Raw genomic sequence first — 57,671 nt, 5'->3', positions numbered from 1 at the left:
GGAAGTTAAGGCATATTATTTCTGTCGACCAGAAAGCAGGTCGGTTTTTATATCTATTTTCCCAGTGAGTCTTGCTTTGTAGACACCATAATTTTCCATGACACGCATCACGTAATTACGTGTTTCTGTATAAGGAATACGTTCAATCCAATCAATGACGTTATCGAGAGATTGTCCTCGAGGATCGCCATAACGTTTTATCCATTCATTGACTCGACGGGGACCCGCATTATAGCCAATAAGAGTTAGTATATAGGATCCATTAAAACGTTCTAATTGTTCATTGAGAAAATGGGCACCTAATGTTGCATTATAATGAGCATCACTGCTAAATTTTTTAGGAGACCATGCGATTGAGTATTTTTTTGCCAGTGCTTTTGCTGTTGTAGGAAGCAATTGGAGTATACCTTGTGCACCTGCTTTTGATATGGCTGTTGGATTAAATTCGCTTTCTTGGCGTGCAATGGCATAGATAAGCGATTTTTCTTCTATAGAAATATTAGCAGAAGCTGGTATAGCTCCCAGAGGATGAGAGAGTGCACCAACATTTTTTCCCTGAAAAGCAGCCATTTTTCCAATTTTGAGGCTGGTATAATAGTCTCCATTTTTTTCTGCCATAACAGCCAGAAGAGCTAATTCACCGGGGCTTTCTATTCTTTTTCCGAGCTCTCTATAAAAAATTTTAGCAAAATCAGCATAGCCGGCTGCTTCAAGACGTTGAATTGCTTTGATCGCTTTTCGTGCACTAAAATGTTGTCGCTCAGCGGTTGTTGGTTTGGGAAAGAAAACTTTAAGCTTTTTTTGGTTGAGTCGTTCAGCGGCTAATTGACCATAGTAAGTTGCACCAAAATGAGCAGCGCGATGAAAGTATTGCTGGGCATTTTGATGTTCTTTTAGCGTTTCTGCTGTTCGTCCCATCCAGTAATATCCACGTGATGCATAAAAAGGTAAAGAAGAGAGTTGAGGAATACGTGAAAAATGCTGCATTGCTAATTTAGGGTTATGAAGAAACCGTAGTGCATACCATCCTGCATGAAACTCAGCATCGACGGCTAATGCAGATGTTATACCAGTGTGCGTTGCAACGAGTTGATAAGCAATTTTTGGTTTGTTTAAATCGAGCATTTCACGAGAAAGGGCGCGTTGTTCTTTCCACAATGAATGAGGGTTCATAAGGCGAAATGCATCGTTTGATGTTTTCATCATGAGTGCTGCGGCTGCATCATATTGCTCTGTTCGTCGAAGATGGCGTATTCGAGCAAACTGAAAAAGAGGATCTTTTTGCCATGATCTCTCTACAGCTTTTAATTTTTGTGTAGCTCTAGGATCATTTTTTTCAACGGCCACAAAAGCATTAAAAAGAGATTGAGCATGGGCTAATTTTGCAACGCGTGCTGCTGAATCAAAACGATGTGCATACAGCATAAACTGCATGCGTTTCAAATGATCAATAGGTTTTAATGCAGCGCTTGCATTTTTAAGAACAAATACTTCTTCTTTTGCACTGAGTTGTGTTTTATGCCACCATGGAGCAATAATGTGTTGAGCACGAGTGGTTTGTCTGGTTTCGATAAGTGCTTTAGCGAAGAGAGCCATCCCTTGTGCTGTTTGGGGCGGGTGATGAGAAAATTTTTGGATGATTGCGCGTGTAACGTTGGTTTCGTTAAGAAAAGCACGTTCAGCATTGCGTTGCATCGTTTCTATACCTGGCCATCCTTTTAGCATGTTGATTGCATTAAATATTTCAGAACTTGGTATATTCGCTTGGTTTGATACCCCCAGCGCCCATGTCAAAATATGACGATCAAGGCTATGTTTTTCCATTGAATTACGAAGATTTATTGTTTTTGCAATATTGTTGTTTGCTAGTGCATCTAGCCCAGCTTTCAGTTGCTGAAGTGTAGCAGTATTGTGTGATGTCGTGTGTATCTGTTGAAGAGAGTCTTGAGCTTCTTTTGTGGTAAAGGGAGTAGGGCGAACCAAAGGGATTGGCGCTTTCCCTTGCAAAAGGGGTGTTTGCGCGTATGCACTTGAAAATAAAATTCTTATTGCCAGTATAAGTGCAGTAAAGGTTGATACGAAAAGAGAGGTGGAGAATACACGCATAGAGAAAAGACCTTGAGACCTTGCTTTTTGTAAAAACTTAAGGATTTATAGAACACAAGCGTGAAAAACGCGTTAATATAGACGGCTTATTTTAAAGAACTGTTCAACATTTAAGGAGGGGCATTTTCATCTTATGAGGGCTTTTTTTGAAATTCATCTTGCTTCAATGATAGAGCAAGATTATGCTCTATTTAAAATTTATAAAAGGCGATTATAAAAAAATAAAAGCAAACATTATAGGGAGTTTATCATGCTCAAGGGAGCTATAACTGCGCTTATCACACCGTTTGATAACAAGGGCGCAATTGATGAGAAGGCGTTTTGTGATTTTGTTGAATGGCAGATCACACAAGGGATTAACGGTGTAAGCCCTGTTGGGACAACAGGTGAATCAGCAACGTTAAGTCATGAAGAACATAAGCGGATTATAGAATTGTGTGTTGAGCAGGTTGCAAAGCGTGTTCCTGTTGTTGCTGGAGCGGGATCAAATAGCACAAGCGAGGCTGTAGAGCTTGCACAATACGCGCAAAAAGCTGGTGCAGATGCAGTTTTGGTTGTCACTCCCTATTATAATAAACCAAATCAATCTGGTTTATACAAGCATTTTTCTTCCATTGCCAAAGCTGTTTCTATTCCGATTATAATTTATAATATTCCTGGTCGTTCTATTATCGATATGGCTGTAGAAACGATGAAAGACCTTTATCAAGATTTTAACAATATCATTGGTGTTAAGGATGCAACGAGCAGAATTGAGCGCGTTAGTGAACAAAGTGAAAAGTGTGGAAAAGATTTTGTGCAGCTTTCCGGTGATGATTGTACGGCGTTAGGTTTTAATGCACATGGAGGTATGGGGTGTATTTCAGTTTCCTCCAATGTTGCTCCGAAGCTTTGTGCAGAACTTCAAGCAGCTTGTTTTCGTGGTGATTATAAAACAGCACGAGAATTAAATGATCGCTTGATGCCTCTTAATCGTGCTGTGTTTATTGAACCTAGTCCGGCAGGTATTAAATATGCTGCTGCAAAATTAGGATTTTGTGGTGATACTGTGCGTTCTCCTATTGTTCCATTAACAGAAAGAACAAAGAAGATTATTGATGCAGCCCTCAGTCATGCTGGTCTTTTAAAAGCATAAAATGATATTGACAAAGCCATGAATAAAAAAAAGAACGCGCCCGTACGGAAAATAATTGCTGACAATCGTAAAGCACGTTTTAATTTTGAAATCCTTAATAATCTCGAGGCTGGTCTTGTCCTTCAGGGAGCGGAAGTGAAGTCCTTACGTTCTAATCATGCCAATATTGCTGAAAGCTATGCGAGTTTTGAGAATGGGGAATTATGGTTAGTAAACAGCTATATTCCTGAATATACGCAGGCTAATCGTTTTAATCATGAACCACGACGTTTGCGCAAATTATTACTTTCAAAACGTGAGATGGCACGTTTTTTTAATGCAACGTCTCGTGAAGGAATGACACTTGTTCCTCTCAAACTTTATTTTAATGAACGAGGGCGCGTTAAGTTGGAGATCGCTCTAGCGCGGGGGAAAAAGCTTCATGATAAGCGCGAAACGGAAAAAAAACGTGATTGGGGACGTGAAAAAGCAAGACTTTTAAAAAGATATGGATGATGGATGCAATTTCGATATTCTTTATTTATAGCACTTTTAAAAACAGTTTTAGTATTGATCTAAGTATGTTTTTGCTGCTTGAAAGATTTGGTGAAACATGGCGTCTGTCAAGCGCCCAGTATTTGTATTATAACGAGAACAGTGATAGCTCGAAAAGATGCGTAATCTGCCGATGTTATTGATTTCACCATGTCCAAAAGGGTGAGATAAAACTTTTGCATTAAGGGCACGTATCGTTGAATGGTGCGCAATGGTGCCTAAGGTAATAACGGCTTTAAGTTTGGGAAGATTTGTTAAAAGAGGTGAAAAGAAATAGCGGCACGTGTTAATTTCTGCACCGGTGGGTTTATTTTCTGGTGGAACGCAACGAACAGAGTTAACGATTGCTGCATCAATAAGTTCAAGAGTATCGTCTGCTCTTTCTTCAAAGGTTCCTTGGGCAAAACCAAACTTTTTTAAAGTTGAATAAAGTAAGTGCCCAGCATAATCACCAGTAAATGGACGTCCAGTTCGATTTGCTCCGCGCAATCCAGGAGCAAGCCCAACAATAAGAAGGCGTGTTGTGTCTGGCCCTTTATGAGGAAAGAATGGGCGCACCGGTGCGTTATACCAACTTGGTTCTTTTACACGCCAGCCAGCGATAAATTGATGAAGCCTAGGACATAAATTGCAATTTTGGGGTGGTTCTGGGCAAAGTGATGTTAATTGGCTATTCATGGTGTTAGGCATCAATCGTTTTTCTATTTTTTTGAGTCTTTTATAGCGTATATGACGGGTTATGTTTTGATAAACAATCTATAATGAATATAAATAAACTTTTTTAGAAGAAAGTTTAATATAAACTTATTGCTAATTATTGTGTAAGAGGTCATCTTTCAGTAATTTATTCGATGAATAAGAGTGCAATACACATGATGTTCAAAGAAAAAAAGTTTTCTCTTTAGATAAAGATATTATCATAAAAAGTATGCGTAAGGCTGCCGTTATTGCAAAGGATTTTAAATAGCTGGTATTCCTTTTAAAAGGATGAATACTCCAGACAAGTATTTTGTCAAGAAAGACCGTTCTTTGTTTGAAGTCAATCTATTGGAATGCTTTTAAGAGAAACTTTGATAACGAGCATGAATAGGTTATACATTTTTATAAATTTTCCAAGAATTTTCTTAAATAAGTTCTTTAATCAAAAAATATAAAAGTTTGTGTTGTTTTTCTTGTGTTTTATTTTGATTATTGTATATACTCCTTTATCCGCTATTAAATTTTTTTATTTGAGAAAGAGGCATAAATGGCCCGCGTAACGGTAGAAGATTGTATTGATAAAGTTGACAACCGCTTTGAGTTGGTACTTTTAGCAGGTCATCGGGCGCGTCAGATTTCACAAGGAGCGCAGATTACGGTTGATCGCGATAATGATAAAAATCCAGTTGTTGCTTTGCGTGAAATAGCAGAAGAAACATTGTCGCCTGCTGATTTAAAGGAAGACCTTATTCATTCGCTGCAAAAGCATGTGGAAGTAGATGAGCCAGAAATGGCAAGTGAATTTATTACCCATTCAGGTGAAGCTGAAAGTGTTTTTAATACGTCATCGCAAGAAGAAGGTACCTCATTTGATCATATGTCAGAAGAAGAGCTTTTAGCGGGTATTGAAGGTTTGGTTGTTCCAGAAAAAAGTGACGATTATTAATTGCAGCAATTTATGTTACAGGAGTAAAGATACTTTGTCATGTGAGGAGCAATTATTTTTCGTGTCTTTTATTAATAGGACGTGTTCAATAAAGATTAGGGGTGTGAAAAGATAAAGGATATGCTCGTATGATGCGTCAGTGTGAGCTTGTTGGACGTGTTCAACGTTACAAGTCTGACGTAGATGAGGCTCTTTTAAACAGGGCCTATGATTATGCAATGAAAAAGCATGCACATCAAAAGCGTGCGTCAGGTGATCTTTATTTTTCTCATCCTTTAGAAGTTGCTGCTATTTTGACAGATATGCGGTTGGACGAGGCAACGATTGCTGTTGCTCTTTTGCATGATACAATTGAAGATACAAGCGCTACACGAGCAGAAATTGATCAGCTTTTTGGTTCTGAAATTGGGAAGTTGGTTGAAGGGCTTACAAAGCTTAATAAGCTTGATCTTGTATCAAAGAAAGCCGTACAGGCAGAAAATCTTCGTAAACTTCTTATTGCTATTTCTGATGATGTTCGTGTTCTTTTAGTCAAACTTGCTGACCGTCTTCATAATATGCGTACCCTTGGTGTTATGCGTGATGATAAACGTCGGCGAATTGCTGAAGAGACGATGGATATCTATGCGCCACTTGCAGGCCGTATGGGTATGCAGGATATGCGTGAGGAATTAGAGGATCTCTCTTTCTTTTATTTAAATCCAGAAGGTTATCGTACGATTACCAATCGACTTTCTGAATTATTGAAACACAACCGTGATTTGCTTTCCACAATTGAAAATGAATTGACAAAACTTTTTTTGGAGCATGGCATTAAAGCAGATGTTAAAAGCCGTCAGAAAAAATCTTATTCAGTCTTTCGCAAAATGGAAAGTAAAGCATTATCTTTTGAACAATTATCGGATATTTTTGGATTTCGTGTGATTGTTGAGTCCGTGAATGATTGTTATCGTGCTCTTGGTGTCATTCATACGACATGGCCAATGGTTCCTGGTCGTTTCAAAGATTATATCTCTATACCAAAGCAAAATGATTATCGTTCTATTCATACAACAATTGTTGGCCCTTCAAGACAACGTGTTGAGTTGCAAATTAGAACGGCTGCTATGGATGAAGTTGCTGAATATGGGGTTGCTGCTCATTCCATATATAAAGAGCGCGGTTCCAATTATTCGACTGTGAAGTTATCAAGTGAAACGAATGCCTATGCATGGTTGCGTCAAACGATACAATCTTTGTCTGATGGAGATAATCCAGAAGAGTTTTTAGAACATACAAAACTTGAGCTTTTTCAAGACCAAGTTTTTTGTTTTACGCCGAAAGGTCGATTAATTGCTTTTCCTAAAGGAGCTACGCCTATTGATTTTGCTTATGCCGTCCATACAGATATCGGTGATTCTTGTGTGGGTGTAAAAATCAATGGTCGTATTATGCCTTTAATGACCAAATTAAAAAATGGTGATGAGGTTGATATTATTCGCTCACACGCTCAAATTCCGCCAGCAGCATGGGAATTTCTTGTTGTCACAGGTAAAGCACGTTCAGCTATTCGACGAGCAAGTCGTGCAGCGGTACGTAAACAATATTCGGGTTTAGGATATCGTATTCTCGAGCGTTCATTTGAATATATGGGAAAGCAATTTTCAAAAGACCTTTTGAAGAAAGTTTTGCCACGTTTAGCACGTAAAGATGTAGAGGATGTATTGGCTGCTGTTGGGCGTGGAGAGCTGTTTTCCGCTGATGTGATTAAAGCGGTTTATCCTGATTATCAAGATCACCGTGTGGTACAAAAGTCATCTTTTAGGCCTGGGGAAGAAGGTTGGTTTAATATTGAAAATGCTCAAGGTATGATTTTTAAAGTTCCAGAAAATGAAAAGAATGCAAAGGTCGAGAATCATCAATCTAAAGCATTGCCTATTAGAGGAACCCATGGAGATATACCCGTACGTTTTTCACCGGAAGGAGCAGTACCTGGAGATCGGATTGTTGGTATTATGCAGCCAGGAGCTGGGATCGTTATTTATCCAATACAGTCTTCAGCTTTGATGGCGTATGATGATCAGCCAGAACGATGGATTGATGTTCGCTGGGATATTGATGCCCAAATGAATGAACGTTTTCCTGCACGGATGAATATTTTGGTTGTAAATAGTCCTGGTTCTTTGGCTGAAATTACACAAATAATTTCTGCTAACGATGCCAATATCCAAAATTTATCTTTTATCCGTACAGCACCAGATTTTACAGAAATTATGATTGATTTGGAAGTGTGGGATTTAAAACATTTGAATCGTATTTTTTCTCAATTAAAAAAGGCAGGTTCAGTAAGTACAGTACGGCGGGTTCATGGATAAAAAGAAAGATTTAGCAATGAATACACAAGATGTCATTGATATTTTTAAACAAGCAGATGCTATTCTAGAAGGGCATTTTATTTTAACATCGGGGCGCCATAGTGCGACTTATATGCAAAAAGCGAAAGTATTCATGCATGCTGACTTGACAGAAAAGTTATGTCGTGGATTGGCTGAAAAAATCAAAAAATCTATCGAGGAAAAAATTGATTATGTTGTTGGGCCCGCAATTGGCGGTCTTATTCCTTCCTATGAAACTTCACGTCACCTTGGTGTTCCTTCTCTTTGGGTAGAGCGTGTAAATGGCATCTTTGAATTGCGTCGTTTTGAAATCAAGAAGGGTGCACGGGTTGTTATTGTTGAAGATATTGTGACAACGGGTCTTTCCATTCGTGAGACTGTTGAAGCGCTTGTTGCAGCAGGAGCAGAGGTATTGGCCAGTGCATGTATTCTTGATCGTTCTGGTGGTAAGGTCAATGTTGGAGTTCCATTGATTGCGCTTGCTGAATACGAGATAACCTCTTATGCTAGTGATGCTCTTCCTGCAGAGCTTTCTGTTCTTCCAGCGATTAAACCAGGCAGTCGAAATATTTAATTGTCTTTCTATTTTTTTTTTGTGCAAAAGCTTAAAAAGATTAATTTGGATGATATAGGTTATTTCATTATCAAAAGATGTATATTGAGAGTCATATGCTTTTTCGTCGTCGAGAACCAATAGATTTTGTAACGCGTATTCGACTTTGGTTATGGCCACGTCGTTCATTTTCTCGCTCATTTTGCTACATATATAAACGTATTTTGCGTATATCAGCAACACCGCATGAAGTAGCATTAGGGGTTGCTGTTGGCATTTTTTTAGCTTGTTCCCCTTTCTTTGGGCTGCATATTATTTTGGCAATATTTTTTTCTTGGCTTTTGCGTGCAAACTTTGCTGCCGCAATCATTGGGACGATTTTTTCTAATCCACTCACATTTTTATTGATTATCATGGCTGATTATAAAGTAGGGTACTTTTGTTTATCACTTTTTAGCGATGTCAAAGAGATTTCTCTTTCGCAAATTCGTGCTCTATTTAATGGTTTGACATTGTCAAATCTCTCTCTCCTATTTAAAGGCGCATGGGACACAATTATGAGTCCTATGATTTTAGGTGGAACTCTTTTAGGTATTGTTTTTGGTGGTTTATCTTATATAGGTGTTTACAGAGCAACGGTTCGTTTTAAACAAAAGCGATATCAAAAGATTATAAAAAAAAGGCGTTTAAAGAAGCGTTCATCGCCTGTATTAAAACAGAAATAAATTTGAGAAAGATCGGGTTAATATCTTATGATTATTGGTCTTGGAAATGATCTGGTTGATATACGACGTATTGAGAAAATGTTGGTTCGTTATGGTGAGCGTTTTATCCAACGTATTTTTACGGATATTGAAAAAAATAGATCTGAAAATCTCAAAAAAAGCTCCTCTTCCTATGCAAAAAGATTTGCTGCTAAAGAAGCATGTGCTAAAGCCTTAGGAACGGGAATCGCTTGTGGTATCAATTGGAAAGACATGGGGGTAGTTAATTTGCCATCTGGTAAACCAATAATGCAATTAACAAATCGTGCGCAAATGCAACTTCAAAAGTTATTACCTCCTCATCATGATGCAGTTATTCATCTTAGCATAACAGATGATTTTCCTTGGGCACAGGCATTTATTATTATCGAAGCACTTCCACGTGGATAGATGGCGTGAGAGATTGTGCTTTTGTTATTTGAATATTATGATGAAAAAAAAATTATATCTGTGATGAGAAGGCAGTTGGTGATGATCCAAAAAGATAAAGTGCATAAAAAAGAAAAAAAAGGTGGGATTCGTGAATTTATTTCTGTTTTAGTACAGGCTCTGCTTTTAGCAGCGTTTATTCGGACACTTTTTTTCCAGCCGTTTAGTATTCCTTCCGGTTCAATGCGTCCTACTTTGTTGGTGGGAGATTATCTGTTTGTTTCTAAGTATGCATATGGGTATTCTCATTTTTCCATCCCCTTTTCTCCCCCTCTTTTTTCTGGACGGATTTGGGCATCTCAACCTCAACGTGGAGATGTGGTCGTTTTTCGCTTACCAAGTAATCCGAAGATTGATTATATAAAACGCGTTGTTGGGCTACCAGGTGATCGTATACAAGTCCGTCAAAGTGTTCTTTATATTAATGATGAGGCTGTTTCACGTCACTTTATGGGGGAGATTAATAATTCTGATATAACAGAGGTTAACTATCCTGTTGAGGTTTATCGCGAGACAATGCCTAACGGTGTCAGTTATGATACACTTGATTTAGCTTTCATCCCGAAAGTTGATGATACAAAAGTTTTTGAAGTTCCTCAAGGACATTACTTTATGATGGGAGATAACCGCGACAATTCAGATGATAGTCGTTTAGATGTAGGCTATGTTCCAGAAGAAAATCTTATTGGTCGCGCGAGCGTGATTTTCTTTTCTATCAGTAACGGTTCAAGTGCTTGGCAGATTTGGCGCTGGCCATTTGATGTGCGTTGGAAACGTTTGTTTTCTTTCATAAATACGGTTCATGATTTGCCGCTTATCAAGCAAGGAAACAACGATGAAACGTCTCATGATTGATCAGCTTTTCAAGCTGACGGGGCATCGTTTTAAAGATGAAGAGAGGTTAACGAAGGCATTAACACATTCGAGTGTACAAGATTCGGAACAGGGAAATTATGAACGACTAGAGTTTTTAGGGGATCGGGTTTTAGGGCTTTTGATTGCGGAAATGCTGTATCAACTTTTTCCTCAGGCAAGTGAAGGTGAATTATCAGTCCGTTTGAATCATCTTGTCAATGCGCAGACATGTGCTGATATTGCGCGTGAAATGAGGCTTCCTGATATGATCCGTGTTGGTTTTGAGATGAAAAATTTCGAGGGGCGTCGACTTATCAATATGCATGCAGATGTCGTGGAAGCTTTGATTGCCGTGATATATCTCGATGGAGGATTGGAAAGTGTTCGCCCTTTTATTCAAAAATATTGGCAAAGTCGGGCAAAGAAAATGGATGCTGGTCGACGTGATGCCAAGACAGAATTACAAGAATGGGCGCATATCCAAGGCAATGCACAACCACATTATCAGGTTATCAAACGTTCAGGTCCCGATCACGATCCTGTTTTTATGGTAGAGGTCAGTATTTCTGGGTTTGCTTCAGAGATTGGGCAGGGAAGCTCCAAAAGATATGCCGAAAGAATGGCAGCTGAAAAAATTTTGCGACGAGAGGGTGTATGGAAAACAGTGGGAAAAAATGATCATGAGTGACGTTATGAAAACGCGTTCTGGATTTGTTGTGCTTATTGGGATGCCTAATGCCGGTAAATCGACACTGGTTAATCAATTGGTTGGAACAAAGGTTTCAATTGTAACGCATAAGGTACAAACAACACGAACTTTAATCCGCGGTATTGTCATTCATGATGATGTGCAAATTGTGTTGGTCGATACACCGGGTGTTTTTCGTCCCCATAAGCGCTTAGAACGAGCCATGGTCTCTGCTGCTTGGGGAGGGGCTAAGAGCGCTGATGTTCTACTCGTTTTAATCGACGCTCAAAATGGTCTTTCGGATGAAGTTGATATGATGTTAGATATTGTAAACAATCTGAAACAAGAAAAAGTTCTTGTTCTTAATAAGGTTGATACAGTTGTTAAATCATCTCTTCTAGCGTTAACCACTAAAATAAATGAACGTGTAAAGTTTGCGCAAACATTTATGATTTCTGCTCTAAACGGTTCTGGTTGCAAGGATTTACTTCATGCGTTGAGTAATATGATGCAGGAGGGGCCATGGTATTATCCGGAAGATCAAATTTCTGATATGCCCATGCGTCATCTTGCTGCTGAAATTACGCGTGAAAAACTTTTTCTTCGTCTTCATGATGAACTTCCTTATTCCTCAACGGTTGAAACAGAAAGCTGGGAAGAGCGTTCAGATGGTTCCGTTAAAATTAATCAAGTTATTTATGTCGAGCGTGAGAGTCAGAAAAAAATTGTCTTAGGAGCAAAAGGCGATACAATTAAAGCGATTGGACAAGCAGCACGTAAAGAACTCATGGAAATTATGGATCAAAAGGTTCATCTTTTTCTCTTTGTGAAAGTGCGCGATAATTGGGATACCGATCCAGAACGTTATCGCGAAATGGGATTGGATTTTTTAAAATAAGATTTTTAAAAAATAATTAAAGTAAAATGAAGTGGAAAGAACAAGCCGTTATTCTTGGTACGCGCCAATATGGTGAAACAAGTGTTATTCTTGAGATTATGACACGTGAACATGGTCGTTATATGGGGGTGGTAAAAGGGGGGCGGTCGCGTCGTATGGCAGCTCTTCTTCAACCTGGAAATTTTGTGGAGGCTGAATGGTGGGCTCGTTTAGACGAACATTTGGGACTTTTTCGGCTTGAAGCTCTTGATTTACATGCGGCACGATTAATCTGTCTACCAGAAGCACTTTATGCTTTGCAATTGATAGCTTTTCATTTGCGGCTTCTTCCCGAACGTGATCCGCACCCCATTTTATATGATATTTTACACCTTTTTATGCAGAATTTTGATGAACCATTTGTAAATGCAGAATTGCTTGTACGTTTTGAAATGCGGCTTCTTGAAGAACTTGGTTTTGGTCTTGATTTATCTTGTTGTGCTGCAACAGGTCGTCAGGAAAGGCTTCATTACGTATCACCAAAATCTGGACGGGCTGTCTGTGAAGAAGCAGGGGAACCTTGGAAAAAAAAGCTTCTCATTCTACCACAGTTTCTTGTACAAAGAACGACTCGTCCTGCTGATTTTAGTGACATAATAAATGGTTTTATACTGACGGGTTTTTTTCTTATGCGTCATGTCTGGGAGCCACGAGATATAAAGCAGCCGTCAGTGCGCATGAATATGATACAATTGTTTGAGCGCCAATTTGGTGTGCAGGCATTAATTGGTTGATCTGATGATAATTGAATGGGAAAATGAGAATTTTAAAGACAATTGCTGAAGTCCGCCAATATACTTCAGAGGAACGACATTTAGGTTTTTCGATTGGTTTTGTTCCAACAATGGGGGCATTGCATGATGGACATCTTGCATTAGTACAGTATGCAAGAGCAATGTGTGATCGCGTAGTGGTTTCTATTTTTGTCAATCCAAAGCAATTTGGACCTCAAGAAGATTTTTCTCAATATCCAAGAGATTTGAAGGGCGATTGTGCTTTGTTAAAAGAAGCAGGTGTTGAATGTGTTTTTGCTCCTTCTGTAGATGAAATGTGGCCACTGGGGAATGATACAATTGTACAAGTGAAAAAATTATCACGTATTTTGATGGGAAAATTACGTCCGGGGCATTTTTGTGGTGTAACAAGCGTTGTTGCTAAACTTTTTAACATTGTCCAACCAGATAAGGCTTTTTTTGGGGAAAAGGATTTTCAACAAATTTTAATTATTCGGCGTATGGTTGAAGATTTGGCTTTTCCTATTGAAATCGTTGGAGTTCCTATTCTACGGGAGTCAGATGGTGTAGCTTGTTCTTCACGCAATCAGCTTTTAACATTAGAAGATCGTAAAGCTGCCAAAATTATTCCTGAAAGTGGAAAAGCTGCTGAAAAGCTTTATCATGAAGGTGAACGGTCGGTTGATAAATTATGCAAAACTGTTCGTGATATTTTACAACAAGAAACGCGTGCAATCATTGAAGCGATAGATTTACGGGATATGGAAACTTTATGCGTGGTTAAAGGAACATTGAATAAACCGGCGGTTTTACTCCTTACTGTCCGCTTTGGTGAGGTAAGGCTGATTGATCAATATATATTGCAAGAGAAGAGTGGAAAATGAGTGTACATAAAACCGTAAAGCGTATAACATCTTCCGAAATACGTGCAAGAAAGGGACAACAGCCAATTGTTTCTTTAACAGCTTATCAAGCTTATACTGCGCGGATTGCTGATCCATATTGCGATATCCTTTTGGTTGGTGATAGCGTTGGGATGGTTGTGTATGGGTTTGAGACAACGCTTCCTGTTAATTTAGATATGATGATTTCACACGGGAAAGCCGTGGTGCGTGGATCTCAAAAAGCTCTTGTTGTTATTGATATGCCTTTTGGTTCTTATGAGGAAAGTCCAGAGCAAGCTTTTTTAAATGCATCGCGCATTCTTGCACAAACGGGGTGTGGTGCAGTTAAGCTTGAAGGGGGCGTTTATATAGCCGAAACAATAGATTTTTTGTGTAAACGTGGCATTCCAGTGATGGGGCATATCGGTCTTACACCCCAAGCAATGAATCATTTTGGTGGTTTTAAAACACAAGGACGCAAGGAGAATGATTGGCAAAGAATTGAAGCAGATGGAGCAGCGATTGAAGAGGCAGGTGCTTTTGCTGTTGTTTTAGAAGCAATGGTCGAACCTTTAGCGGTGAAACTGACAGATAAGCTTTCTATCCCTACGATCGGTATAGGGGCGTCCAATCAATGTGATGGGCAAGTATTGGTTATGGAAGATATGTTGGGCTATGGTTCTCATGTGCCAAAATTTGTACGCCGTTATGGAGACCTTGAACAAGCCATGGAAACTGCAATAAAGAATTATGCAGAGGATGTCACATCTCGTGCTTTCCCAGCGGATAATGAAGTTTATAAACTAAAATAAACTTCAGTTTAAGATGAAAGGTTTGACAAGAGAACATTTGTTATTTTGATAATGAATGTGCATTTTTGATATATTTTGTATGCAATTTGAACTGTGATTTTTTCCATTTCTTTAATGAAGTCACGCCTCTCATGCAAAACAGAACGCCATTGGGTCGCTAATTCACGTGCTTTTTTAAAGAAAGCTTTCTTAAGGTACCCAATCCTATTTCGCGACGGCGTTCGTGAATAGTATAGTGGTAAGTCCCTTATGAAGTGTATAAAATTTATAGAGCACTCCCGTCTTTACGCTTCATAAGAGAGCAAGCCGGCATCATCACGCACTTTGCCAATTTTCAATGTTGCGACAGCGCTTAGCACTTGAGATAGTTCATAAGAGGCATTTTAATTCTTTCTTTAAAAAGTTTTATCTACACGCCAGCCCCACTTGTGGTGTGCAAGAGAATGATTTTGATTGATTCAATATAAACAGATTTGAAATGAGTGAAGCTTACGATATTAGGAGCTCTCATTCAAAATGAAAAAACAATGAATTATTATTATAAGTCAGTGTGATGATTCTGTAATGACAAGGAATCAACAATGCGAAGAGTCTATAATCTTTGGGCATCCAAGTCATTAAAGCGCGTTAAAAATGCGTTTTCAATGTGTTGTGTAGAATAGGGGGATAAATTAAGATCATCGGGTAGAATATTATTGGGAGAGCCAAAATAGCGAAGGGCTTCTTCTGTATTAAATCCAGCAAGCGTAATCGCTTCATAATAGGCAGCAATACGGTCGGCTTGTTTAATTTTTTTAAAAAGTTTTTGAGAAAGATCAACGGGAAGAGAAAAGCGCATGTGGATAGCATCTTGGATGCGTTTTTCAACGCGTTCATATTGTTTTCCTATGACAGCTTTAAAAGGGGAAATCATATCGCCGATGACATATTCTGGAGCATCATGAAGAAGGGCATAAAGACATTCGTTGCTTCCCGATTGTGGAAAAAGTTTTTGAAATATTTGTTCAACCAAAAGTGAATGTTGTGCAACAGAATAGGCATGCTCTCCTCGTGTTTGACCGTTCCAACGTGCCACGCGAGAAAGTCCATGGGCAATATCTTCAATTTCAACATCAAAAGGAGAAGGGTTGAGAAGATCAAGTCGCCTTCCAGAGAGCATTCTTTGCCAAGCGCGGGCTTCTCCATTTTTTAATAATTCAGCTTTAGCCATGAGTGTTTTCTATAGTATTTTCAGGAAAGGTAAAATTCATATTTTCAGCAATGCTTATAGTGACAGGAATGTTTTTTACAGTAAAGGGGATGTTATGATCCATAGCATCTTTGACGTGGTCAATACGCATTAAAGCAAGAGCCTCATTTTCTACACATGTTCCCAAGTAGCCAATTACTTTTGTTTCTGCTTCAATGCTAGATTGAGGGGTTAATTCACACTGGCCTTTTACAATAAAAATACGGCGACGTGCTGCACGGCGGTGGTGCATTCGTGAAACAATTTCTTGTCCAATATAACATCCTTTATTGAATGCAAGTCCATTGATTTGATCGTAATTAATATCATGAGGAAAGACTTTGCCAACTTCATAGTCTTGACCACTTTCCGCAATTGCATAACGGATACGCAATCGATTCCATGTGTCATGATATTCTGAAGTTAAAAAAGGTTTTTTGCTATAGATTCGTATTATTTTTTCTTGTTGTGGGAAGCGTTTATCAACAAAACTTGAATCAAAATTTAAAGCATCTGATTCATTATTCAAAGAAACTGTAACAAGCTCTTGGAATGGTTGTGTAATTTCTACTTTTTTGCGCAGCTTATAGAGCAACAGACGCTTATGGAGCGTATCAGCTAAAGGCATCCTGATATCAATCAGGTAACCATCTTCTTTTTTTCCGATAAGAAAATCAGCAAGAACCTTTCCTTGTGGGGATAAAAGGGCTCCAGGGAAAAGTTCCTGTGGACTGATTTTTTTTACATCTGTCGTGATCAGGGATTGTAGAAAATCTGTTGCTTCTTCGCCTGTAATTTGAATAAGCCCGCGGTTTTTTAAGCAAATGGCATTTTGTTTTTTAATCATGGTTCTTGCCTTTCTGCTCAAAGTTACATAATCGATAAGTGAGCAATATGTAAGGAGCGTGGTTATGTTTAAAACATTTGATACAATTTTTAAAGGTGCAACACTTGTGAATCATGATGGAAGAAGCAAGCGTGATATTGGTATTACAAATGGTCGTATTGCTGAAATAGGCGACCTTACATGTGCATCGGCTAGTGAGGTCATTGATTGTACAGGGCTTCATATTTTACCAGGAATTATTGATAGCCAAGTGCATTTTCGTGAACCAGGAAATGAATATAAGGAGGATTTGGAAAGTGGCTCGTATTCTGCTGTGTTAGGGGGGGTTACGGCAGTTTTTGAAATGCCTAATACCAGTCCATTGACAACATCAGAAGAAACATTAAGCGATAAGGTTAAACGCGCATTTCATCGAATGCATTGTGATTTTGCATTTTGGGTTGGAGGAACGCGTGAAAATGCTCATGAATTGTCTGAATTAGAAAGACTTCCTGGTGCGGCTGGAATTAAAGTCTTTATGGGGTCCTCTACCGGTGATCTTTTGGTTGATGATGATGAAAGTGTACGCCTTATTTTGAAGAATACACGCCGTCGTGCGGCTTTTCATTCTGAAGATGAGGCGAGGCTCAAAGAGCGTAAAATATTGCGTATTGAAGGTGATGCATCGTCACATCCGATTTGGCGTGATGAAGTTACGGCATTAAAATGTACGCAGCGTTTGGTAAAAATTGCTCATGAGACGAAGGCTCGCATTCATGTGTTACATCTTTCGACAGAAGAAGAAATTGATTTTCTAAAAAAACATAAGGATGTTGCAACAATTGAAGTGACACAACATCATTTGACACTCACGGCTGATGATTATAAGAAGTTTGGTACATTAATTCAGATGAATCCGCCTATTCGTGAATTGCGCCACCGTGAAGCTCTTTGGTACGGTGTTCAACAAGGAATAATTGATGTCTTAGGCTCAGATCATGCGCCTCATACTCTTGAAGAAAAACTTCAACCTTATCCCTCTTCACCTTCAGGTATGACAGGCGTGCAAACAACAGCAGCAATTATGTTGACACATGTGAATGCAGGAAAAATATCTCTTGAACGTTTTGTTGATCTCACTTCACATGGCCCTAGTCGTATTTTTGGTATAAGCTGTAAAGGGCGCATTGCTGTTGGGTTTGATGCTGATTTAACCATTGTTGATCTTAAGAGAGAAGAAATTATTACGAATAGCTTAATTGGTTCTCGCGCCGGTTGGACACCTTATGATGGTCAAAAAGTTAAAGGTTGGCCTGTTGGGACTATTATCCGTGGTATGCGGGTTATGTGGGAAGGTGAAATTGTCACACCTTCACAAGGAGAGCCTGTTAAATTTATGGAAACTTTGGTGTAAACAGATTAAAATTATAAGTATGCCGTAAAATACCATCCTTTAGAGTGGTGATATAGGGTATGTCAGCCTCTTTGATACATAAGTGTTTTTTTAATGCGTGGTGAATATTCTTAGGCTTGTTTGTAGAAACTATGCAGCAAATTACATGCGTTAGAAGCCAAGAGGAACCTTGTTCAACAAGAACCTAGATTATTTACAGAGCAAATTTAGTTAAAAATCTTCGTCCTTTGAGGTGTGGGGAGGAAGCCAAAGAGCGATTTTGTATGGGGAAAAAGGCGCTCATACGAATAAAAGCGTATCGAGACATTATTCTTTAAACGTCTCTCTATTTTCAGAGCTGGTTTATTGCTCCCCGCATTTGTGAAAGGAGTATCATTGATACCGCTAAAATTGAAAGAGATACTTTTTGTATAGATTAATTATTTATAATGCATGAGGAGGTTTTCAGATAAAGTTCTTCCTTCCTCAATGTATCTTTGATTGGCTTCAATGGCTTCTTGTGTACAATGATGATAATTTTCTGAGAAAGCACGATACGCTTCATTAAACGCTTCATAAAAATAAGCACGTCTTTGTGGAATGGGGTGTTCTGCTTCAATCAGTGCATTCATATAGTCATACCATTGGTTTGTTGGAGGCTCGCAAAGATTTTGGAGAGAATGCAATGATCCCAAAATTTCTGCTAGTCGGAGTAATTTTTTTTCATAAGGTGGAGATTGTTGTGCAAAGGTTGGCATTGAAATGACAAGAAATATTAAAATAATGATGTTCATCAATCTATTACGCATTATTTTTATTGCTTTCTTTGAATAAAACTCTGTAAAGATAAAATAATTTTGTCATGAGAACGGTGTAAAAAATAGAGTTGATTGCTACATTATTCTCAATTATTGATTATAAAATATAGGGCGTAAGAGATAGTAAGGAACCCATTGTGGAATATTGAAAATACTGATGAAGCTTTGTGTAGTTTAAAATTTAAGATTTTCTTTCTGCAAACTATCTATTTTTCACATAGATTTATATTGTATTACCTATAGAATTTTTTCTAAGCTCGTTTTCTTTAAGGAGGGAAAGCATTTCTAATGATAGAACGCTTTTGTCCAATCAAATAAAATAGATTATTTTTATGATAAATGATGGATACAGCCGTGAATACAATGGGAAAATGGTAAGAAGAATTTACTATAAGATAAAAGTTTTTAGCCTAAACAGCGTAATACAATAATTTGAGATAAGATACATCTAAAAGGATCGGTGCATAATATCGTTCATGGAGTCAATAAATGAAAGAGTTGCGATTTTATAATACGCTGACACGTAAAAAAGAAAATTTTACACCAATAGATGCGACAAGAGTACGTCTTTATGTTTGTGGTCCGACAGTTTATGATTATGCGCATATAGGAAATGCACGCCCTGTCATTGTTTTTGATATTTTATTTCGTTTATTGCGTCATGTTTATGGTAATGAGCATGTTCTATATGCACGTAATATTACAGATGTTGATGATAAAATTAATGCACGAGCAGCTTGCGAATATCCAAACTTGTCATTGAATGATGCTATTCGTCAATTAACAGAACGTACATATTCTCAGTTTCAGCAAGATACAATAGCACTTGGTTGTCTTTTGCCAACCAGCCAGCCGCGCGCAACCGAGCATTTAGAGGAAATGCGCTCTTTAATTGAAAGATTGCTTGAAAAGGGGCACGCTTATAAAGCGGAAAACCATATATTGTTTTCTGTAAGTAGCATAAAAAATCCTCCCCATTATGGGGCATTTGCAAATCGTTCTTTAGATGAAATGAGGGCGGGGGCGCGTATCGATGTTGCTGCTTATAAAAGGGAAGAGATGGATTTTGTTTTATGGAAGCCTTCTGTGGAAGGAGAACCAGGTTGGGAATCACCGGGCGGAATTCCTGTTTTAGGTCGTCCAGGTTGGCATATTGAATGTTCTGCAATGTCAATGGCAAAGTTATTAGCGCCATATGGCGGTGGTTTAACCTGTGATGATCCGACCGCCAATGTTTTTGATATCCATGGTGGTGGAATTGATTTAATTTTTCCTCATCATGAAAATGAGATTTCTCAAAGTTGTTCAGCTTTTGGGACGGAGCGAATGGCTAATTTTTGGATGCATAATGGTTTTTTACAAGTTGAAGGCAAAAAGATGTCGAAAAGCTTTGGCAATTTCATAACTATTCGTTCTGTTTTAGAGAATAATTTTTTGGAGTTTAATGGTATTTTAACCGATGAAATGAAGCAAAATTGGGCTGGTTTGTCTGCGCGTTTTTCGATGTTGCAAACGCATTATCGTGAACCACTAAATTGGACAGCGCAGCGTTTAATACAATCGAGCAGCGAACTGTATCGTTGGTATGAATGGCTTCGCAGCAAAAAGAGTGAGATGAAAAACAATGAAGCAATTGATGATACTTTGATAGATGCACTTAGTGATGATCTTAATACTCCAAAAGCACTGACTCTTTTGCGAAAATTTTATAAGGAAGGAAATGCTTTGGCTCTTGTAAATGGAATGAATTTATTAGGACTGTTAAGACAAGAATGGATTAAAGAAATAGATTGCCCATTATTTATAAGAAAAACTTTCCTTGATACAAAATTTATTGATCAGCGCATTGCCGAAAGACTAAGACTTATCCATAATAAAGAGTGGGAAGCTGCGGATACAATTCGTGATGAGCTTGCAGCCGAGGGGGTTCTTTTAAAAGACAGTAAGGATCCGCAGAGTGGTGAGCGCATAACTGTGTGGGAAATAAAGCGACACTAATGTCTCTATTCCAGCAGCTCCATAAAAAAGGAGAATATGATGGAATTTTTATATCATTATGGATATATCGCGCTTAAGCTGGCTGTAGGTCTTGTTGCCTTCTTATTTATTTTAAGAACGACGGGGCGGGGGAGTCTTAGTCAAATGACACCAGTTGATTTGGTCAGTAATTTTGTTATGGGAGGTATTATTGGAGGCGTTATTTATAATCAGAATATTAGTAGCATTCAATTATTGCTTGTTTTACTCATCTGGCAAACCCTGATTACATCTTTTAATTTTATTGCACGTTATTCAGTTTTTTTTCGTCGTCTTATTGCAGGGCGGAATGTCACATTAGTTTTAGATGGAGTTTTCCAAATGGATAAGATTAAGAACTTGGGGATCAATATTAATGATCTCATTACGATGTTACGTCTTAAAGGGTGTCACTTACATGAAGCTGCTTTTGTTCGTTTGGAAACCAATGGTGATTGCACTGTCATTAAAAAGGAAGAGGGAAAGAAATCGACGATTTTAATAGAAAATGGTGAAGTTATTGATGATGGACTTAAAGAGATTGGTAAAACACAAAAGTGGCTTCAGGCAGAATTGAAAAAAAAACATGTAAAAGTTGAAAGTTTATTCGCAGCAGAGTGGTATGAAAATACAGATCAAAATAATAAATTGTATAGTGGATTATTTCTTGTTCCTTTTTCAAAAACAGTCTAACTTCAAAAAACGGGTAGGTATAGCTTATTGGAAGTATAATAAAGAGATAAATCTATAAATAACCACAGAGGGTATTTTGCCTGTTTGTGCGGATGATAGAGAAGTAAGGACTTTATGAAACGCAATGAAATGACAAAAACTGTATCATCAGATACAGGGAAGACTCTGCACACACTTTACAATTTATGGCCCTATATGTGGCCGGTAGGTCGGCGTGATCTAAAAATGCGTGTGCTATGGGCAATATTTTATCTTGTTTTGGCTAAGCTCGTTCTCATATCTGTACCGTATTTATTTAAATATTCTACGAATGTGCTTGATTCAAGCTTTCAGCTACCTGAATGGTTCCCATCCAGTTGGATTATTCCCATCATGCTCGTTTTGGCATACAATGTCGCGCGTATTATGCAGGCTGGATTAAATCAATTACGCGACTCCCTGTTTGCCACTGTTGGTCAATACGCTGTTCGTCAATTAGCTTATAAAACCTTTGTACATATGCATGAGTTATCCTTGCGATTTCATTTGGAACGCCGAACAGGTGGGCTTTCTCGTGTGATTGAGCGTGGAACAAAAGGAATTGAAGCGATTGTAAGATTTTCAATTCTTAGTACAGTACCGACAGTTTTAGAATTTATATTAACGGCACTGGTATTTTACATAAGTTATGGGTGGCATTATCTTCTCATCGTTGTTGCAACGGTTGGATTATATATCTTATTTACCATTAAGGCGAGTGATTGGCGTATTCGCATTCGACAAAAAATGAATACAGCGGATACTGAGGCGAATACTCGCGCTGTTGATTCTCTTTTGAATTTTGAAACGGTCAAATATTTTGGTAATGAAACTCTAGAAGCCGATCGATTTGATGCTTCTATGGTAGGTTATGAAAAAGCCGCAACGAAGATTTGGACATCGTTAAGCTGGCTTAATTTTGGTCAGACTCTTATCTTTGGTATTGGAATGACGATCATGATGCTGATGTCAGCTTATGAAGTTTTTTATAAGACACAAACTTTAGGAGATTTTGTTTTTATTAATGCGCTTTTAATGCAACTTTCTATTCCACTAAATTTTATTGGGTCAATGTATCGTGATATTCGACAAGGTTTAACGGATATTGAAGCAATGTTTGATCTTTTAGATGTTCAGAAGGAGATCGTTGATAAATCGGATGCTAAACCGTTAGAGATAAGTGATGGGACCATTTGTTTTCATCAGGTAAAGTTTTCCTACGATTCGAGACGTCAGATTCTCAGAGATATTGATTTTAAAGTTCCGGGAGGAAAAACAGTCGCCATTGTTGGTCCATCTGGTGCCGGTAAATCCACTATTTCTCGGTTGCTTTTTCGGTTTTATGATGTTGATGCGGGCTCTATCACAATTGACGGGCAGGATATTCGTGACGTAACACAAAAGAGTTTGCGTGAAGCGATTGGCATGGTCCCACAAGATACGGTGTTATTTAATGATACAATTGCCTATAATATTTGCTATGGGCGTCCAAGTGCTACAGATGAAGAGATGCGCAAAGCTGCTGAAATGGCACAAATATCAAAATTTATTGAAATTTTACCGGAAGGTTTTCAGTCTATGGTAGGAGAGCGAGGTCTCAAATTATCAGGTGGTGAAAAACAACGCGTGGCTATTGCCCGGACACTTTTAAAAGCTCCCCCACTTCTTATTCTAGATGAAGCAACGGCGGCTCTTGATACGGCGACGGAACAGGAAATTCAACAAGCATTAGATATTGTAAGCCGTGGACGTACAACATTGATTATTGCTCACCGTCTTTCTACTGTTATCAATGCTGATGAAATTTTAGTTCTTAAAAGTGGTCGTATTATTGAAAATGGGACGCATACAGAGCTTTTACGCAAGAAAGGTCTCTATGCTTCAATGTGGAATAAGCAGCTTGAAGCAACGAAAGCTGAAGAAAAGTTACGTAAAATGCGTGAAGAAGATGAGATGAGTGTTGTTAATCGTAAAAAATAAATAGAGCAAAATGTAATCTATATCTTTATATGGAGTGATTGATTAAATACATAAAAAGACACAAGAGGAACAAAAAGATTTGTTGCTTGTTTAAGTTTACGATGAATAGGAAATTATATGAGTATTCTGCAATCTTTCCATAATAGCTTTGTATCGGTTCATAAAGAAGGCTATCCTTTTATTGTAGCGTTTTTTGTTATTTCGCTCATTCTTGGTTGGATATGGAGTCCGTTGTTTTGGTTTGGTCTCATTCTCACGGTGTGGTGTGTATACTTTTTCCGTGATCCAGATCGTGTGATCCCTTTGAATTCAAATTGGGTTATGTCGCCTGCAGATGGGCGTATTTCATTTGTGGAATCATGTGTTCCACCTGAAGAATTAGGATTAGGGAAAGATGAAATGATCCGTATTTCCATTTTTATGGATGTTTTTTCATGCCATATTAATCGTATTCCTATCAGTGGTACAGTAGAGTCTATCGTTTATCAGCCAGGTCGATTTACTAATGCTGACTTTGATAAAGCTAGTCAGTTTAATGAGCGTAATGGGATGGTAATTGATAGCAAACATGGTAAAATCGGTATCGTACAAATAGCGGGAATGGTTGCACGCCGGATTGTTTGCTGGTCAAAAGAAAATGATGCCGTTATGACTGGTGAGCGATTTGGATTGATTCGTTTTGGTTCTCGCCTTGATATTTATATACCAACTGAAATGAAAGTGCGTGTTGCAGTTGGACAGACAGCAATTGCTGGAGAAACAGTTTTGGGTTCTTTTGATGATAAGAGTGCCACAACGGATTTCAGATACGATTAGGACTCACAATGAAAAATTTTTCGCCATTTTCTTCATTCAATCCTGAGGGGCAGCATGATGAAGGTGCAAATCGGCGGCGTTCACCTACATCGATGCGGTATGTCATTCCCAATATCATTACTATTTTAGCAATTTGTGCAGGGATGAGCAGTATTCGTTTGGCTTTTGAACATCGCTATGAAGCTGCTATTTTAATGGTGCTTTTGGCCGCAGTTTTAGATGGTGCTGATGGTCGCATTGCCCGTTTAATAGATGGTAGTTCATCTTTTGGGGCACAGATGGATTCTCTTGCTGATGTTATAAATTTTGGTGTTACCCCTGCACTCATTGTTTATTCTTTTATCTTGAATCAAGCAAATCACATTGGTTGGGTTGCTGCTCTTGTTTATTGTGTTGCTTGTTGTTTGCGATTAGCACGTTTTAATGTGATGTTAGATAACCCCAATATACCTAAGTGGCAGAAAAGTTATTTTGTTGGTGTTCCAGCACCAGCAGGAGCATTATTACTTTTATTGCCTACCTATTTAGGCACTCTTGGTTTGGTTCCCAATTGGGGGTGGGCATTATTTTTTAGTCTTTATACTGTAATTATTGCTTTTCTTTTGATTAGTCGTTTACCGGTATGGAATGCAAAAACAATTGATCAAAATTTAAGGCGCGATATCGTTATACCGTGCATGTTGGTCATTGTTATTTATGTCGGTTTTCTTGCGACTTACACATGGGAAACTTTATTGATTACAGCTGTTAGCTATATTATTTTTCTCCCCTGTAGTTTTATCGCTTATAATAAACGTGCTACTTTAGAAGAGAAAAAGGCTGATGCTAAAGCTATCCAAGAATCATAAAGTGCTTCATGCTTCTGTCGAAGAGCACAGAAAAAAGAGAGAGTCAAACGATTTACTTCTCATATGATGATCAATCAGGTATGTGATAATTTACAAACCGATTTTTATGGACATTAAAGAGTTTTCCAGTTTCCTTTAAATCAGGTGATAACAAATGTACGGTCTTTTTTGCGACCTCTTGTGGTGAAGGCAGAGTTTGTGGATCTTCACCAGGCATAGCTTCAGCGCGCATGGCAGTGCGTGTGGCACCAGGGTTGACACAATTAATCTTAATAGGGGTTTGTTTGAGTTCTTCTGCCCAACAACGGGCAATCACCTCTAAAGCCGCTTTAGAGGCTGCATAAGCTCCCCAGAAAGGGCGCGCAGCATGCGCAACGCTTGAGGATAACAGGATGGCTCGTCCAGCATCAGATTCACGTAATAAAGGCTCAACGGCTTTCATTAAGCGCCATTGGCTGAAAAGATTTATTTGAAAAACATCTTCAAATACCGTGTTTTCTATATGCGCTATTGGTGAGAGTGTTCCAAGAATTCCTGCGTTTGCAACGATAATATCAAGTTTTTTCCAGCGTTTGGCAATTGAGATAGCAAGAGTATCGATGTTTTCCATATGATGCAAGTCAAGGGGAACAAGGGTTGCATGAGCTCCTTTTTCTCGGATTTGATTATCTAATTCAGTAAGTCCACTGACTGTTCGTGCAAGAGCAATAATATGAGCCCCGCGTGCAGCAAGCTCGAGTGCCAAATAATAGCCAATCCCTCTTGATGCGCCAGTAACAAGTGCCACACGCCCATGGAGACTAAAATCACATTTTGCCATCATTAATCTCTTGTTTTAAGAACAGATGATTGATGAATTTTGGAGAGATTTTCTTGATCAACCAGATGCGTAGGATAATATCCAGTAAAATAATGGTCAGTAAATTGTGGATCGGCGTTATTCCGTTTTTCCCCTGCTACAGCAAGATATAATCCATCCGTTGAAAGAAATTCTAATGAATCCGCTCCAATAAAATCACACATAGATTTTAAATCTGGATATTGATTTGCTAAAAGATTTTCAGCTTTAGGTGTATCAATACCATAAAAGTCAGGATAAAAAATCATAGGGCTAGAAATGCGCATATGAACTTCTTTTGCTCCTGCATCGCGAAGCATTCGTACAATTTTAAGGGATGTTGTTCCACGTACAATAGAGTCATCAACCAGAATAACACGTTTTCCTTCAATCACAGGACGGTTTGCCGAATGTTTTAACTTGACGCCAAAAGCACGAATTTGTTGTGTTGGTTCGATAAAAGTGCGGCCAACATAGTGATTACGAATAATACCAAGCTCGAAGGGAATTCCAATTTCTTGTGCATAGCCAATTGCGGCAGGCGTTCCTCCATCAGGAACAGGAACCACAACATCACCCTCACAAGGGGCTTCCTGTGCTAAATGGATTCCCATATTTTTGCGTGTTGTATAAACACTACGTCCTCCAACGATTGAGTCTGGGCGGGCAAAATAAACATATTCAAACAAGCAAAGTTTTTCTGGTTTTGTATTTTCTGGTTTTATAATTTTTTTCGTAATTTCCCCATTTTTTTGTATTTCACATATGATGATTTCTCCATTTTTAACATCACGGACATATTTTGCTCCAATAATATCAAGAGCACAAGTTTCAGAACAAAAGATAGGCTTACCATCAAGTTCCCCCATCACGAGAGGTCTAATTCCTGTTGGATCGCGTGCCGCAATAAGCTTTGTACGTGTGAGCGCTAACATAGCATACCCACCTTCTACTTGCCGAATCGCATCAACAAAACGATCAGAGGACGATTCATAACGTGAGCGGGCAATAAGATGGAGAAAAACTTCTGAATCTGACGTTGATTGACAGATAGCACCAGAAGCGATGAGTTCACGGCGTAATGTGAGACCATTGGTAAGATTACCATTATGTGCAATAGCAATACCTCCAACTTTCAATTCAGCAAAAAGGGGTTGAACATTGCGTAATGCCACTTCTCCAGTTGTTGAATAACGGGTATGTCCAATAGCACGATTTCCTGGTAAGCGCGCAAGTGTTGCAGGGTTTGTATAGTGATCACCAACAAGACCTAAATGCTTTTCTTGATGAAATATTTTATTGTGGTAAGAAACAATCCCAGCTGCTTCTTGCCCACGATGCTGAAGTGCGTGGAGTCCAAGAGCTGTTAATGTTGCGGCATCTTCATGCCCAAGAATACCAAAAACTCCACATTCTTCATGAAGGGTATCATCATCTAATGAAAATTCTTGACAGAAAACATCGCTTTTTATCATCATATTCTTTCAGTTGTGATATGGAGGAATCATTAATATCACATTTTACATCATTTAGTTCTCTTTCCTCATGAAAAACTATTCTCTATTTTTTAAAATTATCTTTTCATGAGAGTGTTGCTCATACGTATGTTTATTGCTGTCTTTAAACAAATTTTCAGCCTTTTCGAGAACAGATCCAATATCTTTTGGGAGTATTTCCCAAACTTTTTGTCCCAATGAATCTAAAATGGGTCTTGTTTTTGCATTTTTTAACCAATTCGCTTGAAGCTCGGGTTTAATCAGTGCATTAATCAGCAACATACCGATGACCATGATAAGTAAACCACGAAGTGCTCCAAAAATAAAACCAATAGCACGGTCAAGGATACCAATTCGACTATCAATAATAAAATCAGAGATCTTCATTGTAATAATTGAAGTAATAATGAGAACAATAATAAAAATTGTGACCAATGTTGTGATCAATGCAATCATTTTATTAGAGAGATATTGTTCAAAGAAAGGTAAGACAGGTTTGAATAAAAACAGTGTCGTAACAGCTGCAACTGCCCAAGAAATCAACGATAACACTTCACGTGAAAATCCTCGAAGCATAGCAAGAAAAGCGGACAACAGGATGATTACTACGACAATTCCATCAAGGATTGTTATGATCATTTGTTTGTTCCTTATACATAAAGTTGCGTTCTTTTAAGTCTGTGTGCAAATATATTTTTTGTTATGCCATTTTTTGTTCTTATAGCAAGGATCTTTTGTATGTTATAGAGTTTTTTCTATATTATCATATCTGTGGTGCAGATCATTTTTTACTTACGGTAAGAGTAGCAACGAGTTCGGGAAGGTCGGAGAAAGTTTTTTGTTTAAAGTTGAGCGACTTCATCATTTCGGTTGTTGTTGTGGGATGAAAGGCTCCTTGAAAGCCGAGTTTTTTGGCTTCATTTATGCGCTGTGCTGAATGTGCAACAGCGCGGGTAGCTCCTGAAAGACTGACTTCACCAAAATAGACATAATCCGTTGGCAATGCGATATTGGCAAGAGAAGATACCAAAGCAGCGGCTACAGCTAAATCAGCAGCGGGTTCTGATATGCGATAGCCACCTGCCACGTTCAGATAGACATCATGCTGTCCAAAACGAATGCCACAATGGGCTTCTAAAACGGCAAGAATCATAGAAAGACGATTTCCATCCCATCCGACAACCGCACGTCTTGGTGTCCCAAGGGAAGAAGGAGCAACAAGCGCTTGAATTTCTACGAGTATCGGGCGTGTTCCTTCCATACCGGCGAAAACAGCAGCGCCTGGGGCTTTTTCATTACGTTCTCCTAAAAACAATTCGGATGGATTTATCACTTCGCGTAATCCTTTATCAGACATTTCAAAGACACCAATTTCATCTGTTGGTCCGAAGCGATTTTTTACAGTTCTAAGAATGCGATAATGATGTCCTCCTTCACCCTCAAAATAGAGAACGCCATCAACCATATGTTCAACGACCCGAGGACCAGCAATTTGTCCATCTTTTGTAACATGCCCAACAAGAACAACGGCGGCTCCTGTTTTCTTGGCAAAGCGGATCATTGCCTGAGCACCGATACGTACTTGTGTGACAGTGCCAGGTGCTGAATCTGCTGTATCTGACCATAGGGTTTGAATCGAATCGATAATCACCATATCAAGGTTTTTATGTTCGCTTAAGGTTGCCAGAATATCTTCAACATTGGTTTCAGCAGCAAGTTTCACCTCTGTATTGTTAGCTTCAAGCCTTTGTGCGCGCAGACAAATTTGCGCAATAGCCTCTTCACCTGAAACATAGATGACATTATATCCTTTACGTGATAAAGCAGCAGCTGTTTGTGTCAGCAATGTTGATTTACCAATACCCGGATCACCTCCAACAAGGAGTGCCGATCCACGGACAAAGCCCCCACCGGTAACACGATCAAGTTCCGCAATACCAGAATAAATACGTGGAGCATCTTGGATATCTCCAGAAAGAGATGTAAGGGCAACGATGCGTCCTTTACGCGTATTCTGCTTAGGACCACTTCCTATGCCGCCATTTATATTTTCTTCGATAAGGGAATTCCATTCTCCACAAGCACTACATTTTCCCGCCCAACGAGAATGGACAGTTCCACAATTTTGACAGATAAATTGAATACGATTACGCACCATGTTGATTTAACCAATTTGCTCTGGAAGATAATCAATATCTTCTAGGTCACTGAATCGTGTGAAAGAAGACTGAAAGGCAAGGGGCACGATTCCTGTCGGTCCATGACGTTGTTTTGCAACAATAACATCAGCTTTTCCAAAAGCTTTGTCCATTATTTCTTGCCATTTTGTATGTTCCAAGCTACCTAACTTTGGTTCTTCATTTTTGAGGTAGTATTCTTCACGATAGACAAATAAAACGATGTCGGCATCTTGCTCAATAGAACCAAATCCACCTAAATCTAAAAGTTTTGGGCGTTTATCTGTTCTGTTTTCAACTTGATGTGAAAGTTGTGAAAGAGCAATAATAGGGATATTTAATTCTTTAGCTAAGGCTTTTAATTCTGCAGTGATTTCTTGAATACGATATTCAGATGTGTATTTTAAATCACTTGTCATGAGTTGGATATAATCAATAATTAAGACGTCCAAACCATGTTTTTGCTTGAGACGCCGAGCACGGGCAGCCAGTTGTGAAACTGATATTCCTCCAGTTTGATCAATATAAAGGGGTGCCTTTTGGAGCTGATTTACCGTACGAATAATTTTTGAAAATTGTTCATCTGAGATATGACCACGTCGAATATCAGAAGAAGAGACTTCCGTTTGTTCAGAAATAATACGTGTTGCAAGCTGCTCTGAGGACATTTCAAGTGAGAAGAATCCTACAACACCGCCTTCATTTTCTTGGATATTACCATTATGATTATAAGCATTGGCAATATTAAAGGCAATATTGGTAGCAAGTGAAGTTTTACCCATACCAGGGCGCCCCGCAAGGATAATTAAGTCGGATGGTTGTAATCCTCCCATTTTTTCATCAAGTGTTTGAATATGAGTCGCTATCCCTGATATTTGCGAAGAGCGCTTTTTTGCAGCACTTGCTATATCAACAACTCTTTTGATAGCTTCATCAAGACTGTCAAATCTACTATCGCAGTCTTCTTTTTTTTCTAGCATAATTATACACTTTCCTTTTGTTAGATATCAGTTTTTATGCAATTTTATATCAAGAATATTTTGCATGTTGTAGAATTTTCTCTGTGCTGTAGTATTTAAAACACTGCTTGTTTTTTTATATTGCGGTGATTAGGGTAATTTTTCAGATAGATTAGAAAATATTTTTGTTAAAAGGTTAGAGATTGTCCAATAAAGAGGAAATTTTCTGATATTCTACATAATAGTCAGCCTTGCACAACAGCAGCAATTACTTTTGGATTTAAAAACAAGAAAATGAGTATCTTGTGAGAAGGAGTTTTTTTAAAGAAGGAACAATATAGAAAGATTTAGATTAGCTATAGATTTTGGATATATGTATCCTACTTGCAACACTAAAAGATGTATTATCTTCTCATATTATTAAGATTAATATTGTTCAAGAGCTTTTTAGATAGCAAATAATGACGGCCAAAATCATCGAAAAATAACTTTTATAAAAAAATTCCATTCTTCACAGGCGCTACATTTCCCAGCCCAACGAGAATGGACAGTTCCACAATTTTTACAGATAAATTGAATACGATTACGCACCATATTGATTTAACCAATTTGCTCTGGAAGATAATTGCTATCGGCAAGATCACTGAATCGTGTGAAATCAGATTGAAAGGCAAGGGGCACGATTCCTGTTGGCCCATGGCGCTGTTTTGCAATAATAACATCAGCTTTTCCAAAAGCTTTGTCCATTATTTCTTGCCATTTTGTATGTTCCAAGCTACCTAACTTTGGTTCTTCATTTTTGAGATAATATTCTTCGCGATAGACAAAAAGAACGATGTCGGCATCTTGCTCAATTGAACCAGATTCACGTAAATCTGAGAGCTGTGGACGTTTATCTGTTCTATTTTCTACTTGACGTGAAAGTTGAGAGAGAGCGATAATAGGAATATTCAATTCTTTCGCTAATGCTTTTAATCCTGTGGTAATTTCTGTGATCTCTTGGACACGATTTTCTGATGAACGCTTTGAACTGCTTGTCATGAGTTGGATATAGTCAATAAACAAGATATCTAAACCATGTTGCCGCTTGAGACGCCGCGCACGAGCAGCTAATTGCGTAATTGATATTCCCCCAGTTTGATCAATATAAAGTGGTGCCTTTTGTAGTTGGTTCACCGCACGAATAATTTTTGAAAATTGTTCATCTGAAATATTACCACGCCGAATATCAGAAGAAGAGACTTCTGTTTGTTCAGAAATAATACGGGTTGCAAGCTGTTCGGATGACATCTCAAGTGAGAAGAATCCCACAATGCCGCCTTCATTTTCTTGGATATTGGCATTACGATTATAAGCATTAGCAATATTAAAGGCAATATTGGTAGCCAGTGAGGTTTTACCCATACCAGGGCGCCCCGCAAGGATAATTAAGTCAGATGCTTGTAATCCTCCCATTTTTTCATCAAGTGTTTTAATATGGGTGGCTATCCCTGATAATTGTGAAGAGCGCTTTTTCGCAGCACTTGCCATATCGATAGCTTTTTTAATAGCCTCATTAAAATTTTCAAATCCACCTCCATATTTCCCTTTTTCTGCTAGCTCAAATAACTGATTTTCAACAGTTTCAATTTGTTGGGTAGGCGTGAGTTCTACAGGAGCATCAAAGGCTGTATTGACAACTTGAGTTCCAAGGTTAATCAAAGACCGTCGGATAAAAAGATCGTAAATGACGCGTCCATAATCTTCAGCGTTAATAATAGTGACTGCCTCTGTGGCTAAGCGAACAACATATTGGTATACAGTAATATCTCCAATTTTTTCTTCCATTTGGATATAGGGCTTGATTGTAACTGGATCTACACGTTTTCCTGTTTTAATAAGGTGAGATAAAACATGATAAATTTTTTGATGCAATGGTTCAAAAAAATGTTCTGGTTTTAGAAAATCTGAAACGCGGTCAAGAGAATCATTGTTGATAAAGATGGCACCAAGCAATGCCTGTTCAGCTTCAATATTATGCGGAAGTTGCCGAAAAGAAGGAGAATCCTCTTTCTTTGAAGAGCTGACATTAACAACGTTAGTTTCTTCCATAATATTTTTCCACTAAAATTCTAAGTCTAGCTACTTTAGGCGATAAATTGAAAATCGTATAATTAAAAGAATAGAGCGACAAATCTTCATTTTAAGTTAAAATTATATAATTTTTTAAAACTCTCTTTTCGTTCCTCATTTATCATTTGTGTATTATTTATATAACGTCTATCTATTTTATTTTATAATATGTGATTTTAAAGTGGAAGTTTTGCTACTCTAAATTTAAGTATTTTTAAGTTACTTAACCTTAAAATTCCAATATCTGTGTAAGTAGAATTATTTTTTTATAACTGAAATTATTTCAGATCATGTGAGGATATAATCAACTTAACGCTCATACAAACTTTAGCCTTAAGGGTAGGACTTTAAATTATTTTTGCTTTATATGCTGGAAGACAAAAGACATTTCCTCTTAGTGATATTATCATTCTCGGCATATAATGCCTTTAAATAATATATTTCTAATTCTTTCATAAAAATTAGATTATTTATGTACGATAGCCATAAAATACTCACTTTTAAAGTGTGAGTATTTTATGAACAATATTTAAAATGGAATAAAAAATATAAAACACAAAGCAAAAACAGCAGTTAAGCTTCTTGATGAGAACTGTTTATATCGTTGTCATTAATTTCTTCTGCCAATAATTCTTCCTGACTTTCTTCTAATAATTCTTCTTGAATATTATATATTTCTTTAGCCGAAGTGAGAGTTTCACCTTCTGCTTGGCGTTGTGCTTCACTGGTAGAACGCGCAACGTTAATAATCACAGAAATTTGAACCTCTGGATGTAAGCTAAGAGTGATAGTGTGAAGACCGATCATTTTTATTGGATGATTAAGTTCGATTTGATTTCTTCCAATAGAAAAGCCTTCATCTGTTATGATTTCAGCAATATCACGTGTTGACACAGAACCATAAAGTTGTCCCGTTTCACCAGCAGAACGAACAACAATGAATGATTGTCCATCAAGTTTTTCAGCAATTTTTTGCGCTTCACTTTTGCGTTCAAGATTACGTGCTTCAAGTTGTGCACGTTGTACCTCAAAATGTTTTTTATTAGCTTCATTTGCGCGTAAAGCTTTACCTTGAGGCAAGAGAAAATTACGCGCATAACCATCTTTAACTGAGACAATATCACCCATCTGACCAAGACGAGGAATGCGCTCAAGTAAAATAATATCCATAGTTTTTCCTTTCGAACAAATAAATTTAGTGGAGTTTTTTGCGTGATTGAAAATTGTATTGAATAGCAGCCCAAATTCCCATCAAAAGCATCATGAAAACAATAGGTGGAGTAAAAACGATTGTAAAAATAGCAATATAAACAAGAGAAAGTATAATAATTCGACCGTTTACCCCTTTTGTAATATTGTGCAGATATGCTAGACCGCTAATTAATATGATGACAATGTATGCAGTGCTAAAGACACGGGTACTCAAGTTAAGAGAAGCGCTCAGCTCAATCATCGATGCTATGCAAACAATAATGAAAATAATAATTCCAGAAATTGGAAGGCGGAGAGTTTGGCTCCAATCATCACGGGGTCTTTTCAGCCATTTCATATGTTGTGCTGCTATCATGGAAAAGTAAAGGTTACCAATGAGAAAAACCAAACTATAAATAGTCAAAGAAAAAGCAGTAAAAGTTGCTGTATGCGTCATTAAAAGCTCACTAAAAGCGCGTATATCGGCTTCTTTTATTGACTGTGATTGTTGCAGAGTTTGTGCTATGTTTTCGGTGATTTTTTTTGCAATGACGGGTGTGGATGGACGGGTTTGAACATAGAGCCCAATGAAAGTTGCTATAAGAGCGATAAAATTAGTTAAATGAAAAATAACCGATGATAATGGATACCATATCAGTTCGTTTTCTTTTTGCGCTGGTCGTGCGAGCCCAAGAAGCCAAGAAGCATAGACAGCAGGAAGGAAAAATAAGAACATAGAGCCAAGAGCAATATAGGTATTAGTGGTTATGATAAGAACAACAGTGGCACTTATGAGGGCGATGAGACTGGCTAATGTTCCTTGACCGAACGCAACAATAAAAATTGGCAATGAAAGAAAGCAGCCAAGAAGAAGAGAAAAAAAGGGCGCGATATTTGCAACACTGATGATTGCCATTCCTATCACAACAGCAAATAATCCTGCCAAAATACCGGTTAATATCTCATAAGTACGATTTTTTTTCATTTATTGCTGTCCTGCTTTCTGCAGTTAGAGGCGTGTCAATACCCCAACTTTGACATTTAATAGCTTAACATAGGATACAACAAGCTATTTTTAACCATATAAGAAAAGCAACTGGAGAAACTCTCCAGTTGCATAACATATTGATCGCTTACTTTATAACGTACGGAAGTAAACCTAAAAAGCGAGCACGTTTGATAGCATTAGCTAATTCACGCTGTTTTTTCTGACTAACAGCAGTAATCCGTGAAGGAACAATTTTCCCACGTTCGGAAATATAACGTTGTAACAACTTGATGTCTTTATAATCAATTTTGGGAGCATTGGTCCCTGAAAAAGGACATGTTTTACGACGACGATGAAAGGGGCGACGTGCAGAGTTTTGATTAGTATCAGTCATCATTCTACCTCTTCTATAGCATTTTCACGTTGACGACGTGGAAAACGAGGACGCTCTTCATCGTGTCCAATGTGACTATTGCGATCAAGGTGTGAGAGCATAGCAGATTTTTCTTTTTCGTGTTTTTCTACGCGAATGGTCATATAACGCAAAATATCCTCATTGATGCGCATCTGACGCTCCACTTCAGCAATTGCTGAAGCTGGTGCATCAATATTGACCAAGACATAATAAGCTTTACGGTTTTTACGAATACGGTAAGCAAGAGGACGAAGTCCCCAATTTTCTATACGCCCAACTTTTCCACCATGCGCTTCAATGACACCTTTGTAGAGACTCAAAAGTTCATCAACTTGCTGCGGTGCGATGTCTTGTCGGGCAAGGAACATATGTTCATAAAGAGCCATTGTTTTGCCTTTCTTCAATTAAATTTCACCGGCTTTAGCGCAAAGCCTCTGCGACTTGTCTTTTTTGGAAATCCAAAGAAGAAAGGACGCGTTTACAATTCGAGACATCTCAGAGCGGAGACACGGGAGGCCGGAAACATTGTATTTCCTACTGATATTTTACAGCCCTCCGTTCAACCTCCAGCTAAAGTGCCGGCAACGAACATTTCACATTTACAGGTTATCTTTTAAAATAGCAAGTTTATGCACATAAAAAAATTGATTTGTTAAATCTTGATATATTTCCTTCTTCTACAAAAAGATAATACTGTAATATAAAGGTAAAGGAGGGAAAAATGGACTTTTTAAACCAGATTGATGTTACACTCTTTGAAATGTTTGTCGGCAATCATCACGCTTGGTCGATTGTAGTTTTGTTTAGTATTTTTTGTGCAAAGTTTTTAATTTATATTATTCCTCTCCATCTCTGTGCGTTGTGGTTTTGTGGTGGGGAGAGGGAACGATGTGTCGTGCTAAGCATTTGCATGAGTATTTGTGCGGCTCTTTTCATAGGTTATCTCATTTCTCTTTTTTATTTTCATCCTCGCCCATTCGTGGTAGGGCTGACGACACCGCTTATTCAACATCGTGCGACAGCTTCTTTTCCTAGTAATCATGCCTTGACCATTGCATCTTATGCAGCTAACTTTTATTTTTACCGATACAAAGTTGCTTTTAAATTTGCTTCGGTATTTTTGTGTTTGATCTGTTGGGCGCGCATCTTTGTGGGTGTACATTATCCCTTTGATATTTTAGCAGGTGCAATTTTAGGAAGTCTCATAAGTTTGGGTGTTATTCAGTTTATAGCACCCTATTTCCCTAAGTTTTTATATCAAATTCCGCCCTTAAAATATAATTTTAAGTGTGGTATTCGTTTTAAATAAAGGGCTTTATCTTGATTTGTGCGGATGAATAAGGTCAAAAGAAAATAATTTAATTGTACAGTTTTAGGAGTTGATAAATGGGTGCAGCTTTTATTTTTCCAGGGCAGGGGAGTCAACTTGTTGGTATGGGGAAGGCGCTTACAGAGCAATTTATTGCCGCACGGATGGTTTTCGAGGAAGTTGATGATGCTTTGGGCGAGAAATTATCAAAGATCATTTTTGAAGGACCAGCAGATGTTTTAACGTTAACAGCAAATGCACAACCGGCATTAATGGCTGTATCTATGGCTGTCATTCGTGTGATGAAACAATTAGGGCTTCGTATAGAAGAAAAGGTAAGATTTGTTGCTGGTCATTCTTTAGGCGAATACTCGGCTCTTTGTGCTGCTGGTACATTTACTCTCACAGATACGGCAAGACTTTTGCGTATTCGTGGCAATGCTATGCAGGCTGCTGTCGCGGTTGGTGAAGGTTCTATGGCAGCATTAATTGGTTTAGAAGAGCACATTGTGGAAGAAATTTGCGAAACTGTTTCTGGAGAAGGATTATGTCAGATTGCTAATGATAATGGTGGTGGGCAAATTGTTATTTCCGGTAAAGCAAAAGCAGTTGAGGCAGCGGTAGAGATTGCATCAACAAAAGGTGCAAAACGTGCACTTCTTCTTCCTGTTTCTGCACCTTTTCATTCATCTTTAATGCAACCTGCTGCTGATGCCATGAAGAAAGCACTTTTGACTGTTAACAAAATGTCCCCTATTGTTCCTTTGATTGCCAATGTTTCTGTTGCACCTGAGAGCAATCCAGAGCGTATTACTACTCTTCTTGTCCAACAAGTGACTGGGAGGGTGCGATGGCGTGAAACAATAGAATGGATCGCTGCTAATGGAGTTGATACGCTTTTTGAAGTTGGTTCTGGAAAAGTATTAACAGGTTTAACGCGTCGTATTAACAAAGATATAAAGGGGGTAACCATTGGAACAGTTGATGAAATAGAATCAGCGCTAGGTATGCTCGGCGTTTAATCTATAAGGAGTTAAAAGATGTTTAGATTAACAGGACGTAAAGCTCTTGTAACGGGGGCTTCGGGAGGAATTGGTGAGGCAATTGCACGCTGCTTTCATGCACAAGGAGCCATTGTTGGACTTCATGGAACACGCGAAGAAAAGCTTAGAGAAGTGGTGGCAGAATTAGGGCAGAATGTTTTTGTATTTCCCGCTAATCTTTCTGAACGCCAATCGATTAAACAATTGGCTGAAGTTGCAGAAAGAGAAATGGATGGCGTCGATATTTTGGTTAACAATGCGGGAATCACTAGGGATGGTCTTTTTGTGCGTATGCAAGATAAAGACTGGGATGATGTTTTAGAAGTTAACCTAACAGCTGCTTCTCTTTTGACGCGTGAATTAATACATTCTATGATGCGCCGCCGTTATGGAAGGATTATTAACATTACATCTGTTGTTGGTGTTGTGGGAAACCCTGGACAAACGAATTATTGTGCTGCAAAAGCAGGCTTGATAGGTTTTTCTAAAGCATTGGCACAAGAAATTGCTTCGCGAAACATCACTGTCAATTGTATTGCTCCAGGATTTATTAAATCCGCAATGACAGACAAGCTTAATGAAAAGCAAAAAGAAGCCATTATGGCTGCGATTCCGATGAAGCGTATGGGAAGTGGGCAAGAAATAGCCGCTGCTGCTGTTTATTTAGCAAGCGATGAAGCAGCCTATACGACAGGTCAAACACTCCATATCAATGGTGGAATGGCAATGATTTGAGTATTTATTTTATTCCACATTGATTTATGAGTTGTATTATTTTAGATAGTAACGATTGAAATGGATAGATGCATCTATTTCTTTAATATGGTCGTTGATCAATTGATGTCGGAATGTCAGATTGGTTCATTTTGTAGGGGATATCCACAGGATGTTTTAAATCATTACTAAAATCTTTTAAAGTAATGCATCTATTGCTTGATTAGATGAACCGATATAGTTAACCAAATTATAGGAAAATATAAATTCGAGGATTTCAACATGAGTGATACAGTAGAGCGCGTTAAGAAAATTATCGTGGAACATCTTGGGGTTAATGCTGATAAAGTTGTAGAAAATGCAAGCTTTATCGATGATCTAGGGGCTGATAGCCTTGATACGGTTGAACTCGTTATGGCTTTTGAAGAAGAGTTTGGGGTAGAAATTCCAGATGAAGCTGCTGAAACGATTTTCACAGTTGGCGATGCAGTCAAGTTCATTGATAAAGCTTCTGCGTGATTACTAAAGGGCAAAGGCATGAATTGCTTTTGCCTATATTCTTCGGAGCTCTTTTGAAAAGAGAGCTTTGAGAGGTGAAGTTTAGTTCAAGGTTAGAAGTTATGAGACGTGTTGTTGTTACTGGTTTAGGGTTGGTATCTCCATTAGCTGGTAATACTGAATATAGTTGGAAACGACTTCTTGAAGGAAGAAGTGGTGTCCGACGTATCACAGAGTTTGATGTGTCAGATTTGCCATGCCAGATTGCTGCGCGTATCCCCTTAGGGGATGGAACAGAGGGGACTTATAATGCTGATTTGTATATGGAACCTAAAGAGCAACGTAAAGTTGATGCATTTATTGTTTATGCAATGGCTGCTGCTAACCAAGCGCTTGCAGATGCCGAATGGTTTCCTAAGAGTGATGAAGATCAGATTTGTACAGGTGTGTTAATTGGTTCGGGAATTGGGGGAGTTGAGGGTATTGTTGAAGCTGGTTATACGCTTCGTGACAAGGGCCCACGTCGTGTTTCTCCTTTTTTTATTCCAGGTCGTTTGATTAATCTTGCTTCTGGTTATGTGTCTATTCAATATGGTTTACGGGGGCCTAATCATTCTGTTGTAACGGCTTGTTCAACAGGGGCGCATGCGATTGGTGATGCGGCACGTTTGATTATGTTTGGTGATGCAGATGTCATGGTGGCAGGGGGGGCTGAATCTCCGATAAATCGGATATCTCTTGCAGGTTTTGCAGCTTGTAGAGCTCTTTCTACTTGTCGCAATGATGATCCTGAACGGGCGTCACGTCCTTATGATACTGATCGTGATGGTTTTGTGATGGGGGAAGGAGCAGCAGTTGTTGTTTTAGAAGAGCTGGAACATGCCAAAAAACGAGGAGCGCGTATTTATGCTGAGGTTATTGGTTATGGTTTATCTGGTGACGCTTACCACATTACAGCGCCTTCAGAAAGTGGTGAAGGGGCTCAGCGTAGTATGATAGCTGCTCTTAAGCGTGCACAAGTGAATGTGAGTGAACTTGATTATATTAATGCTCATGGTACATCTACGATGGCTGATTCCATAGAGCTAGCGGCTGTTGAGCGTGTTTTAGGGAGTTATGCACCACAAGTTTCTATGTCATCAACGAAATCATCTATCGGGCATTTACTTGGTGCAGCCGGTGCTGCTGAGGCTATTTTTTCTATTTTAGCTATACGGGATAATATAGCCCCAGCGACACTTAATCTTGACAATCCATCGATTGAAACGAAAATCGATCTTGTACCACACAAACCGCGTGAACGAAAGATTGATACGATTCTTTCTAATTCTTTTGGATTTGGTGGGACAAATGCATCGTTGGTGATGCGACGTTTTAGGGGATAATAAGTATTTTTATTTAATTTTTGCTTTTGAGTTTTCTACTTTATTATAAGGTGAATGAGAAATTATAATATTATCCTTAATCGCTATTGAGGGGTTATGTCCGATGTGAAAAATGGAAATCATTAAAGGACGTAAGTGATTCCTCTTCGAATCATTTAGCAGATAGTTATGACATGTTAATACATAAAAAACGAAAGAAATCATCTATCGTCCGTAATCCGTTGGTCATTCTCGGTCATTTTTTTCTTATGCTGATTGTGATTATTCTTTTTGCCATAAGTATTCCTCTTTATATTGGAAAAAGTATTTTTGAAGAAAAGGGAAAAATTGAGGAAGAACAAATTGTTCTTATCCATCCTGGTACCGGAATTCGTGAAATTGCTTCATTGCTAGAAAAACGTGGTTTCATTCGATCATCAGATATTTTTGTTTATGGGGTTGGTTATCACCAAAAAACAACGCATCTGAAGGCTGGTGAATATTTAATTCCAGCTCATGCTTCGATGCAGGATATTATGGATATTCTTGTGAAAGGAAAATCTATAGAGTATACATTTACAGTACCTGAAGGTTTAACGGTTCAGCAAGTTTTCGATCGATTAGCTGCGAATGAAATTTTGATTGGAGACCTTCCAAAAATTTTGCCTCCAGAAGGTTATTTAATGACGGATACTGTTCGTTTTATTCGGGGAACAACGCGTAAAGAGATTGTAAACAGGTTGCGTGAAGGACAGACAAAATTAATTCATGCTATATGGGCTACGCGTTCACCTGATTTACCCATTAAATCAATTGATGAATTTGTTATATTAGCCTCAATTGTTGAGAAAGAAACGGGAATTGCAGCAGAAAGACCAATGGTTGCTGCGGTATTTTATAACCGCCTTACAAAGCATATGCGTCTTCAATCGGATCCAACAGTAATTTATGGTCTCTTCGGAGGAAAAGGAAAACCATCCGGTCGTGCAATTTATCGTTCAGATCTTGAGAAGGAAACACCATATAATACTTATAAAATTAATGGTTTGCCCCCAACGGCTATTGCAAATCCAGGTCGGGATTCTTTAAAAGCGGTGGCACATCCACCAAGCAGTGATGCACTTTATTTTGTTGCTGATGGTTCAGGAGGGCATGTTTTTTCTCGAACTTTAGAGGAACATAATATGAATGTTCGCAAGTGGCGAGAATTAAAGGCAAAACATTGAATTTATAGTGATAACACATCTTTTTGCATCGTAAATGAGAATCCCAAATATAGTAAAATTTTTCTATTTAAACTTTTTATGAGAATGATAAAAAATCATTTTCGTGTCTGTCACAAGTGGGATTGGCGTATGGATAAAAATATTTAAGAAAGAAGTGAATATACTGCTAATACCTTATCTCAAAAAAGAGCAAAATAACATTGAGAATTGCTAAGAAAACACATTGATTAGGGGAGAGGTTGAGATAATGTATAATTCAAATTTTGGAGAAACATTTATGAACAAAGTAGAGTGATGTAATGACAGTCTTTGAAAGTAAATTGAGTGCTATAAAAATAAATCAACGCCGCGGTTTTTTATTTATTCTCTCTTCACCTTCAGGTGCTGGTAAATCAACAATTTCTCGATTACTTCTAAAAGATGGACAATTAGAGCTTTCCGTAAGTATGACCACAAGGAAAAGGCGTCCTAGTGAAGTAGATGGGCTACATTATCACTTTATTTCAAAGGAAGAGTTTGAATATAAGCGTGATAGAGATGAATTTATTGAATGGGCAGAAGTTCACGGAAATTATTATGGCACTTTGCGTGAAACTGTTGAAAACGCATTGAATGCTGGCCATGATATGTTATTTGATATTGATTATCAAGGTACCGAGCAGCTGCAAAAAAAGATGCTAGGAGACACTGTATCTGTTTTTATCCTTCCACCATCAATGAAAGAGCTTGTTTCGCGTTTACATCGTCGAGCAGAAGATAGTCAAGATATCATCAATTTGCGATTGGAAAATGCACGAACGGAGTTAAAGCATTGGCGTTCTTATGATTATGTTGTGATTAACAAAGATTTAGATCAGTCTTTATCTTTTATTAAATCAATTTATTTAGCTGAAACCGTAAAACGTGAGCGTTGTTCTTATCTTGGCTCTTTTGTTGATGGGCTTATTGCTGAAAAAATCGATAAATGTTGTGATTAAAAAAGGTTTCATAACACAAAGTACATTTTTTAGAGCACTAGATGCGCTAAAGTTACAAATTCAGAAACCGAGAGCGTTTCAGCACGGCGCATTCCATCAATTCCAGCTTTTTCTAATAGCACTTCACCTCCAAGTGTTTTGAGATTTTGACGAAGCATTTTTCGTCTTTGCCCAAAGGCGGTTTTTGTGACAAGGCTTAGTTTTTGTGCAGAGCAGGCAAGAGGTTGTGTTCGTGGAATAATATGAACAACGGAAGACGTTACTTTAGGTATTGGTATGAAGGCTTGAGGGGGTACATCGAAAGCAATTTTAGCAGTAGTACGCCAGCCAGTTAAGACACTAAGACGTCCATAATGAGTAGATTGAGGTTTAGCTGTAATCCGTTTGGCAACTTCACGTTGAAACATCAATGTCATTGATTCATAAAAAGGAGGCCATGGTTCAGTCAAAAGCCAATTTAATAAGAGTTTTGTCCCAATATTATAGGGAAGATTTGCAATAATACGAGGTTTTTCTGGGCTTGTTTCAAAGAGTTTTGAGAAGTCTTGCTTTAGTGCATCATTACAAATAACTTTTAATTTTTTAGGGTAGTGTTTTTCTATTTCTAAGAGAGCCGGTATGCAGCGCTCATCGCGTTCTATTGCTGTTACAATGGCACCCTTTGCTAGCAAGGCACGTGTGAGACCTCCAGGACCAGGACCAATTTCAAGAACAGGTTTTCCTTCTATATTGCCTGCTTGATGAGCAATTTTAGATGTTAAATTAAGATCAAAAAGAAAATTCTGCCCCAAAGATTTATGCGCTTGTAATCCATATATATCAATGACCTCACGCAGAGGAGGGAGATTATCTATTGGCATGGTATTAAACTATTTTTTGCAAGTTGATTTGCAAGTTTAAGAGCAGCAATAAAGCTTTCGGGAGAGGCTATCCCTTTATCAGCAATGTCAAAAGCAGTTCCGTGATCTGGAGACGTGCGAATAAAAGGTAGACCTAACGTGACATTAACAGTGCTGTCAAAGTCTAATGTCTTAACAGGGATAAGGGCTTGATCATGATACATACAAATGGCAACGTCATATGCCTTTCTTGCACATTCATGGAACATTGTGTCGGCAGGTAGCGGGCCTGCAATATTGAGTCCTTTCTTTTTAAGATATTCAATAGCAGGAGTGATAACTTCAATATCTTCTTTGCCCATTGCACCTCCTTCTCCAGCATGAGGATTAAGACCAGCAACAGCTAGTCGGGGTGACGTTATTTTAAACCGTGTTTTTAAGTCACATTCAGTAATAAGTACCGTTTGAATAATTAAATCACGGGTAAGCTGTGAAGGAACATTTTTAAATGGAATATGAACAGTTATTGGTACTGTTTTTAATCGAGGTCCTGCTAACATCATAACTGGATGATAGTATTTATGAAAAGCTTTATGGGCTAAATCAGCTAAAAATTCTGTATGACCTGGAAATTGAAAACCGGCATCATAAAGATTCTTTTTTGCAATAGGACAAGTGATAAGTGCACATGCATGGCCATTTTGAATCAATTGAACACAGCGTTTAATTGCTTCAATAATTCCAGCGGCATTATTCGATGAAGGTATACCTAATTGATCACTTTGTTTGTTTTTTAACGGTATGATAGGAAGAGCGTTTTGAAAATTTTTTGCAGGATTATTGATTAAAACAGATTGCACCTCAACATCAATCTGTAAAAAACGAGCGCGCGAACGAATAACATCTGGATCAGCAAGAAGTACAAAAGGCGGAATTTGGCGCGTAACACGCAAATTCCACGCTTTTAATACTATTTCAGGACCAATACCGGCAGGATCACCACCACTAACAATAAGAGCAGCCATTATGAATTTTGAATGCGTGCCACTCGCCGCAGTTCTCCTAAATATTTGTCGCTTAATTCTTCAAGTTTTTGCGGGCTTCTTTTTTTACTATCTTGAAGAGAAAATATCAGTCGAGCGACATAATCATCAGAAACTCTTTTTATTTTGCAGACAGCAATTGCTTCAATTCCATCAGATGTCTCTTGTAATTTTGTCATTTTTCCAGCAGGCGTTTCAAGAATAGCTTGTTCCCATGCATTAGGAAGTTGTGGCTCCAGAAACTTTCCTAAGTGGCGGATAGTAACGTCTAAAATACCTCTTGCTTGATTGTGAGCATTGGCACATCCACGGAAATGTGCGCGAAAATTACTTGCTTCTCTTTGACGTCTTTCAAAGATCTCTGAACGACGATGTGCAGGAATGACAAAAACAATTCGCTGTAATGTATATTCGTTGGTTGAAGGTTTTACACCACCATTTTTTAATATTCTGCGTACAGCTTCTTGTTCGCTAATCATACCTGTTTCAGCTTGATAGCGTGCGCTAACAAGACGCCCCCATCCTATTTGTCCACGGATGTAATCTTTAAAGTGTTGCACTGTGATCTCAGTTTGGATCAGAATCTGGTTGAGCTGATCAATCGTCATATTATTTTGTGTCGCAAAATTCTCAAAAGCTCTATCAACTTCATCATTGCTTACTTCAATATTAAGACGTTTTATTTCAATATTTTTTAGCTTTTCGTCAATAAGCTCTTTTTTAGCCTGTGCCACCAAATTGCCTTGCTTTTGTTGTAATCTGAGAAAAGCAAGGCGTCTTTGTATATCATAATTTGTGATGGGGTTGCCATTAACTGTAACAACAATAGAAGTCTGCGCAAAGACTGTCGGAATCAAAAATCCATTTATTAACAGGCTACTTACGCTCAAAGACGCAATATAAAATAAAGCAAGAAAACGCTTTTTCAATTTATTCATGTAAATAGGCTTTCGCATTGTTTATTAATTCTCATCAACAACTTAAAATACACGCTTTCTTTCATAAAAACAATGATAAGTTAAATGACTGATACATTCCCTTTATAAATTAATCTATCTTTTTTCCGATATCTGCAATCGTACGCAATGAAAGAGAGAAATTAAAGTTTTGCAAGGGTGCTTTCCTGCCTGGATTCGTTACCTGTTGATAACCGAATGTTAACCCGAAACATTCATCCATATAACTCAAGCTAATTCCTCGCTTTATAAATGTACCAGATACTAAATCATAACCGGCGTTGCTATTAATGGACCAATAATCTGCCAATTTAAGTCCTGTTTGAAAAGAAATTTCTTGGCGCTCTTGAGAATATTCATAATCTGGTTGCTTTGCGATATAGGCATATTGTAGAGCTGCCCAAAAATTTTGCCATTTTTGTGATGCTTCGATTTCACTACGGCGGATTTTTCCTGTTTTTTTGTCAAAGCGTCCACGCGTTTCTAAGGAAAAACCACTTTTATGGGTTGTACCAAACATTGCAACATAGTCTGAACGTTTTGCCTCTAAGCTAGAATGAGTACCGACATTGATAAAGTCCTTTTCTGCAAAAGAATTCTTTCCTGCTAGATGAAAGGATTGTCCAATGAGACCATAAAGAGACCAATTATCATTAAGGCTTCCAGAATATCTTATACCTATATTGGCTCTTGTACCGCCTTCTACACGATCATAACCAGAAAATTTGTCTCGTTGAAAGAGAGTGGTGGCATCAAAGACAAAGCTTTGAGCATCTTCATTAGGAATTTGTCCAATATATTGTTCATTATTGCGTATAAAAATTTGTGCAGTTGGTTCTATAATATGTGTAGAATGATCAGCTGTAATGAGGAAGGGATAGCGTAGTTCCAACCCTGCTGTTGCCATGCCACGAATTTCTGAACCATGAATTGCGGATAAGGCATTGTTTTCTATAGAATCTGTGTGATTTTCTCTTGCATTGGTTGTAATGATATCAGCTCGTAGAGAGAGAAGAGGGGTTAAGATGAGTCCGTTGTGCGTGTTGAAGCGCTTTTTCCACTGAAGCTCGTTTGTTAAACGCAAACTATTTCCAGCCATACCAGAAAGTTTTACTGTGTTGAGAGGGTTTCCGTTCTGGTCGGGTGAACTGAAGTCAGCATGGCGACGATAAACTGATTGCATATTACTATGGAAGGTAAGCTCTCCATTATAAATGGGTTCATCTGGTGTGAAAAAATAATCGATGCGTGGTAAGACCCACGCTTGCCGAGAGTGACGTTCATAATGAGGATCATTCAATATTGAATCTTGAACTTTAAAATGATAAAAACGCATATCAAAATAATTTTTTCCTGCAAGACCATTCAGATAGATCTGAGAAAGTTGTGTAGGATTGTTATAGTTTTCAAGTTTATAGGCACGACTAAAATGCCGATCTGATTGTGCAAGAATATCCCATCCATAAGTCCAGTGTGAATTAATACGAAAATCCCCCTTTGTCGCCAGCATATAACGGTTTTTATGTTGGGCATCAATCGTATCATTATCAAATCTATGCGGTTTCATTTGATATATATGAGCAAAGCGAATGTTATAACGTCCCGTTTTTAAACGCTGACGCCATTCCCCTTCGGTTAAAAGCCCTTGTTGGGTATAAACCGTAGAAGAAAGGGTAAAATCATAATGGGGGGCGAGATTCCAGAAATAAGAATTCTTTATCCCCATACCGAGATAATCAGTATAAAAAAAATGAGGAGTAAGCAGACCGCTAGCACGCCTAACAGTTGGATCATAGATCTCAAAATTTGGAAATTTTATAATCGGTACACCAAAAACTTCAAAACTGCTATTTTCAAACCGAATTTTTTTGATGCTATTATTCCATATAATCTTTCTTGCTTTAATTTTCCATAGGACGTCTCGATCTGGTTTATAAGAGCAAGGTTCACAGGCTGTATAGGTTGCATTTTCAAAGACTGTTATGTGGTTGTGTTTGCGTGTAGCATTTTGGGCTGAAAAGTGAACATTGTTGGCTGTATCAATACGTAAGGCGTTTACAAAACCCTCGCCAAGATCTTTGGTCATATCAATTTGGTTGGAATAAATTTTATTACCATCCTTTTGAGTAATTTCAACGTTCCCTTGTGCTATAAGCCGTCCTGTTTTTTGATTGTAAATAATTTTTTGAGCGACAACTTTATTGCCATCATATTCGATTTGAACATTACCGTGTGCAGAAACAGTGTTTTCATCACGATTGTAGATGAGTTCATCCGCAGAGAGCAAAAGAGGAGGTTCCGGATTTTGAATGCGACTTTGAGAAGGAGATAGAAGGCTTTGAGCGTGCGCACAATAAGACAAAGCACTTCCTAAAATAACCCCTATAACACTTTTAAAAGCGAGAGCACTTAATTTTGTTAAAATAGTTTTTTTAAGTGTTAATGCTTTCACTTAGCCATCCTCTTTATGAAGTAAAAAAGAGATTCCTAAGAATAACGCAATAACAACGGGTGTCCAAGCTGCAATAATTGGTGGAATATATCCAGCATTACCAAAAGCTTGAACAAGTACGGAAATAACATAAAGCATAAACCCAGCTATTACGCCACCAAGAATCAACATTCTAGATTGCCCAAAACGTGTAAAATTTAAAGATACAGTTGCTGCAATGAGGGTCATTGCCACAAGCAATGCCGGTAATGCAATCAAAGATTGAAAATACATATCAAAATTATTAGCAGAATAGCCAAATGAACGTGCAATCATAATTTTTTTTGGCAATTGGTAAAATGGAATAGTTGCGGGATTCACTAAACGTTCCGTTAAAAATTCAGGTTTTAGATTGGTTTTTATTTGCAACACGGTAAATTTTTCAGGAGGATGCCCTATTTTATAGATTGTTCCATTTGTTAATAGCCAAAATCCATTAGTCAAGGTTGCTTTTGGGGCGTTAATCCAATTTTTGACGGTTGCGTTGTCATTGTATTGTACAAAGGTTGCATCGAGAAGAGAAAGTCCTTGATCGGTGATAGATTTGGCGCCAATGGTTGTTCTGCCTAAATTTGTACGTTGTGTTAACCAGTGGATACTTGTATTGTGAAGAGGTGTTAGTACATTGTGATTGCGCCATTCAGTCATCTTTTTTTCTGCTTGAGAAAATCCCCATGCAGCAAGTGGATTAATGAGAAGAATTGAAAATAATCCCAAAAGAAAAGCTCCAAAACAAGCTGGCATAAGAAATTGCCATGCAGAAACACCGATTGAACGAGTCACTACAAGTTCAAGTTTTTTGTTGAGCGAGATAAGCGTTGCCATTGCAGAAAAGAGTGCAATGAAAGGGATAAGTTGTTGCATGATAAAAGGGATGCGTAAAGCAGAGAGGAAAAATGCATCTTTTGCTGTATAATGCGGAAGGGAAGATAGCCTACCGGAATTCTCTGTGAAATCGATTAAAAGAGCAAGAACAAAAATGCTTCCCCAGAAATAACAAGTTATTTTAAGATACCGTATAAAAAAATATCGTCCAAGTGTCCACCCAATCATGATATTTTATCCGAGGAATCTTGAGATTTTCGCTGTTCAAATTTGTTCATTATTTTTTGAAAAGCGATTTGAAGTATCTCATTAACTTTTGTGGGAAGCCCAATTTTATGATTCGTTAAAAGCATAAAAAAGACAAATGCACTTGTTCCTATGGGTATAATATAAAGGAGAGGAACGTATGCAAGATCGCTTTTTGATTTTTCTGCGAAAAAATATCCTATCCAATACACCAGAAAAGAAAGGGCAATTGCCGAGAGATTTGCGGAATGACGAGCTTGTCGATGGGAGCGTACATCTCCTGCCGCTGCTAATGCAATAAGTGAAAAAACAATAGGGTAGAGCCATTGTGTTAATCTACGGTGAAATTCAGCTTTATATTGGAGTGGTTTTCGTTGATAGTAGGGATCTTTTGGGTCAGGGTTTTGTAAATAAGAAAGAGACCGATCTTTTGGATAAAGAGTAGGTGTTTTATCACTGGGGATAAACTCTCCTAGGCTAAAAGTATATGAGCTAAATTGCACGATTGAAACACTGTTATTTTGATGATTGACTCTTTCTATTTCACCGTTATTGAGAACCAGAAAACTGCCGTTTTTATTGCTCACAATGGATGCGTCTGTTGCATAATAAAAAAGATCAGTCTTAGGATCACGCTGGTCGGCAATGAAAAGGCGTTCAAGTGTTCCGTTTGGATTTCGTTCGCCAATTTCTATGTAAAGGTTATTGGCGAGTTTTTGAAAGCTCCCTTCACTAATGAATAGATTAATAAGATCAAAATGAGCGCTTGCTAGCATTTGTCGCATATGAAGACGCGCTTGAGGAACAACAAAATTAGCTATAGAAAAGGAGATACAGGATGCAACAATAGCAAGAAGAAGGATAGGTTTCCAAACAGTACTTTTAGGAAAACCAGAGGCATTGATGACAGCAAATTCTGAGTCTTGATGCATTGCTGAGAGGATGGTTGTAACTGCGATCACTAATGCAAATGGAATGACAAGAAAAATAACAGAAGGAACCAATGAAAGTGAAAATTGTAAGACTGTGAGGAGTGTTTGTTTACTTGTTGTGAGAAAGTTTATCCGTGCAAGAATTTGTATAGTCCAACTAACGCCCACTGCTGCAATCATGACAGAACTAAACAAAACAAGGACACGTTTCAGGATGTAGAACTCAATAATACGCATAAATTGGGGAAAATCCTCAGTCTTTAATTCGATAGCAAATATTTTTACTGCTTTCGGTTAAAATGTAATAAAGTTTGAAAAAATATCCTTTCATGAATTGGATATTTTTACCAAATAAATAATATCAAATTGCCTATGAGGTCCTCTTTAAATTTTCCGTACATTATATTTTATTTTCAACTATAGTCTACAAAGAATCTAGAAAATAACTTAAAAAACTTTTTTATTAACGTTGAAAATAAAAATTATTGTCTTTTAAAGACACGTGCAAAAAGATGATGCATCTCCATTAAAAAAGAGGGTTTATATCTTGAACCGTTTCCTTTGTATTAGAGATATAGAAGTTTTTTTTAAAAAGATGTTAGCTTTTTTATAAAGAATGATGAAGGCTTAAGAGATTGGATATTTTATTCTATCATTTGACGAAGTCAACGCTGAAGGATATTTTGCCGACGCTTGTGGAGCGTGCATTGGCTCGTTTTGGTAAAGTAACAATACAATGTGTGAGTAAAGAACAACGCGATTCTATAGATATACATTTATGGGTTTATGCTGATGAATCATTTATTGGACATGGAACGGAGTGTGATCAATATTCAAACTTTCAGCCTGTATTTCTGACGACAGGACAAGAAAATCCGAATGATTCAAAGGTTCGTTTTCTCATAGAGGGAGCTGTTTGTTCGGATATTGATGCTTATCAACGGCTTGTCGTGATATTTGATGGTAGAAGTGAAGAGCAGTTGAATCTCGTTCGTGCACAGTGGAAAAAATATAAAATGGAAAATCATAATTTAACGTATTGGCAACAGACTGAAGATCGTCGCTGGGAAAAACAGGTTTAATGCGTCTCGTATCTATTGCTCTGATTTTTATAGGATTGCTGGGAATAGTAAATCCAGCACTTTTTATTACGGAAGGTTCAGGGGGAGGGCGTTGGGTTTTTATTGTGATTTTTCTTTTAGGCATGCTAAAGATATGGCCTATAATTAAAAAAACGAAACGCCATGATGATGATTATTGATCGAATTTTGCTTATTTTATGGGCTGTGATGTTGTCCTTCTTTTGCGTGTCGTGGTTGGGGACAACGCATATCTTATCAAAAATGTTTGCTGTTGCTTATATGAGTAATATTGCAGATTTTTTATTTTTCTTTTTGAGTGCATTGTTTGCGGGAATATTGTGGTGGAAAATACCTCAACCCCTGTCTTTAAAAACAAAACTGGCAGCATTTTTGCCGCCAGTCCTTATTTTATTCTTCGTTATTATATTTTAGTTGGATATTTCATCATCTGTAAATCCGACGAAGCAAATCAGTGAAATAAAAGAAGCAAGAAGCAAATAATAACCGATATAAGATGTATCGAAATGTTGCACCAGATATTCTGCAATATAAGGCGCGAGAGAAGCTCCTATGATAGCAGATAAATTGAAAGTGATAGAAGAACCGGTATATCGGATTGCTGTTGGGTATGGTGAAGCCAAAACAGCACCAAGAGGACTGTATATCATTCCCATGAGAGACAAACCAATAACAGACATTGCAAGGACTCCTATAACTCCAGAATTTAAGAAATAAGGAATTGCGAAAGAATAAATACCGGTGATGATTGTAATCCAAATCATCAAAGTTCTACGTCTAATACGGTCAGCGAGTTTTCCAGTGATGACAGTAAAAATCCCACAAAAAATAGCACCGACAATTTCGATTTGAAGAGCTTGATGAAATGGCAATTGCAGATGGTTTGTTGAATAGCTTAACAAATATGTAGTAACCAAGTAAAACAAAACAAAAGTTGCCATACCAGAAAATACTCCAAGAAATAGGATTCGTGGACATTTTAAAAAGACATCTATGATAGGAACTTTGACATGTTCTTTACTTTCAAGAGTTTTTTTGAATTGAACAGTTTCATTAATTGAAAGACGGACCCATAATCCTATAATCATAAAAACAACTGAAGCAATAAAAGGAATACGCCATCCCCAAGCTAAAAGTTCCGCACGATCAAGGAAATGCAACAGAGCTAAATAAACAGCAATAGATAAAAACAAACCTATTGAAACGCCTAATTGGGGGAACATCGCATACCAGCCGCGCTTTTCTGGAGGGGCATTTTCTGTTGCGAGTAAAACAGCGCCTCCCCATTCTCCTCCTAATCCCATTCCCTGTCCAATACGGCACAAGGTTAAGAGGAAAGGGGCAAACCACCCTGCTATTTCATAAGTAGGAAGAAAACCAATAATGACTGTTGAAAGACCCATTGTGAGAAGAGAAGCAATAAGTGTTGCTTTTCTTCCAATTTTATCCCCAAAATGTCCAAAAACAACTGATCCAAAAGGGCGGGCAAAAAAGGCTGCTCCAAATATGAGGAAAGATTGTAAAATGGCAGTCTGATCATTTTGTGTTGGAAAAAACACATGAGGAAATATAAGAGCTGCGGCAGTGCCAAAGACATAGAAATCGAAGAATTCAATTGTTGGTCCAATAAGGCTTGCAAATAAAATTCGACGAGGGGAGTTTCTGTTGCTTGTAGCTTTCATTTCTGAGTTTATAGACATGAATAGAATGTCCCTTTCAGTATATGACAAATCAAATAACGAGTTAACTGACTATAAGTATAGAAATTTCAAATCAGTGTCGAGTCAATATTATGACACTTCGTTATATATTAGAACAATGATTATGGACTGATGAGTATGAATAAGTGCTCTAGATATTATCCAAAATGAATAAAATAAAGACGCTGCTTTAAATGCTGTAGAAGATGGCAATAGGTGGCTATAAACGCAGCTCTCATTCACATTGCTGTTTCCTTTAAAGTTTAATGCCATTTTTATCTATTAAGGGATCAATCTTATTCGTAGATCAGTATTTAGTGTCTCAAAATATTAAAAATATTTTTTATGGATGCAATTGCAACACTTTTAAAGTGTATCTAAAATAAATTAAATCTTTTAGTTGTGTATGCATTTTAAAACACAAGGTGTATATTTCGTCTATCAGAGCTTAATCCATCGTATGCTTTGCTATCTTAAAAGACATGAGGTTGAGCAATTACGTTGTGTTGTTTTTGTCTATGCACTTTTTTCTAAATGGGGGAATTTAAATTTGAAATTATGGAGTGTGAATAATGCACCGCAAAATGAAATTAAGTTTTTATGCATTAATGACCAGTGGTTTTTTTGTCAAGATTGCGAGTGCAGATGGAGTAGCTACACCAAGAGAAAAGTTATTAACACCAGTAAGTATCAGTGAACATCTAGAAGAGACAAGAAAGTTGTTATCGGAAGTAAGGGGATTAAAAGAAAAAAAGGGGGGATCAAAAAGGATAGAGAATAAACAGAGAGCAGAAGGAAGTAATCCTTCAGAAGAGGGGAGGAAGAGATTAGAAAACCTATTCTTTGAAGTACTCACAAATTCAATAATTTATGATGATATTGCCGTTTATATTACTGACCGTGATTCTGAGGACTCTGGTAAAAAAGTAAATAGCTTTAATTATGAAGACGCTGGATATTCTATCAATAATACGGTTCAGGAGGGTGGAAAACTTTACATTGATGCAGCAAGTGTTAGCAGGGATACGACAATTGAGCATGGTGGGATTGAGTTTGTCCAAAACTTGAGCATTTCAGAATATGCCGCTGTTAAAAAAGGGGGTAAACAAATTGTTGAGAGTGGTGCAAATGCAGAAGGTACTAAAATTTATGGTGGCGAGCAGATTATTTTTGGTAAGGGAAGTCTTGGATCTGGTTTGTTGCGTAAAGATAAGGCAAGTAGTGCTTATAACACCGAAATTTATGCTGAAGATGGAATACTAGGACTACAAAGTATCTATAGTGGGGGGATGGCTGTTGACACAAAGATTATGAGAGGCGGTGTCCAGAATCTTGATGGTGAAGAGAATTTTCATAACGGCTTTTCAGAAGATGCTGATACAGCCGATACAGAAGATGAAGATTTTACAATTAATGAGGGGGCTTTTGCACTGAGTAGCGAACTTTTTAAAAATGGTATGCAGAATATCTTTGCAGGAGGGAATGCGAGTGAAGTTACTTTATACGATAGAGCTATTCAGAATATATATGATTCTGGATATGCGGATAATCTAACTATTAATCATCAAGCAAGGTCATGGGGTTTTGCTGGTGCGATATTAGGTGAAAATACAAATGTTCATGATTTTGGTAGTCTTTATCTTTATGCTGGGAATGGTGAAGCTGTTACGGAAGTAGAAAATCTTAATTTAAATGGAGAAGATAGCAAACTATACATTATTGCGTCTGAAGATAACGGCAAAAAACCTGAGATTAATGTTAAGAATTTAAAAGGAAATGGCAGAGTTATTTTTACGTCTTTAGGGACGAATAAGCTCTATTCTCAACTTAATATTGATGATCTTTCAGGTTCTTTACATTTCGATTTTAATGTCAATTTTGCCAAGCAGCTTAGTGATTATCTTGTGATTAAAAAAAGGGGCTCTGGTTCTCACACAATAAGTGTGGCTGATTCTGGGCGTGAAATTACAAATTCTTCTTACAAAAAGCTTAAATTAATTACTGATCGCAGCGGAAATGCCCATTTTACTCTGACAAACACTTTTGGTGAAAAAATCGGAACTGTTGATGCCGGAACCTATCGGTACAGTTTGAAACATAGAAACAATAAGGGTACTGGTAAAGTTTGGTACTTAGATGCAAACCACACCATTGATGAGACAACTTCTCAAGTTTTTGATAGTGTATTGAAACCATATACTGGTTCATCAAGTGATTTACTTACAGAACTCACAATTGATCAAGGAACAACTGTTTCTATTGCAGATCCTAGCTTTGACACGAGTAGCAAGGAAGTTGATAGCAATGGAGAAACTTCAATTAGTAATACAGTTAAAGATGGTGGAAAGCTTTCCGTTTATAGCGGTGGTTTTAGCTTGTATACGACAATTCAAAGAGGTGGCACTGAGCTTATTAAAACACAGGGTCTTTCACAGGATACTATTGTTCATAAAGGTGGGCAACAAAAGGTTGAAGATGGGGGAAAAGCTGAAGGGGTTAAAATTTACGGTGGTGAGCAGTTTGTTTCAGGAAAGTCTGATATCAAAGGTGCGATGGTAAGAAGCAGTGCCTATGACACTATCGTTTCTGGTGAGAATGGAGTGCGAGGATATCAGAATGTGTATGATGATGGAGAGGTTTTTAACACACAGATCATGGAAGGAGGGATACAAAATCTTTATGGAGAAGAGGATCTAAACGATTATAGCAGTTTTGCCTTTGATACGAAGGTCTTTTCTGGTGGAGAGCAACACATTTTAGCGGGGGGAATCGCGATTGGCGTTCTTTTACAAGGGAATGCTTTCCAAGCAATAGATTTAGGAGGCTATGTAAAGGATTTAATAATTAGAGATCAAGCACAATCGTGGTTACATTTTGGTGCAACATTAGAAGGAAGCACTATGATTCATGATTCTGGACGGATTTATCTTTATGCTGGTGCTGAGCGATCTCGTACTGAAGTAGAAAAAATTGTCTTAAATGGCAGAGATACAAAATTGTATGCGATTGCTTCCAAGATGGATGGTGAAAGTTCTTTGATTGAAAGTTTGAGTGGTAATGGCAGTGTTATTTTTACTTCTACCGTGTTTAATCCACATTACTCCAAACTTGAGATCAATGATCTTTCAGGGAGTTTACATTTTAGGTTGCATACTAATTTTGCAGAACAGCGCGGTGATTATCTTCTGATAAAACAAGGATCAGGTAATCACACCATAAGTGTTATCGATTCTGGTGTTGAAATGACCAATTCTTCTCTACAAGATCAGAATTTAGTTTTGGAGCTTGATTTAATTCATGTTCAAAGCGGAAATGCGCATTTTACTCTGACAGATTTTTCTGGTGAAGAGACGAGTACGATTGATGGTGGAGCCTACATGTATGGCTTAAAGACAAAAGATGATAATGGGGGAAAGACTTGGTCTTTGGCTACATCACAAATAACTTCTGCTCCTGTAATTCCTTCACCTCATGTGGAGTCGCCTATAGATAAGCTTCCTGAAAAAGAAGAAAATATGACATCGTCAAAAGATTTTAGTATCTCTGATGTAATTCATTACAGCATTGGGGAAGGAGGAGGAATTCTACAAAGCTCTTTGCTCGGTGATGATAACGTAGTTTATGTCTTTGATGATGGAGAGCAAGGTGTTCTTAAGAAGTCTATTAATAATACAATTCAGGGATCAGGAAGACTTTATGTTGAAGCTGGTGGTTTCAGTAAAAATACAACCATTGAAAATGGTGGTACTGAGATTGTAGGGGAACAGGGGGTCTCAGAATCTACGATTATTTACGAGGGTGGAAAACAAAAAGTGGAGGGGGGAGGCTCTGCATTGAGAGTTGAAATTTATGGTGGGGAGCAGCTTGTTTTCGGAAATGGTTATGTAAATGGTGGAATTGTGGGGAGCAGTGCTTATAACACGACACTTTATGGTCAAGGTGATACGCCGGGACAGCAGAATGTATATGATGATGGGATGGCTGTGGGAACAAAAGTGATGAGTGGAGGAGTACAAACTCTTGCTAAGTGGTTTCCTAATGATGATAACTTTGCAGAAAAAGCCGGCGGTTTAGCTGTAAATGCTGAAATCTTTTCAGAGGGTGTGCAGCGTGTTTTAGCAGGAGGTGAAGCAAATACAGTCATTTTACGCACTGGTGGTGTTCAAGAAGTCTATGCAGGTGGAATTGTAAAGAATCTAACGATTGAAGGTAATGCTAATTCATGGATTTCTCCTGGTGCAATATTAGGAGGAGAAATAAAAGTTCAGGATTTTGGTGGGCTCCATCTTGATGCTGGAGACGATGGTCAACAAACTATAGTAGAAAACATTGAATTAAATGGAGAAGACGCTCAATTATACTCCGTTGCTCGTGGGTTTGACGACAAAAGTACACGCATTCAGCAGTTAAGCGGTGTAGGAAAAGTCATTTTTACCTCTTTTGAAGATGATTTATATTACTCTCAGCTTTACATTGATAATCTAGCAGGGAGTCTACATTTTAACTTTAATGTTAGCCTTGCAGAAGAAAAAGGTGATTACCTCTTTATTGAGAATGGGAGTGGTTTTCATACAATAAGTGTCGTAGATTCTGGTATTGAAATTGTTGATCCTTCTTCAGCAGGACTTGATTTAATTTTTGATCAAAGTGGTGGCGCACATTTTACCCTGAGAAGCTTTTCTGGTGCAAATGTTAAAACTATTGATGGCGGAACCTATACGTATGGTTTAAAACAGAGAATTGATGAGGATGGGGGTGAAAAAGTTTGGTATTTATCTGCAGTATTTATTGATAATGTTTCATTTCTCAACAGTTTACCACGTAGTAGAAGCAGATCTGTGCGGCATTTAAATCAAAATCAATCAGTTTCTTCTCTTTCAACGATTGCAGCATCACAAGAGCATGCTATTAAATTGCCACGTCGAAGAAAAAACCGCCAAAACTTGAGTCAAAGATCTCCAGCTTTTGTTTCTCCAACTGTTTCCTCTCTTGGAAGTCACGTTATTGAAGTCTCAGGTCCAGCGAGTTCTCATCCTCTTTCTGCTGAAGAGCAACAAACTGCTATTTCAGAATCTTCTCACTCTTTAGCCGATCAGATGATTGTGCGTCCAGTTCATAAAGAACAGCCTTCTCCACAATTGAGTG

Annotated in this window: 50 protein-coding genes and 3 pseudogenes; 30 read left to right on the top strand and 23 right to left on the bottom strand. The window is 38.0% G+C overall.

Annotated elements, in window-relative coordinates; genetic code table 11:
• Nucleotides 1–15: 15 nt before the first annotated feature.
• Nucleotides 16–2,106 (bottom strand): lytic transglycosylase domain-containing protein, encoded by a 2,091-nt coding sequence (locus tag ACFIKN_RS00270; protein ID WP_375657727.1) that lies wholly within the window; start codon nt 2,104–2,106, stop codon nt 16–18.
• Nucleotides 2,107–2,356: 250 nt separating this feature from the next.
• Between ACFIKN_RS00270 and dapA the strand changes: the two genes are divergently transcribed.
• On the top strand, nt 2,357–3,241 hold the full coding sequence (gene dapA / locus ACFIKN_RS00265; RefSeq protein WP_273791105.1) for a 4-hydroxy-tetrahydrodipicolinate synthase: 885 nt from the start codon (nt 2,357–2,359) through the stop codon (nt 3,239–3,241).
• Nucleotides 3,242–3,259: 18 nt separating this feature from the next.
• On the top strand, nt 3,260–3,736 hold the full coding sequence (smpB, locus tag ACFIKN_RS00260) for an SsrA-binding protein SmpB (protein ID WP_012231306.1): 477 nt from the start codon (nt 3,260–3,262) through the stop codon (nt 3,734–3,736).
• A 48-nt stretch (nt 3,737–3,784) separates the two neighbouring features.
• On the opposite strand, the gene ACFIKN_RS00255 is transcribed toward smpB, so the two are convergent.
• Nucleotides 3,785–4,453, bottom strand: coding sequence for a uracil-DNA glycosylase (locus tag ACFIKN_RS00255; protein ID WP_375657760.1), 669 nt, complete (start codon nt 4,451–4,453; stop codon nt 3,785–3,787).
• Between the two features lie 568 nt (nt 4,454–5,021).
• On the opposite strand from ACFIKN_RS00255, the gene rpoZ reads away from it, so the two are divergent.
• From rpoZ to panB, 11 genes are all read left to right on the top strand, one after another.
• Nucleotides 5,022–5,420: a DNA-directed RNA polymerase subunit omega gene (gene rpoZ, locus ACFIKN_RS00250; protein ID WP_273791104.1), complete on the top strand. Its 399-nt coding sequence runs from the start codon at nt 5,022–5,024 to the stop codon at nt 5,418–5,420.
• Nucleotides 5,421–5,548: 128 nt separating this feature from the next.
• A complete protein-coding gene (locus ACFIKN_RS00245) occupies nt 5,549–7,774 on the top strand; it encodes a bifunctional (p)ppGpp synthetase/guanosine-3',5'-bis(diphosphate) 3'-pyrophosphohydrolase (protein WP_273791103.1) in 2,226 nt (741 codons plus the stop codon).
• 16 nt (nt 7,775–7,790) lie between these two features.
• Nucleotides 7,791–8,369 carry an orotate phosphoribosyltransferase gene (pyrE, locus tag ACFIKN_RS00240; RefSeq protein WP_273791120.1) on the top strand — a complete coding sequence of 193 codons (579 nt, stop codon included), beginning with the start codon at nt 7,791–7,793 and terminating at the stop codon, nt 8,367–8,369.
• Between the two features lie 95 nt (nt 8,370–8,464).
• On the top strand, nt 8,465–9,073 hold the full coding sequence (locus ACFIKN_RS00235; protein ID WP_375630786.1) for a DUF2062 domain-containing protein: 609 nt from the start codon (nt 8,465–8,467) through the stop codon (nt 9,071–9,073).
• Between the two features lie 27 nt (nt 9,074–9,100).
• Nucleotides 9,101–9,502, top strand: coding sequence for a holo-ACP synthase (gene acpS / locus ACFIKN_RS00230; protein WP_273791101.1), 402 nt, complete (start codon nt 9,101–9,103; stop codon nt 9,500–9,502).
• Between the two features lie 81 nt (nt 9,503–9,583).
• The gene (gene lepB / locus ACFIKN_RS00225; RefSeq protein ID WP_273791100.1) at nt 9,584–10,396 is read left to right on the top strand and encodes a signal peptidase I; all 813 of its coding nucleotides are present in this window, start codon (nt 9,584–9,586) and stop codon (nt 10,394–10,396) included.
• Nucleotides 10,377–11,084, top strand: coding sequence for a ribonuclease III (gene rnc / locus ACFIKN_RS00220; RefSeq protein ID WP_273791099.1), 708 nt, complete (start codon nt 10,377–10,379; stop codon nt 11,082–11,084). Before lepB ends, rnc begins: the two co-directional genes overlap by 20 nt.
• Nucleotides 11,077–11,982, top strand: a complete 906-nt coding sequence (gene era, locus ACFIKN_RS00215; RefSeq protein WP_273791098.1) for a GTPase Era — start codon at nt 11,077–11,079, stop codon at nt 11,980–11,982. The genes rnc and era overlap by 8 nt, the downstream gene beginning before the upstream one ends.
• A 26-nt stretch (nt 11,983–12,008) precedes the next feature.
• The gene (gene recO, locus ACFIKN_RS00210; RefSeq protein ID WP_273791097.1) at nt 12,009–12,755 is read left to right on the top strand and encodes a DNA repair protein RecO; all 747 of its coding nucleotides are present in this window, start codon (nt 12,009–12,011) and stop codon (nt 12,753–12,755) included.
• 23 nt (nt 12,756–12,778) lie between these two features.
• Nucleotides 12,779–13,639: a pantoate--beta-alanine ligase gene (gene panC / locus ACFIKN_RS00205; RefSeq protein ID WP_375657726.1), complete on the top strand. Its 861-nt coding sequence runs from the start codon at nt 12,779–12,781 to the stop codon at nt 13,637–13,639.
• Nucleotides 13,636–14,451 carry a 3-methyl-2-oxobutanoate hydroxymethyltransferase gene (gene panB, locus ACFIKN_RS00200; protein ID WP_375657725.1) on the top strand — a complete coding sequence of 272 codons (816 nt, stop codon included), beginning with the start codon at nt 13,636–13,638 and terminating at the stop codon, nt 14,449–14,451. Before panC ends, panB begins: the two co-directional genes overlap by 4 nt.
• Before the next feature lie 592 nt (nt 14,452–15,043).
• Here the strand turns inward: panB and ACFIKN_RS00190 are convergent.
• Complete coding sequence (locus tag ACFIKN_RS00190) at nt 15,044–15,661, bottom strand: YfbR-like 5'-deoxynucleotidase (RefSeq protein ID WP_375657724.1); 618 nt, start codon at nt 15,659–15,661, stop codon at nt 15,044–15,046.
• The gene (locus ACFIKN_RS00185) at nt 15,654–16,526 is read right to left on the bottom strand and encodes a YgfZ/GcvT domain-containing protein (protein ID WP_375657723.1); all 873 of its coding nucleotides are present in this window, start codon (nt 16,524–16,526) and stop codon (nt 15,654–15,656) included. The genes ACFIKN_RS00190 and ACFIKN_RS00185 overlap by 8 nt, the downstream gene beginning before the upstream one ends.
• Nucleotides 16,527–16,590: 64 nt before the next feature.
• Between ACFIKN_RS00185 and ACFIKN_RS00180 the strand changes: the two genes are divergently transcribed.
• Nucleotides 16,591–17,919 (top strand): dihydroorotase, encoded by a 1,329-nt coding sequence (locus ACFIKN_RS00180; RefSeq protein WP_375657722.1) that lies wholly within the window; start codon nt 16,591–16,593, stop codon nt 17,917–17,919.
• A gap of 419 nt (nt 17,920–18,338) precedes the next feature.
• Here the strand turns inward: ACFIKN_RS00180 and ACFIKN_RS00175 are convergent, their stop codons facing one another.
• A complete protein-coding gene (locus tag ACFIKN_RS00175) occupies nt 18,339–18,707 on the bottom strand; it encodes a TIGR02301 family protein (RefSeq protein ID WP_375657721.1) in 369 nt (122 codons plus the stop codon).
• A 498-nt stretch (nt 18,708–19,205) separates the two neighbouring features.
• Between ACFIKN_RS00175 and cysS the strand changes: the two genes are divergently transcribed.
• From cysS to pssA, 5 genes are all read left to right on the top strand, one after another.
• Nucleotides 19,206–20,714 (top strand): cysteine--tRNA ligase, encoded by a 1,509-nt coding sequence (cysS, locus tag ACFIKN_RS00170; RefSeq protein WP_375657720.1) that lies wholly within the window; start codon nt 19,206–19,208, stop codon nt 20,712–20,714.
• Between the two features lie 39 nt (nt 20,715–20,753).
• Nucleotides 20,754–21,425: a DUF421 domain-containing protein gene (locus ACFIKN_RS00165; protein WP_375630770.1), complete on the top strand. Its 672-nt coding sequence runs from the start codon at nt 20,754–20,756 to the stop codon at nt 21,423–21,425.
• A gap of 114 nt (nt 21,426–21,539) precedes the next feature.
• A complete protein-coding gene (locus ACFIKN_RS00160) occupies nt 21,540–23,423 on the top strand; it encodes an ABC transporter ATP-binding protein/permease (RefSeq protein WP_273791088.1) in 1,884 nt (627 codons plus the stop codon).
• Nucleotides 23,424–23,540: 117 nt separating this feature from the next.
• Complete coding sequence (locus ACFIKN_RS00155) at nt 23,541–24,239, top strand: phosphatidylserine decarboxylase (RefSeq protein WP_273791087.1); 699 nt, start codon at nt 23,541–23,543, stop codon at nt 24,237–24,239.
• Between the two features lie 8 nt (nt 24,240–24,247).
• Entirely contained in the window at nt 24,248–25,087 is an 840-nt protein-coding gene (gene pssA, locus ACFIKN_RS00150; protein ID WP_375657719.1) for a CDP-diacylglycerol--serine O-phosphatidyltransferase, read from the top strand.
• Between the two features lie 70 nt (nt 25,088–25,157).
• Here pssA and ACFIKN_RS00145 read toward each other — a convergent pair whose 3' ends face one another.
• From ACFIKN_RS00145 to rpsF, 11 genes and pseudogenes are all read right to left on the bottom strand, one after another.
• The gene (locus ACFIKN_RS00145) at nt 25,158–25,907 is read right to left on the bottom strand and encodes an SDR family NAD(P)-dependent oxidoreductase (RefSeq protein WP_375657718.1); all 750 of its coding nucleotides are present in this window, start codon (nt 25,905–25,907) and stop codon (nt 25,158–25,160) included.
• A gap of 2 nt (nt 25,908–25,909) precedes the next feature.
• Complete coding sequence (gene purF / locus ACFIKN_RS00140; protein WP_375630765.1) at nt 25,910–27,403, bottom strand: amidophosphoribosyltransferase; 1,494 nt, start codon at nt 27,401–27,403, stop codon at nt 25,910–25,912.
• Between the two features lie 75 nt (nt 27,404–27,478).
• The gene (locus ACFIKN_RS00135) at nt 27,479–28,060 is read right to left on the bottom strand and encodes a CvpA family protein (RefSeq protein WP_273791083.1); all 582 of its coding nucleotides are present in this window, start codon (nt 28,058–28,060) and stop codon (nt 27,479–27,481) included.
• Nucleotides 28,061–28,202: 142 nt separating this feature from the next.
• Nucleotides 28,203–29,579: a DNA repair protein RadA gene (gene radA, locus ACFIKN_RS00130; protein ID WP_375630763.1), complete on the bottom strand. Its 1,377-nt coding sequence runs from the start codon at nt 29,577–29,579 to the stop codon at nt 28,203–28,205.
• Between the two features lie 6 nt (nt 29,580–29,585).
• Nucleotides 29,586–30,530, bottom strand: a pseudogene (locus ACFIKN_RS00125) (DnaB-like helicase C-terminal domain-containing protein); the annotation flags it as partial.
• A gap of 516 nt (nt 30,531–31,046) precedes the next feature.
• Nucleotides 31,047–31,151, bottom strand: a pseudogene (locus tag ACFIKN_RS00120) (hypothetical protein); the annotation flags it as partial.
• Between the two features lie 6 nt (nt 31,152–31,157).
• Nucleotides 31,158–32,648 (bottom strand): replicative DNA helicase, encoded by a 1,491-nt coding sequence (locus ACFIKN_RS00115; protein ID WP_273791081.1) that lies wholly within the window; start codon nt 32,646–32,648, stop codon nt 31,158–31,160.
• 594 nt (nt 32,649–33,242) lie between these two features.
• Nucleotides 33,243–33,839 carry a 50S ribosomal protein L9 gene (rplI, locus tag ACFIKN_RS00110; protein ID WP_273791080.1) on the bottom strand — a complete coding sequence of 199 codons (597 nt, stop codon included), beginning with the start codon at nt 33,837–33,839 and terminating at the stop codon, nt 33,243–33,245.
• A 25-nt stretch (nt 33,840–33,864) separates the two neighbouring features.
• Nucleotides 33,865–34,845: a hypothetical protein gene (locus ACFIKN_RS00105; protein WP_375630761.1), complete on the bottom strand. Its 981-nt coding sequence runs from the start codon at nt 34,843–34,845 to the stop codon at nt 33,865–33,867.
• Nucleotides 34,846–34,993: 148 nt separating this feature from the next.
• Nucleotides 34,994–35,242 (bottom strand): 30S ribosomal protein S18, encoded by a 249-nt coding sequence (gene rpsR, locus ACFIKN_RS00100; RefSeq protein WP_012754957.1) that lies wholly within the window; start codon nt 35,240–35,242, stop codon nt 34,994–34,996.
• A complete protein-coding gene (rpsF, locus tag ACFIKN_RS00095; protein WP_273791078.1) occupies nt 35,242–35,649 on the bottom strand; it encodes a 30S ribosomal protein S6 in 408 nt (135 codons plus the stop codon). The genes rpsR and rpsF overlap by 1 nt, the downstream gene beginning before the upstream one ends.
• A 335-nt stretch (nt 35,650–35,984) precedes the next feature.
• On the opposite strand from rpsF, the gene ACFIKN_RS00090 reads away from it, so the two are divergent.
• From ACFIKN_RS00090 to gmk, 7 genes and pseudogenes are all read left to right on the top strand, one after another.
• Entirely contained in the window at nt 35,985–36,572 is a 588-nt protein-coding gene (locus tag ACFIKN_RS00090) for an undecaprenyl-diphosphatase (protein ID WP_273791077.1), read from the top strand.
• 77 nt (nt 36,573–36,649) lie between these two features.
• Nucleotides 36,650–37,594: an ACP S-malonyltransferase gene (gene fabD / locus ACFIKN_RS00085; protein ID WP_273791076.1), complete on the top strand. Its 945-nt coding sequence runs from the start codon at nt 36,650–36,652 to the stop codon at nt 37,592–37,594.
• An 18-nt stretch (nt 37,595–37,612) separates the two neighbouring features.
• On the top strand, nt 37,613–38,350 hold the full coding sequence (gene fabG / locus ACFIKN_RS00080; protein ID WP_375637389.1) for a 3-oxoacyl-[acyl-carrier-protein] reductase: 738 nt from the start codon (nt 37,613–37,615) through the stop codon (nt 38,348–38,350).
• Nucleotides 38,351–38,611: 261 nt separating this feature from the next.
• Nucleotides 38,612–38,848, top strand: a complete 237-nt coding sequence (locus ACFIKN_RS00075) for an acyl carrier protein (RefSeq protein ID WP_004860281.1) — start codon at nt 38,612–38,614, stop codon at nt 38,846–38,848.
• Between the two features lie 101 nt (nt 38,849–38,949).
• Nucleotides 38,950–40,212: a beta-ketoacyl-ACP synthase II gene (fabF, locus tag ACFIKN_RS00070; RefSeq protein ID WP_375637388.1), complete on the top strand. Its 1,263-nt coding sequence runs from the start codon at nt 38,950–38,952 to the stop codon at nt 40,210–40,212.
• Nucleotides 40,213–40,308: 96 nt separating this feature from the next.
• A pseudogene (gene mltG, locus ACFIKN_RS00065) lies at nt 40,309–41,417 on the top strand (endolytic transglycosylase MltG).
• Between the two features lie 299 nt (nt 41,418–41,716).
• Complete coding sequence (gmk, locus tag ACFIKN_RS00060; RefSeq protein ID WP_375657717.1) at nt 41,717–42,394, top strand: guanylate kinase; 678 nt, start codon at nt 41,717–41,719, stop codon at nt 42,392–42,394.
• 29 nt (nt 42,395–42,423) lie between these two features.
• Here gmk and rsmA read toward each other — a convergent pair whose 3' ends face one another.
• From rsmA to lptF, 6 genes are all read right to left on the bottom strand, one after another.
• Complete coding sequence (gene rsmA, locus ACFIKN_RS00055) at nt 42,424–43,254, bottom strand: 16S rRNA (adenine(1518)-N(6)/adenine(1519)-N(6))-dimethyltransferase RsmA (RefSeq protein ID WP_375630755.1); 831 nt, start codon at nt 43,252–43,254, stop codon at nt 42,424–42,426.
• The gene (gene pdxA, locus ACFIKN_RS00050; RefSeq protein ID WP_375630753.1) at nt 43,245–44,258 is read right to left on the bottom strand and encodes a 4-hydroxythreonine-4-phosphate dehydrogenase PdxA; all 1,014 of its coding nucleotides are present in this window, start codon (nt 44,256–44,258) and stop codon (nt 43,245–43,247) included. The genes rsmA and pdxA overlap by 10 nt, the downstream gene beginning before the upstream one ends.
• Nucleotides 44,258–45,214, bottom strand: coding sequence for a SurA N-terminal domain-containing protein (locus tag ACFIKN_RS00045; protein WP_375612927.1), 957 nt, complete (start codon nt 45,212–45,214; stop codon nt 44,258–44,260). Before ACFIKN_RS00045 ends, pdxA begins: the two co-directional genes overlap by 1 nt.
• 109 nt (nt 45,215–45,323) lie before the next feature.
• On the bottom strand, nt 45,324–47,684 hold the full coding sequence (locus ACFIKN_RS00040) for an LPS-assembly protein LptD (protein ID WP_375657716.1): 2,361 nt from the start codon (nt 47,682–47,684) through the stop codon (nt 45,324–45,326).
• Complete coding sequence (lptG, locus tag ACFIKN_RS00035; protein WP_375612925.1) at nt 47,685–48,776, bottom strand: LPS export ABC transporter permease LptG; 1,092 nt, start codon at nt 48,774–48,776, stop codon at nt 47,685–47,687. It abuts the gene before it with no gap.
• Complete coding sequence (gene lptF, locus ACFIKN_RS00030; protein WP_273791066.1) at nt 48,773–49,963, bottom strand: LPS export ABC transporter permease LptF; 1,191 nt, start codon at nt 49,961–49,963, stop codon at nt 48,773–48,775. Before lptF ends, lptG begins: the two co-directional genes overlap by 4 nt.
• A 398-nt stretch (nt 49,964–50,361) precedes the next feature.
• Here lptF and ACFIKN_RS00025 point away from each other — a divergent pair, with 398 nt between their 5' ends.
• From ACFIKN_RS00025 to ACFIKN_RS00015, 3 genes are read left to right on the top strand one after another with little or no spacing between them, the layout of a single operon-like run.
• Nucleotides 50,362–50,808: a DNA polymerase III subunit chi gene (locus tag ACFIKN_RS00025; protein WP_375654387.1), complete on the top strand. Its 447-nt coding sequence runs from the start codon at nt 50,362–50,364 to the stop codon at nt 50,806–50,808.
• Nucleotides 50,808–50,987, top strand: coding sequence for a hypothetical protein (locus ACFIKN_RS00020; RefSeq protein WP_375630745.1), 180 nt, complete (start codon nt 50,808–50,810; stop codon nt 50,985–50,987). The genes ACFIKN_RS00025 and ACFIKN_RS00020 overlap by 1 nt, the downstream gene beginning before the upstream one ends.
• The gene (locus ACFIKN_RS00015) at nt 50,977–51,240 is read left to right on the top strand and encodes a hypothetical protein (RefSeq protein WP_273791119.1); all 264 of its coding nucleotides are present in this window, start codon (nt 50,977–50,979) and stop codon (nt 51,238–51,240) included. Before ACFIKN_RS00020 ends, ACFIKN_RS00015 begins: the two co-directional genes overlap by 11 nt.
• On the opposite strand, the gene ACFIKN_RS00010 is transcribed toward ACFIKN_RS00015, so the two are convergent.
• Nucleotides 51,237–52,526, bottom strand: a complete 1,290-nt coding sequence (locus ACFIKN_RS00010) for an MFS transporter (protein WP_273791063.1) — start codon at nt 52,524–52,526, stop codon at nt 51,237–51,239. The two genes, ACFIKN_RS00015 and ACFIKN_RS00010, sit on opposite strands and share 4 nt — an antisense overlap.
• Before the next feature lie 572 nt (nt 52,527–53,098).
• On the opposite strand from ACFIKN_RS00010, the gene ACFIKN_RS00005 reads away from it, so the two are divergent.
• The coding region (locus ACFIKN_RS00005; RefSeq protein WP_375657715.1) for a pertactin-like passenger domain-containing protein at nt 53,099–57,671 on the top strand (4,573 nt) is incomplete at its 3' end.

The organism is Bartonella sp. CL436QHHD (genome assembly GCF_042195105.1).
In the GTDB taxonomy this organism is placed as follows: Bacteria; Pseudomonadota; Alphaproteobacteria; order Rhizobiales; family Rhizobiaceae; genus Bartonella.
Note: the sequence above shows the minus strand (reverse complement) of the source record. Positions and strands in the feature narration are given on the sequence as shown.

What these genes read in the sequence shown, in the direction of transcription:
- ACFIKN_RS00270 (WP_375657727.1), bottom strand. Translation starts at nt 2,106, where the DNA reads ATGCGTGTATTCTCCACCTCTCTTTTCGTATCAACCTTTACTGCACTT.
- dapA (WP_273791105.1), top strand. Translation starts at nt 2,357, where the DNA reads ATGCTCAAGGGAGCTATAACTGCGCTTATCACACCGTTTGATAACAAG.
- smpB (WP_012231306.1), top strand. Translation starts at nt 3,260, where the DNA reads ATGAATAAAAAAAAGAACGCGCCCGTACGGAAAATAATTGCTGACAAT.
- ACFIKN_RS00255 (WP_375657760.1), bottom strand. Translation starts at nt 4,453, where the DNA reads ATGAATAGCCAATTAACATCACTTTGCCCAGAACCACCCCAAAATTGC.
- rpoZ (WP_273791104.1), top strand. Translation starts at nt 5,022, where the DNA reads ATGGCCCGCGTAACGGTAGAAGATTGTATTGATAAAGTTGACAACCGC.
- ACFIKN_RS00245 (WP_273791103.1), top strand. Translation starts at nt 5,549, where the DNA reads ATGATGCGTCAGTGTGAGCTTGTTGGACGTGTTCAACGTTACAAGTCT.
- pyrE (WP_273791120.1), top strand. Translation starts at nt 7,791, where the DNA reads ATGAATACACAAGATGTCATTGATATTTTTAAACAAGCAGATGCTATT.
- ACFIKN_RS00235 (WP_375630786.1), top strand. Translation starts at nt 8,465, where the DNA reads ATGCTTTTTCGTCGTCGAGAACCAATAGATTTTGTAACGCGTATTCGA.
- acpS (WP_273791101.1), top strand. Translation starts at nt 9,101, where the DNA reads ATGATTATTGGTCTTGGAAATGATCTGGTTGATATACGACGTATTGAG.
- lepB (WP_273791100.1), top strand. Translation starts at nt 9,584, where the DNA reads ATGATCCAAAAAGATAAAGTGCATAAAAAAGAAAAAAAAGGTGGGATT.
- rnc (WP_273791099.1), top strand. Translation starts at nt 10,377, where the DNA reads ATGAAACGTCTCATGATTGATCAGCTTTTCAAGCTGACGGGGCATCGT.
- era (WP_273791098.1), top strand. Translation starts at nt 11,077, where the DNA reads ATGAGTGACGTTATGAAAACGCGTTCTGGATTTGTTGTGCTTATTGGG.
- recO (WP_273791097.1), top strand. Translation starts at nt 12,009, where the DNA reads ATGAAGTGGAAAGAACAAGCCGTTATTCTTGGTACGCGCCAATATGGT.
- panC (WP_375657726.1), top strand. Translation starts at nt 12,779, where the DNA reads ATGAGAATTTTAAAGACAATTGCTGAAGTCCGCCAATATACTTCAGAG.
- panB (WP_375657725.1), top strand. Translation starts at nt 13,636, where the DNA reads ATGAGTGTACATAAAACCGTAAAGCGTATAACATCTTCCGAAATACGT.
- ACFIKN_RS00190 (WP_375657724.1), bottom strand. Translation starts at nt 15,661, where the DNA reads ATGGCTAAAGCTGAATTATTAAAAAATGGAGAAGCCCGCGCTTGGCAA.
- ACFIKN_RS00185 (WP_375657723.1), bottom strand. Translation starts at nt 16,526, where the DNA reads ATGATTAAAAAACAAAATGCCATTTGCTTAAAAAACCGCGGGCTTATT.
- ACFIKN_RS00180 (WP_375657722.1), top strand. Translation starts at nt 16,591, where the DNA reads ATGTTTAAAACATTTGATACAATTTTTAAAGGTGCAACACTTGTGAAT.
- ACFIKN_RS00175 (WP_375657721.1), bottom strand. Translation starts at nt 18,707, where the DNA reads ATGCGTAATAGATTGATGAACATCATTATTTTAATATTTCTTGTCATT.
- cysS (WP_375657720.1), top strand. Translation starts at nt 19,206, where the DNA reads ATGAAAGAGTTGCGATTTTATAATACGCTGACACGTAAAAAAGAAAAT.
- ACFIKN_RS00165 (WP_375630770.1), top strand. Translation starts at nt 20,754, where the DNA reads ATGGAATTTTTATATCATTATGGATATATCGCGCTTAAGCTGGCTGTA.
- ACFIKN_RS00160 (WP_273791088.1), top strand. Translation starts at nt 21,540, where the DNA reads ATGAAACGCAATGAAATGACAAAAACTGTATCATCAGATACAGGGAAG.
- ACFIKN_RS00155 (WP_273791087.1), top strand. Translation starts at nt 23,541, where the DNA reads ATGAGTATTCTGCAATCTTTCCATAATAGCTTTGTATCGGTTCATAAA.
- pssA (WP_375657719.1), top strand. Translation starts at nt 24,248, where the DNA reads ATGAAAAATTTTTCGCCATTTTCTTCATTCAATCCTGAGGGGCAGCAT.
- ACFIKN_RS00145 (WP_375657718.1), bottom strand. Translation starts at nt 25,907, where the DNA reads ATGGCAAAATGTGATTTTAGTCTCCATGGGCGTGTGGCACTTGTTACT.
- purF (WP_375630765.1), bottom strand. Translation starts at nt 27,403, where the DNA reads ATGATGATAAAAAGCGATGTTTTCTGTCAAGAATTTTCATTAGATGAT.
- ACFIKN_RS00135 (WP_273791083.1), bottom strand. Translation starts at nt 28,060, where the DNA reads ATGATCATAACAATCCTTGATGGAATTGTCGTAGTAATCATCCTGTTG.
- radA (WP_375630763.1), bottom strand. Translation starts at nt 29,579, where the DNA reads ATGGTGCGTAATCGTATTCAATTTATCTGTCAAAATTGTGGAACTGTC.
- ACFIKN_RS00115 (WP_273791081.1), bottom strand. Translation starts at nt 32,648, where the DNA reads ATGGAAGAAACTAACGTTGTTAATGTCAGCTCTTCAAAGAAAGAGGAT.
- rplI (WP_273791080.1), bottom strand. Translation starts at nt 33,839, where the DNA reads ATGGATATTATTTTACTTGAGCGCATTCCTCGTCTTGGTCAGATGGGT.
- ACFIKN_RS00105 (WP_375630761.1), bottom strand. Translation starts at nt 34,845, where the DNA reads ATGAAAAAAAATCGTACTTATGAGATATTAACCGGTATTTTGGCAGGA.
- rpsR (WP_012754957.1), bottom strand. Translation starts at nt 35,242, where the DNA reads ATGACTGATACTAATCAAAACTCTGCACGTCGCCCCTTTCATCGTCGT.
- rpsF (WP_273791078.1), bottom strand. Translation starts at nt 35,649, where the DNA reads ATGGCTCTTTATGAACATATGTTCCTTGCCCGACAAGACATCGCACCG.
- ACFIKN_RS00090 (WP_273791077.1), top strand. Translation starts at nt 35,985, where the DNA reads ATGGACTTTTTAAACCAGATTGATGTTACACTCTTTGAAATGTTTGTC.
- fabD (WP_273791076.1), top strand. Translation starts at nt 36,650, where the DNA reads ATGGGTGCAGCTTTTATTTTTCCAGGGCAGGGGAGTCAACTTGTTGGT.
- fabG (WP_375637389.1), top strand. Translation starts at nt 37,613, where the DNA reads ATGTTTAGATTAACAGGACGTAAAGCTCTTGTAACGGGGGCTTCGGGA.
- ACFIKN_RS00075 (WP_004860281.1), top strand. Translation starts at nt 38,612, where the DNA reads ATGAGTGATACAGTAGAGCGCGTTAAGAAAATTATCGTGGAACATCTT.
- fabF (WP_375637388.1), top strand. Translation starts at nt 38,950, where the DNA reads ATGAGACGTGTTGTTGTTACTGGTTTAGGGTTGGTATCTCCATTAGCT.
- gmk (WP_375657717.1), top strand. Translation starts at nt 41,717, where the DNA reads ATGACAGTCTTTGAAAGTAAATTGAGTGCTATAAAAATAAATCAACGC.
- rsmA (WP_375630755.1), bottom strand. Translation starts at nt 43,254, where the DNA reads ATGCCAATAGATAATCTCCCTCCTCTGCGTGAGGTCATTGATATATAT.
- pdxA (WP_375630753.1), bottom strand. Translation starts at nt 44,258, where the DNA reads ATGGCTGCTCTTATTGTTAGTGGTGGTGATCCTGCCGGTATTGGTCCT.
- ACFIKN_RS00045 (WP_375612927.1), bottom strand. Translation starts at nt 45,214, where the DNA reads ATGAATAAATTGAAAAAGCGTTTTCTTGCTTTATTTTATATTGCGTCT.
- lptG (WP_375612925.1), bottom strand. Translation starts at nt 48,776, where the DNA reads ATGATTGGGTGGACACTTGGACGATATTTTTTTATACGGTATCTTAAA.
- lptF (WP_273791066.1), bottom strand. Translation starts at nt 49,963, where the DNA reads ATGCGTATTATTGAGTTCTACATCCTGAAACGTGTCCTTGTTTTGTTT.
- ACFIKN_RS00020 (WP_375630745.1), top strand. Translation starts at nt 50,808, where the DNA reads ATGCGTCTCGTATCTATTGCTCTGATTTTTATAGGATTGCTGGGAATA.
- ACFIKN_RS00015 (WP_273791119.1), top strand. Translation starts at nt 50,977, where the DNA reads ATGATTATTGATCGAATTTTGCTTATTTTATGGGCTGTGATGTTGTCC.
- ACFIKN_RS00010 (WP_273791063.1), bottom strand. Translation starts at nt 52,526, where the DNA reads ATGTCTATAAACTCAGAAATGAAAGCTACAAGCAACAGAAACTCCCCT.